Origin of the sequence: Calorimonas adulescens, from assembly GCF_008274215.1 — a bacterium.
Classification (GTDB): domain Bacteria; phylum Bacillota; class Thermoanaerobacteria; order Thermoanaerobacterales; family UBA4877; genus Calorimonas; species Calorimonas adulescens.
Map to the genome: position 1 here is coordinate 1 of NZ_VTPS01000015.1, position 57671 is coordinate 57671.

At 41.0% G+C, this 57671-nt stretch carries 67 protein-coding genes, 1 tRNA gene and 1 other annotated feature (1 of these 69 running past the window's edge); of the genes, 61 read left to right on the forward strand and 7 right to left on the reverse strand.

Going from position 1 to position 57671, the window contains the following annotated elements:
- The first annotated feature begins 243 nt into the window (after positions 1–243).
- The 10 genes from FWJ32_RS09620 to FWJ32_RS09665 all read left to right on the forward strand — a co-directional run bounded on the left by FWJ32_RS09620 (position 244) and on the right by FWJ32_RS09665 (position 11793).
- The gene (locus tag FWJ32_RS09620) at positions 244–2955 is read left to right on the forward strand and encodes a sigma-54-dependent transcriptional regulator (RefSeq protein WP_162523589.1); all 2712 of its coding nucleotides are present in this window, start codon (positions 244–246) and stop codon (positions 2953–2955) included.
- A 207-nt stretch (positions 2956–3162) separates the two neighbouring features.
- Entirely contained in the window at positions 3163–3471 is a 309-nt protein-coding gene (locus tag FWJ32_RS09625; RefSeq protein WP_149545747.1) for a PTS sugar transporter subunit IIB, read from the forward strand.
- 12 nt (positions 3472–3483) lie between these two features.
- Entirely contained in the window at positions 3484–4803 is a 1320-nt protein-coding gene (locus tag FWJ32_RS09630; protein WP_149545748.1) for a PTS sugar transporter subunit IIC, read from the forward strand.
- Positions 4804–4830: 27 nt separating this feature from the next.
- On the forward strand, positions 4831–5154 hold the full coding sequence (locus FWJ32_RS09635) for a PTS sugar transporter subunit IIA (protein ID WP_149545749.1): 324 nt from the start codon (positions 4831–4833) through the stop codon (positions 5152–5154).
- 217 nt (positions 5155–5371) lie between these two features.
- Positions 5372–6781: a glycoside hydrolase family 1 protein gene (locus tag FWJ32_RS09640; RefSeq protein ID WP_149545750.1), complete on the forward strand. Its 1410-nt coding sequence runs from the start codon at positions 5372–5374 to the stop codon at positions 6779–6781.
- A gap of 428 nt (positions 6782–7209) precedes the next feature.
- Positions 7210–8400 (forward strand): ABC transporter substrate-binding protein, encoded by a 1191-nt coding sequence (locus FWJ32_RS09645; protein ID WP_149545751.1) that lies wholly within the window; start codon positions 7210–7212, stop codon positions 8398–8400.
- Positions 8401–8484: 84 nt separating this feature from the next.
- A complete protein-coding gene (locus FWJ32_RS09650; RefSeq protein WP_149545752.1) occupies positions 8485–9369 on the forward strand; it encodes a branched-chain amino acid ABC transporter permease in 885 nt (294 codons plus the stop codon).
- Between the two features lies 1 nt (position 9370).
- The gene (locus FWJ32_RS09655) at positions 9371–10324 is read left to right on the forward strand and encodes a branched-chain amino acid ABC transporter permease (RefSeq protein ID WP_149545753.1); all 954 of its coding nucleotides are present in this window, start codon (positions 9371–9373) and stop codon (positions 10322–10324) included.
- Positions 10308–11099 (forward strand): ABC transporter ATP-binding protein, encoded by a 792-nt coding sequence (locus FWJ32_RS09660; protein ID WP_338028702.1) that lies wholly within the window; start codon positions 10308–10310, stop codon positions 11097–11099. Before FWJ32_RS09655 ends, FWJ32_RS09660 begins: the two co-directional genes overlap by 17 nt.
- Positions 11092–11793 (forward strand): ABC transporter ATP-binding protein, encoded by a 702-nt coding sequence (locus FWJ32_RS09665; RefSeq protein ID WP_149545754.1) that lies wholly within the window; start codon positions 11092–11094, stop codon positions 11791–11793. The genes FWJ32_RS09660 and FWJ32_RS09665 overlap by 8 nt, the downstream gene beginning before the upstream one ends.
- Positions 11794–11824: 31 nt before the next feature.
- Here the strand turns inward: FWJ32_RS09665 and FWJ32_RS09670 are convergent, their stop codons facing one another.
- Positions 11825–12334: a tryptophan transporter gene (locus FWJ32_RS09670; RefSeq protein WP_149545755.1), complete on the reverse strand. Its 510-nt coding sequence runs from the start codon at positions 12332–12334 to the stop codon at positions 11825–11827.
- A gap of 109 nt (positions 12335–12443) precedes the next feature.
- Positions 12444–12679 (reverse strand) — a binding site (T-box leader).
- A 257-nt stretch (positions 12680–12936) separates the two neighbouring features.
- Between FWJ32_RS09670 and FWJ32_RS09675 the strand changes: the two genes are divergently transcribed.
- The 33 genes from FWJ32_RS09675 (at position 12937) to FWJ32_RS09835 (ending at position 37993) form a co-directional block, all read left to right on the forward strand.
- A complete protein-coding gene (locus tag FWJ32_RS09675) occupies positions 12937–14082 on the forward strand; it encodes a cation:proton antiporter (RefSeq protein ID WP_149545756.1) in 1146 nt (381 codons plus the stop codon).
- 14 nt (positions 14083–14096) lie between these two features.
- Positions 14097–14471 (forward strand): P-II family nitrogen regulator, encoded by a 375-nt coding sequence (locus tag FWJ32_RS09680; protein WP_149545757.1) that lies wholly within the window; start codon positions 14097–14099, stop codon positions 14469–14471.
- A gap of 43 nt (positions 14472–14514) precedes the next feature.
- Positions 14515–15240 carry a ZIP family metal transporter gene (locus tag FWJ32_RS09685; protein WP_149545758.1) on the forward strand — a complete coding sequence of 242 codons (726 nt, stop codon included), beginning with the start codon at positions 14515–14517 and terminating at the stop codon, positions 15238–15240.
- The gene (locus FWJ32_RS09690) at positions 15241–16296 is read left to right on the forward strand and encodes an L-threonylcarbamoyladenylate synthase (RefSeq protein ID WP_149545759.1); all 1056 of its coding nucleotides are present in this window, start codon (positions 15241–15243) and stop codon (positions 16294–16296) included.
- Positions 16293–16742, forward strand: a complete 450-nt coding sequence (locus FWJ32_RS09695) for a low molecular weight protein arginine phosphatase (protein WP_149545760.1) — start codon at positions 16293–16295, stop codon at positions 16740–16742. Before FWJ32_RS09690 ends, FWJ32_RS09695 begins: the two co-directional genes overlap by 4 nt.
- Positions 16743–16860: 118 nt before the next feature.
- Positions 16861–17322 (forward strand): ribose 5-phosphate isomerase B, encoded by a 462-nt coding sequence (gene rpiB / locus FWJ32_RS09700; protein ID WP_149545761.1) that lies wholly within the window; start codon positions 16861–16863, stop codon positions 17320–17322.
- Positions 17322–17963 (forward strand): uracil phosphoribosyltransferase, encoded by a 642-nt coding sequence (gene upp, locus FWJ32_RS09705; RefSeq protein ID WP_149545762.1) that lies wholly within the window; start codon positions 17322–17324, stop codon positions 17961–17963. The genes rpiB (FWJ32_RS09700) and upp overlap by 1 nt, the downstream gene beginning before the upstream one ends.
- A gap of 10 nt (positions 17964–17973) precedes the next feature.
- Positions 17974–18423, forward strand: a complete 450-nt coding sequence (locus FWJ32_RS09710) for a deoxycytidylate deaminase (protein ID WP_149545763.1) — start codon at positions 17974–17976, stop codon at positions 18421–18423.
- A 6-nt stretch (positions 18424–18429) separates the two neighbouring features.
- Positions 18430–19461 (forward strand): glycosyltransferase family 4 protein, encoded by a 1032-nt coding sequence (locus FWJ32_RS09715; RefSeq protein WP_238988849.1) that lies wholly within the window; start codon positions 18430–18432, stop codon positions 19459–19461.
- Complete coding sequence (wecB, locus tag FWJ32_RS09720) at positions 19454–20605, forward strand: non-hydrolyzing UDP-N-acetylglucosamine 2-epimerase (protein WP_149545764.1); 1152 nt, start codon at positions 19454–19456, stop codon at positions 20603–20605. The genes FWJ32_RS09715 and wecB overlap by 8 nt, the downstream gene beginning before the upstream one ends.
- 12 nt (positions 20606–20617) lie before the next feature.
- Positions 20618–20824: an AtpZ/AtpI family protein gene (locus FWJ32_RS09725; RefSeq protein WP_149545765.1), complete on the forward strand. Its 207-nt coding sequence runs from the start codon at positions 20618–20620 to the stop codon at positions 20822–20824.
- A 132-nt stretch (positions 20825–20956) separates the two neighbouring features.
- Entirely contained in the window at positions 20957–21697 is a 741-nt protein-coding gene (locus FWJ32_RS09730) for a YwmB family TATA-box binding protein (protein ID WP_149545766.1), read from the forward strand.
- Positions 21698–21709: 12 nt separating this feature from the next.
- The gene (gene murA, locus FWJ32_RS09735) at positions 21710–22960 is read left to right on the forward strand and encodes a UDP-N-acetylglucosamine 1-carboxyvinyltransferase (RefSeq protein WP_149545767.1); all 1251 of its coding nucleotides are present in this window, start codon (positions 21710–21712) and stop codon (positions 22958–22960) included.
- A gap of 103 nt (positions 22961–23063) precedes the next feature.
- Positions 23064–23273, forward strand: a complete 210-nt coding sequence (locus FWJ32_RS09740; protein WP_149545768.1) for a DUF1659 domain-containing protein — start codon at positions 23064–23066, stop codon at positions 23271–23273.
- Between the two features lie 29 nt (positions 23274–23302).
- Positions 23303–23521: a DUF2922 domain-containing protein gene (locus tag FWJ32_RS09745; protein ID WP_149545769.1), complete on the forward strand. Its 219-nt coding sequence runs from the start codon at positions 23303–23305 to the stop codon at positions 23519–23521.
- 14 nt (positions 23522–23535) lie between these two features.
- On the forward strand, positions 23536–23685 hold the full coding sequence (locus FWJ32_RS09750; RefSeq protein WP_149545770.1) for a YvrJ family protein: 150 nt from the start codon (positions 23536–23538) through the stop codon (positions 23683–23685).
- A 97-nt stretch (positions 23686–23782) separates the two neighbouring features.
- Positions 23783–24601 (forward strand): diadenylate cyclase CdaA, encoded by an 819-nt coding sequence (gene cdaA, locus FWJ32_RS09755; RefSeq protein ID WP_149545771.1) that lies wholly within the window; start codon positions 23783–23785, stop codon positions 24599–24601.
- On the forward strand, positions 24598–25797 hold the full coding sequence (locus FWJ32_RS09760; protein ID WP_149545772.1) for a CdaR family protein: 1200 nt from the start codon (positions 24598–24600) through the stop codon (positions 25795–25797). The genes cdaA and FWJ32_RS09760 overlap by 4 nt, the downstream gene beginning before the upstream one ends.
- A gap of 89 nt (positions 25798–25886) precedes the next feature.
- The gene (locus tag FWJ32_RS09765; protein ID WP_149545773.1) at positions 25887–26642 is read left to right on the forward strand and encodes an S-methyl-5'-thioadenosine phosphorylase; all 756 of its coding nucleotides are present in this window, start codon (positions 25887–25889) and stop codon (positions 26640–26642) included.
- 13 nt (positions 26643–26655) lie between these two features.
- Entirely contained in the window at positions 26656–27669 is a 1014-nt protein-coding gene (locus FWJ32_RS09770; protein WP_149545774.1) for a helix-turn-helix transcriptional regulator, read from the forward strand.
- 42 nt (positions 27670–27711) lie between these two features.
- Complete coding sequence (locus FWJ32_RS09775) at positions 27712–28083, forward strand: L-serine ammonia-lyase, iron-sulfur-dependent, subunit alpha (protein WP_149545775.1); 372 nt, start codon at positions 27712–27714, stop codon at positions 28081–28083.
- Positions 28080–29123 carry an S-methyl-5-thioribose-1-phosphate isomerase gene (mtnA, locus tag FWJ32_RS09780; protein WP_149545776.1) on the forward strand — a complete coding sequence of 348 codons (1044 nt, stop codon included), beginning with the start codon at positions 28080–28082 and terminating at the stop codon, positions 29121–29123. The genes FWJ32_RS09775 and mtnA overlap by 4 nt, the downstream gene beginning before the upstream one ends.
- Before the next feature lie 62 nt (positions 29124–29185).
- Positions 29186–29452, forward strand: coding sequence for a Rossmann-fold NAD(P)-binding domain-containing protein (locus tag FWJ32_RS09785; protein ID WP_149545777.1), 267 nt, complete (start codon positions 29186–29188; stop codon positions 29450–29452).
- A gap of 13 nt (positions 29453–29465) precedes the next feature.
- The gene (gene buk / locus FWJ32_RS09790) at positions 29466–30560 is read left to right on the forward strand and encodes a butyrate kinase (protein ID WP_149545778.1); all 1095 of its coding nucleotides are present in this window, start codon (positions 29466–29468) and stop codon (positions 30558–30560) included.
- Entirely contained in the window at positions 30547–31446 is a 900-nt protein-coding gene (ptb, locus tag FWJ32_RS09795; protein ID WP_149545779.1) for a phosphate butyryltransferase, read from the forward strand. Before buk (FWJ32_RS09790) ends, ptb begins: the two co-directional genes overlap by 14 nt.
- A 317-nt stretch (positions 31447–31763) precedes the next feature.
- Positions 31764–32828 (forward strand): Glu/Leu/Phe/Val family dehydrogenase, encoded by a 1065-nt coding sequence (locus FWJ32_RS09800; protein WP_149545780.1) that lies wholly within the window; start codon positions 31764–31766, stop codon positions 32826–32828.
- A 230-nt stretch (positions 32829–33058) separates the two neighbouring features.
- Positions 33059–34126: a butyrate kinase gene (buk, locus tag FWJ32_RS09805; protein WP_149545816.1), complete on the forward strand. Its 1068-nt coding sequence runs from the start codon at positions 33059–33061 to the stop codon at positions 34124–34126.
- A 17-nt stretch (positions 34127–34143) separates the two neighbouring features.
- On the forward strand, positions 34144–34815 hold the full coding sequence (locus tag FWJ32_RS09810; RefSeq protein WP_149545781.1) for a hypothetical protein: 672 nt from the start codon (positions 34144–34146) through the stop codon (positions 34813–34815).
- A 16-nt stretch (positions 34816–34831) separates the two neighbouring features.
- On the forward strand, positions 34832–35053 hold the full coding sequence (locus FWJ32_RS09815; RefSeq protein WP_149545782.1) for a 4Fe-4S dicluster domain-containing protein: 222 nt from the start codon (positions 34832–34834) through the stop codon (positions 35051–35053).
- 20 nt (positions 35054–35073) lie between these two features.
- Positions 35074–36141 carry a 3-methyl-2-oxobutanoate dehydrogenase subunit VorB gene (locus tag FWJ32_RS09820; RefSeq protein ID WP_149545783.1) on the forward strand — a complete coding sequence of 356 codons (1068 nt, stop codon included), beginning with the start codon at positions 35074–35076 and terminating at the stop codon, positions 36139–36141.
- The gene (locus tag FWJ32_RS09825; RefSeq protein ID WP_149545784.1) at positions 36141–36890 is read left to right on the forward strand and encodes a thiamine pyrophosphate-dependent enzyme; all 750 of its coding nucleotides are present in this window, start codon (positions 36141–36143) and stop codon (positions 36888–36890) included. Before FWJ32_RS09820 ends, FWJ32_RS09825 begins: the two co-directional genes overlap by 1 nt.
- Positions 36890–37441 (forward strand): 2-oxoacid:acceptor oxidoreductase family protein, encoded by a 552-nt coding sequence (locus FWJ32_RS09830; protein WP_149545785.1) that lies wholly within the window; start codon positions 36890–36892, stop codon positions 37439–37441. The genes FWJ32_RS09825 and FWJ32_RS09830 overlap by 1 nt, the downstream gene beginning before the upstream one ends.
- Positions 37442–37591: 150 nt before the next feature.
- On the forward strand, positions 37592–37993 hold the full coding sequence (locus FWJ32_RS09835) for an AbrB family transcriptional regulator (protein ID WP_203227672.1): 402 nt from the start codon (positions 37592–37594) through the stop codon (positions 37991–37993).
- Between the two features lies 1 nt (position 37994).
- Here FWJ32_RS09835 and FWJ32_RS09840 read toward each other — a convergent pair whose 3' ends face one another.
- Genes FWJ32_RS09840 through mntA form a run of 3 tightly spaced genes read right to left on the reverse strand, consistent with a single transcriptional unit; the run spans position 37995 to position 38920 of the window.
- Positions 37995–38333, reverse strand: coding sequence for a cupin domain-containing protein (locus FWJ32_RS09840; RefSeq protein WP_149545787.1), 339 nt, complete (start codon positions 38331–38333; stop codon positions 37995–37997).
- Between the two features lie 15 nt (positions 38334–38348).
- Entirely contained in the window at positions 38349–38552 is a 204-nt protein-coding gene (locus tag FWJ32_RS13895; protein ID WP_420837950.1) for a HepT-like ribonuclease domain-containing protein, read from the reverse strand.
- On the reverse strand, positions 38513–38920 hold the full coding sequence (gene mntA, locus FWJ32_RS09845; protein ID WP_149545788.1) for a type VII toxin-antitoxin system MntA family adenylyltransferase antitoxin: 408 nt from the start codon (positions 38918–38920) through the stop codon (positions 38513–38515). Before mntA ends, FWJ32_RS13895 begins: the two co-directional genes overlap by 40 nt.
- Before the next feature lie 144 nt (positions 38921–39064).
- Between mntA and FWJ32_RS09850 the strand changes: the two genes are divergently transcribed.
- From FWJ32_RS09850 to FWJ32_RS09875, 6 genes are all read left to right on the forward strand, one after another.
- Positions 39065–40126 carry an alpha-hydroxy-acid oxidizing protein gene (locus tag FWJ32_RS09850; RefSeq protein WP_149545789.1) on the forward strand — a complete coding sequence of 354 codons (1062 nt, stop codon included), beginning with the start codon at positions 39065–39067 and terminating at the stop codon, positions 40124–40126.
- 101 nt (positions 40127–40227) lie between these two features.
- Positions 40228–40689, forward strand: coding sequence for a peroxiredoxin (locus tag FWJ32_RS09855; protein WP_149545790.1), 462 nt, complete (start codon positions 40228–40230; stop codon positions 40687–40689).
- Between the two features lie 122 nt (positions 40690–40811).
- Positions 40812–41714: a bifunctional enoyl-CoA hydratase/phosphate acetyltransferase gene (locus FWJ32_RS09860; RefSeq protein ID WP_275266292.1), complete on the forward strand. Its 903-nt coding sequence runs from the start codon at positions 40812–40814 to the stop codon at positions 41712–41714.
- 163 nt (positions 41715–41877) lie between these two features.
- Positions 41878–43620, forward strand: a complete 1743-nt coding sequence (gene iorA / locus FWJ32_RS09865; RefSeq protein WP_149545792.1) for an indolepyruvate ferredoxin oxidoreductase subunit alpha — start codon at positions 41878–41880, stop codon at positions 43618–43620.
- Positions 43621–43632: 12 nt separating this feature from the next.
- A complete protein-coding gene (locus tag FWJ32_RS09870; protein ID WP_149545793.1) occupies positions 43633–44211 on the forward strand; it encodes an indolepyruvate oxidoreductase subunit beta in 579 nt (192 codons plus the stop codon).
- A gap of 79 nt (positions 44212–44290) precedes the next feature.
- Positions 44291–45067, forward strand: coding sequence for a divergent polysaccharide deacetylase family protein (locus FWJ32_RS09875; RefSeq protein WP_149545794.1), 777 nt, complete (start codon positions 44291–44293; stop codon positions 45065–45067).
- A 15-nt stretch (positions 45068–45082) separates the two neighbouring features.
- Here FWJ32_RS09875 and FWJ32_RS09880 read toward each other — a convergent pair whose 3' ends face one another.
- Positions 45083–45559, reverse strand: coding sequence for a general stress protein (locus FWJ32_RS09880; RefSeq protein WP_149545795.1), 477 nt, complete (start codon positions 45557–45559; stop codon positions 45083–45085).
- Between the two features lie 98 nt (positions 45560–45657).
- Between FWJ32_RS09880 and FWJ32_RS09885 the strand changes: the two genes are divergently transcribed.
- From FWJ32_RS09885 to FWJ32_RS09940, 12 genes are all read left to right on the forward strand, one after another.
- Positions 45658–46269, forward strand: coding sequence for a lysophospholipid acyltransferase family protein (locus FWJ32_RS09885; protein WP_149545796.1), 612 nt, complete (start codon positions 45658–45660; stop codon positions 46267–46269).
- Positions 46259–47122: a patatin-like phospholipase family protein gene (locus FWJ32_RS09890; protein ID WP_149545797.1), complete on the forward strand. Its 864-nt coding sequence runs from the start codon at positions 46259–46261 to the stop codon at positions 47120–47122. Before FWJ32_RS09885 ends, FWJ32_RS09890 begins: the two co-directional genes overlap by 11 nt.
- 65 nt (positions 47123–47187) lie before the next feature.
- Positions 47188–47264, forward strand: a tRNA-Arg gene (locus FWJ32_RS09895).
- Positions 47265–47607: 343 nt separating this feature from the next.
- Complete coding sequence (locus tag FWJ32_RS13900; RefSeq protein WP_420837951.1) at positions 47608–47790, forward strand: DUF4258 domain-containing protein; 183 nt, start codon at positions 47608–47610, stop codon at positions 47788–47790.
- Positions 47791–48093: 303 nt separating this feature from the next.
- Complete coding sequence (locus FWJ32_RS09905; protein ID WP_149545799.1) at positions 48094–50778, forward strand: sigma-54-dependent transcriptional regulator; 2685 nt, start codon at positions 48094–48096, stop codon at positions 50776–50778.
- A gap of 125 nt (positions 50779–50903) precedes the next feature.
- Complete coding sequence (locus tag FWJ32_RS09910; protein WP_149545800.1) at positions 50904–51233, forward strand: PTS sugar transporter subunit IIA; 330 nt, start codon at positions 50904–50906, stop codon at positions 51231–51233.
- Between the two features lie 56 nt (positions 51234–51289).
- A complete protein-coding gene (locus FWJ32_RS09915) occupies positions 51290–51598 on the forward strand; it encodes a PTS sugar transporter subunit IIB (protein WP_149545801.1) in 309 nt (102 codons plus the stop codon).
- A 24-nt stretch (positions 51599–51622) separates the two neighbouring features.
- The gene (locus FWJ32_RS09920; RefSeq protein ID WP_149545802.1) at positions 51623–52900 is read left to right on the forward strand and encodes a PTS sugar transporter subunit IIC; all 1278 of its coding nucleotides are present in this window, start codon (positions 51623–51625) and stop codon (positions 52898–52900) included.
- Between the two features lie 105 nt (positions 52901–53005).
- Entirely contained in the window at positions 53006–53923 is a 918-nt protein-coding gene (locus FWJ32_RS09925) for a DUF7916 family protein (protein ID WP_149545803.1), read from the forward strand.
- A 48-nt stretch (positions 53924–53971) separates the two neighbouring features.
- Positions 53972–54619 carry a ribulose-phosphate 3-epimerase gene (rpe, locus tag FWJ32_RS09930; RefSeq protein ID WP_149545804.1) on the forward strand — a complete coding sequence of 216 codons (648 nt, stop codon included), beginning with the start codon at positions 53972–53974 and terminating at the stop codon, positions 54617–54619.
- A gap of 15 nt (positions 54620–54634) precedes the next feature.
- A complete protein-coding gene (gene rpiB / locus FWJ32_RS09935) occupies positions 54635–55081 on the forward strand; it encodes a ribose 5-phosphate isomerase B (protein ID WP_149545805.1) in 447 nt (148 codons plus the stop codon).
- 121 nt (positions 55082–55202) lie between these two features.
- Complete coding sequence (locus FWJ32_RS09940; protein WP_149545806.1) at positions 55203–56612, forward strand: glycoside hydrolase family 1 protein; 1410 nt, start codon at positions 55203–55205, stop codon at positions 56610–56612.
- 155 nt (positions 56613–56767) lie between these two features.
- On the opposite strand, the gene FWJ32_RS09945 is transcribed toward FWJ32_RS09940, so the two are convergent.
- Both FWJ32_RS09945 and FWJ32_RS09950 read right to left on the reverse strand, forming a co-directional pair.
- The gene (locus FWJ32_RS09945; RefSeq protein WP_149545807.1) at positions 56768–57499 is read right to left on the reverse strand and encodes an AIR synthase related protein; all 732 of its coding nucleotides are present in this window, start codon (positions 57497–57499) and stop codon (positions 56768–56770) included.
- Positions 57496–57671, reverse strand: partial view of an ECF transporter S component gene (locus tag FWJ32_RS09950; protein ID WP_149545808.1) — the end only. 316 nt of this gene lie beyond the right edge of the window; the window shows 176 of its 492 coding nt (coding positions 317–492); the start codon falls outside the window, past its right edge; the stop codon is at positions 57496–57498. The genes FWJ32_RS09945 and FWJ32_RS09950 overlap by 4 nt, the downstream gene beginning before the upstream one ends.

The window sequence follows — 57671 nt, forward strand, 5'->3', positions numbered from 1 at the left end:
ACAGCTTATACGGGTACTTCGGTACCCGTATTTGCTTTTACGCAATAAAAAAAAGCGCTGTTGCACAATGAACTATTTAGTCCATTGTGCAACAGCCCCATATTTTACATGACCTTACATTTCAAAGCCAGTTCTATAATTCTCTTCAATGGTCTCCGATATTTTTTTACTTTTATCTTGAAACATTATACACTTGAATACACATTTACAGTAGGTTATACTAAAACAGAAGGGGGGAGAGGATTGAAACGCATTGATACTGTTTATGAGACTGTGAGGGAATTATGCGATAAGCAGTTGATAAATGGGAAATGCACAGGTGTATCCGCTTATGAGGTAGCAAAACTTTTAAATCTGCAGAGGACAAATGTAAGTGCTGACCTCAATAGGCTTTGTAAAGAGGGTAAGCTTATAAAAATTGAAGGTAAACCTGTACTCTTTAAGATAAACAATGGGTTTGAGGAAAACGTTAATCAAAATAATCTGCTTTCTGAAGAATTTAATAACCTGATAGGATATGACGCCAGCTTAAAGGGGCCTATATTAGCTGCTCAGGCTGCTATTGTATATCCGCCAAGAGGGCTTAATACCTTGATTGTAGGAGAAACAGGTGTTGGCAAATCTATGTTTGCAGAATTGATGTATAGATATGCCAAGAAGATAGGCCATATTTCACCAAATGGTGAGTTTATCACCTTCAATTGTGCAGATTATGCCAACAACCCTCAACTTTTAATTTCTCAGCTCTTTGGTGTGAAGAAGGGCGCATATACGGGTGCAGATAGGGACAGGGATGGCCTGGTGGCCAAGGCTGACGGCGGTATACTGTTTTTGGATGAGGTGCACAGACTACCACCTGAGGGGCAGGAGATGCTCTTTACCCTTATGGACAAGGGCATGTATAAAGCCCTTGGCGAGGTGGATAATACCCGTAAGGCTAATGTACTTATCATATGTGCCACAACTGAAAATCCCGAATCTGCTCTTTTAAAGACATTTGTACGCAGGATACCTGTTCTGATAAAGCTGCCGCCGCTTAGAGAAAGGACATTAAAGGAGCGATATGAACTTTTGAAGTTCTTCTTGAAAAATGAGGCTACAAGAATCGGCAGGTATATAATAGTCAGTGCTAACGCTTTAAAATCTCTCCTCTTATATGACTGCACAAATAATGTAGGTGGACTTAAATCTGATATACAGCTTGCATGTGCAAGGGCTTTTTTGACAAGCACGATGAAAGGGTTGAGCAGTGTGGAGCTTAGAAGTGCAGACCTCCCTGAATATGTGAGGATAGCACTCAGGTATGTAAACGGAAAAGAGGCTCAACTTAGAGAGATGGGTATAGGAGAAAACGAGATTATATTTAAGGGCAATGAGACGATAGAGGTAACACCATCAACCAATATAGAAAATGAGCCAAGTATATATGATATGATAGATAACAAGAGGAAAGAACTTATTGAAAAAGGCCTTAGCAGTGAGGAGATAAACTTTCTTATTGGGGTTGATATTAACTCATATTTCAGGAGATTTATAGGCAGATTTGACAGTATCAATAATGATGAGCTCTATAAGATAGTAGATAAACAGCTTGTTGAAACAGTAAGGAGCTTTTTAAGTGAGGCCTCTAAAAATCTTGATAGGCTTTTTGCCTCCAAAACATTCTTTGGCCTGTGTATCCATCTGTCTAGTACAATGGAGAGGATGAAAAAGGGTCTACCAATTGTAAACTATCAATTGGAGGAGATACAAAAGAGCCATCCTGAAGAATACAAAGAGGCATTAAAGCTAAAGGATATGATAAAGCAGGAATGGGATATAGAGCTTCCTGATGATGAGGTTGGCTATATAGCAATGTTTCTTACATTGGAAGACACCATAGATGAGAATACACATGTAGGCGTTGTTGTTGCAATGCATGGAAGCTCGACTGCATCTTCTATGGTGGATGTGGTGAATAAACTCCTTGGTGTAAGCCATGCAAAAGGTTATGATATGCCTCTTGATCAGAAACCCGAGGAAGCTCTTTTAAGGCTTAAAGATCTTATAATATCAGCTAACAATGGAAAGGGTGTAATCCTGCTTTACGATATGGGTTCGTTTGGTATGATGGGAGATGTCATATACGAAGAGACCGGTATACCAATAAGGTCTATGGATATGGTAAGTACCCCAATTGCTCTTGAAGCTACAAGGAAGGCACTGTTCAATACGACACTGGATGAGGTTTTTGATGCTCTAAAACTTTCCAGCGGTTACGATTCTAGAATACAGCTGGATGTAAGAAGAGAAAAATCGTCTCAAGATAGTATTATTTTGTCTGTATGTGCTACAGGGTTAGGCAGCGCTGTGAAGTTGAGAAACTATGTAGAAGACAGAATTGACTTGAAGGGTATAGAAATATTGCCACTAGGTGTAACTAATAGAGAAGTCTTCATAAATAAAATCAAGGATATAAAGTATAATAAGGAAATCATAGCAGTAATAGGTTCTATAAACCCCGGACTATATGACATACCGTTTTTCTCGGCAGCAGACATATTTAGAAAAGAAAGGCTCAGTGAGCTGCAGTATTTGATAGATAGCAGTTGTTTTAAAAATGATATATACAAAAATATGGAAGATGTATTGGAAAAAGAAATGTCTCTTTATGATGTCGATTTTTTGATGAGAGAAATCAAAACAATAATTATTACCATTGGGGAAGTAATAAATAGAAAAATAGATGATGACACATCGGTAGGAATTATACTTCACATAGCATGTCTTGTCGAAAAGATGCTGAAAGACAGCTCATATCATAATACAATGAAAGAAGATGTGAAAAAGAGAATTATACAAGGAAATGAAGAAATCTATGAGAGACTTCAAGGGATTTTTAATTCGATTGAAGAACATTATAATATAAAAATAGGTGAAGATGAAATTTTATATCTGATGGACATCATACTGTAGGTTTAAACCTGCAGTTTTTATTTATACACTATTATACAGATCTTTTGTTCTGGGGAATCGTTTGCCTATATAAATGATACACATTTATACAATGTACTGCTTTTAGGATTTTTAAAATAGATTTTTTATGTAAAAACCGTTTAATTTCCTGTACTGGCATGGAAATTGCTTCAACAAATAAGTGATAAAAACGTAGGAGGGTTATTTATGAAAATATTATTGGTATGCGCAGCAGGTATGAGTACAAGTTTAGTTGTAGAAAAAATGAAAAAGGCAGTTAAACCTGAATATAGGGAGGTGGTGATAGATGCGGTACCTGTAGACCAATTTGAAGAGGTTGTAAAGGACTACGATGTAGTTCTTTTAGGGCCACAAATAAGGTATAAAAAGAAAGATTTTGAAAAGATTACAGGTGAATTGGGCATACCCCTGGAGGTAATTAACCCTACTGATTATGGGATGGTAAGAGGCGATAAAATTTTAGAACAAGCATTAAAGCTAACCCAAAAACAATAAAGGAGTGATATTATGAATTTTTCTGAGAGATTAAATTCAGTTTTAGAAAACTACCTATTACCAATTGGCGGTGCTCTGGGGAATCAGAGACATTTGAAAGCCATGCGTGATGGACTGATATACGCTATTCCATTTACAATTATGGGTGGCTTGGTTTTGATTGTTGGAAATCCGCCTATTGGGGAAAATGTGACTGAAAGTAATATATTTTTAAAAATCATGGTTGCTTGGAGAGACTGGGCAGCTGCTAATTCTGCAGTTATAAACATGCCATATAGCATGACTATGGGAATAATGGCTTTATTTGTAGCAATAGGTGTGGCATACAATTTGGCAAGAAGCTATAAGATGGATACTCTTTCAGCTTCGACAATTTCAGCTGCTACATTTCTGATAGTAGCAGCACCCATTAAAGATGGAAATATACCTGCTAACTATATAGATGCTAAGGGCATTTTTACAGCAATAATTGTCGGATTGGTTACTGTGGAGATAACGCGCTTTTTAAAGTCGAATAATATTACTATAAAAATGCCTGAAGGAGTACCACCAGCCGTCTCTTCATCATTTGACGCCTTGATACCACTGGCTGTAAATGTTCTAGTTTTTTACTTTATAAGCTTGATAGTTCAAAATTTAAGCGGCATGATTATACCCCAAGCTATTATGACTGCTTTGACTCCGGCGGTGAAAGCCGTAGATTCTGCACCAGCAATCTTTATATTTTCAACAATTTCTCAACTTTTCTGGTTTATTGGTATACATGGTGCAGCACTTGTAGGAGCGATTTTGGATCCATTTAAATTAGCTAACGTTGCGGCAAATGCTGAGGCTTATATGACCTATCAACCACTCCCACATATATTTACAGATACCTTTTGGGCTTACTATATTACTCTTGGTGGTTCTGGAGCTACATTAGGTCTTACACTTCTTTATCTTAGGAGTAAGTCTAAACAGTTAAATGCCATTGGAAAAGTTGCAATTTTGCCTGCCTTATTTAACATAAATGAACCCATAATATTTGGTACGCCTATGGTTTTAAATCCAATCATGCTTATACCATTTGTATTTGTACAGGGTATAAATGGAGTAATATCATACTATGTTGTTAAAATAGGACTTGTAAATGCTTCATTTGCAAGTGTGCCGTGGACTACTCCAGCACCCATAGGAGCCTTTTTAGCTACAATGGATTGGAGGGCCATTATACTGGTGTTTGCATTACTTATACTTGATATGGTCTTGTATTATCCATTCTTTAAAATATATGAAAAACAGTTGATTGAACAAGAGGGCGAGGAAGAGGGTATTCAAGAAGAAGTCGTATAAAATTTTCAATAGTGAGGGACGAGGCGAATGGACTTTGAACAGATTGTGTTTGAGATCATAGTACATGCAGGAAATGCCAGGAGCGATGCCTTTGAGGCATTAGCATCTGCAAGAGAGGGTAATTTTAATGAAGCCTATAAATTAATAGATAAGGTTAAAGAAGAGCTACAGAAAGCTCACGAAATTCAAAACAATCTAATTAGTTTGGAGGCAGAAGGCGAACATATACAACCAAACCTACTTTTAGTCCATGCTGAAGATCATTTGATGAATGCTATATTGGCCAAAGACTTAATTATAGAGCTTATTCATCTATATGAGGATAATCAAAAGTGTATGGTTAAGAAATGAGTGGCGAGAGTTAATAATGTTTCTAATACATGATAAACTGCATTAAGATAATGTATTTCGAAAAGATAATACATTTTAATTGAGACAACCTATAAAATATAAATATAATAATTTTACAGTGGCCGCTGTATAAAAGATAAACTGGAAATGATTTAAATTTTTAGTTTATAAAAGATTGTAGAATTATTGTTCTCAATTATGAAAGGGATGGTTATATATGTATCATGAAGAATTAAAAAGTTTTCCAGAGGGATTCCTATGGGGAGCCTCAACTTCTGCCTATCAGGTAGAAGGGGCATGGAATGAAGATGGAAAAGGCCCCTCAGTTATTGATATGGCAAAGTATCCTGAAGGTACATCTGATTTTAAGGTTGCAAGCGATCATTATCACCGTTATAAAGAAGATGTGGCTTTATTTGCGGAAATGGGGCTAAAAGCTTATCGTTTTTCGGTTGCATGGACACGAATTTTTCCTCAAGGCACTGGAGAAATTAACCAAAAAGGTATTGCCTTTTATGATAGTTTAATTAATGAACTGCTGGAACACAATATAGAGCCTATTGTAACTATATACCATTTTGATTTGCCTTATGCTTTGCAACAGAAAGGGGGATGGTTAAACAGGGAAACCATTGATGCATATGTGAATTATGCTAAGACATTATTTACTTATTTCGGTAACAAGGTCAAATATTGGCTTACTATTAATGAGCAAAATATGATGATTTTACATGGTAGTAATATCGGTGTATTTGATAAAAATATACAGAATCAGAGAAAAGAATTGTTTCAACAAAACCACAATATGTTTGTAGCACAGGCTAAAGTAATAAAAATGTGTCATGAAATGTGCCCGAATGCAAAAATAGGGCCTGCTCCAAATATTTCTTCTATATATCCAGCTAGTTGTAAGCCAGAAGATGTTTTAGCTGCCAATAATTTTTCATCTATACGTAATTGGTTGTACTTGGATATACCAGTATTCGGCCGTTATAACAGTGTAGCATGGAGTTATATGGAAGAAAAAAGTTATACACCGACGGTTCAAGATGATGATATGGAAATAATAGCCTCAGGCAAACCTGATTTTATTGCTTTTAACTATTACCGCACAACAACAGTAACCAAAAATGAATATGATAATTATTTAGCAGATTCAAGAGATGAGCAGCCACTTGATACGGCTGAATCAGGGGTTTATACGGTATCATCCAATCCACATTTAGAAAAAACACAATTTAATTGGGAGATAGATCCCGTTGGTTTTAGAGTTACGCTTAGAGAATTAAATGAAAGATATAATCTGCCACTTTTAGTGACCGAAAATGGGTTGGGTGCTCTTGACAGGTTAGAAGATGGTGATGTTATAAATGATGATTACCGTATTGAATATTTACGTAAGCACATAGAACAGGCAAGACTTGCAATTACAGATGGAGTGCAATTGATTGGTTACTGCCCGTGGTCGGCTATTGATCTGGTTAGTACACATGAAGGGTTTAGCAAACATTATGGATTCATTTATGTCAATCGTGATGAATCTGACTTAAAGGATTTAAGAAGGATAAAAAAGAAGAGTTTCTACTGGTACAAAAAGACTATTGCATCAAATGGTGAGATATTTTGATTAAATCGTTTTGATAAATTAAGTAAAACAGGAAAGTAAAATAAGACTCATTATGATAGCCTTGTATAAATAAAATTATATAGGGCTATCGTTTTTTTATGCTGTGTGTACTCTAATAAAAGACATTTTTTAAGGTTATATCCGTTATATATGGACTATTCTAAAATTTTTTTAAAAAGCATGAAATGCTCTTGACTATAGCAAATTATACTTTTATAATTATATCATCAAGCATAAATATAAGTAATAATAACTAGTCAGTATTTTTTGTTTGTTGGGATTTACAGACACGTTATGGATAAAAACAATTGGGTTTTTATCCGATTTTTATTAGTTTTTGTGCATAGTAAGTTGGAGGTGGTGAAAGATAAGAGATACTTGATTGCTTGGTATTGGAAAATTGAAATTTAGAAACGAGGGGGAAGTTTATGAAGAAAGGTTTGTTGGCAATTTTGGCGCTGCTAATGGTCTTATCGCTGGTGGTTGCTGGGTGTGGCGGTCAGCAGGCGCAGCAGTCTCAAGGTGGTGGCGGAAGCTCTGGGGATACAATTAAAATAGGCGCCAATTTTGAGCTTACAGGTACTATGGCTGCATATGGGAGAACTTCTGTCAATGCGATAAAGATGGCCGCTGACGAATGGAACGCTAAGGGAGGCCTGCTGGGCAAACAGATTGAAGTTGTAGAGGCCGACAACAAGTCTCTTCCTGATGAATCTACCAATGCTGCGACCAGGCTTGTAACTCAGGATAAGGTTGTTGCTATAATAGGTACTTCTGCCAGCACAACCACGCTGGGTATGGTGCCTGTGGTGCAGCAGTATAAAATTCCTACCATTGCTACTACGGCTACAAACCCTGACGTGACAGTGGATCCTAAGAGCCAGGAGACATACAAGTATATGTTCAGGGCATGCTTTATAGACCCGTTCCAGGGTGTTGTGGGTGCTAACTTTGCATATAACGATTTGGGTGCCAGAACCGCAGTCTTGTATATTGATGAAAAGGATGCTTTTTCAATTGGCCTGGCCAAGTTCTTCAAGGAAAACTTTGAGAAGCTCGGTGGCAAGATACTCTCTGAGGAACATTATGTGGCGGGCGACCAGGACTTCAGGTCTACCCTTACCAAGATACAGTCTATGAATCCAGATGTTATATATGAGCCTGGACATTATCAAGAGACAGGTATGATAATAAAACAGGCCAGGGAGATGGGCATAACCACACCAATAGTTGGTGGTGATGGTTGGGATTCTCCAGACCTTGTAAAGATAGCAGGGGCAGAAAATATGAACAATGTGTTTATGAGTAACCACTTTATACCATCTGACCCTGATCCAAAAATCCAAAATTTCGTTAAGGCATACAAGGACAAATTTGGAGAAATGCCAGATGCCAAGGCAGTATTAGCCTATGAGGCAGCGAACATTATGTTCACGGGCATAAAGAATGCCAATTCTACCAATGGGGATGACATAGTAGCTGCCTTAGAGGGGTTAAAAGACTATCCAGGCCTTACAGGTAACATTACTTTTGATAAACAACACAATCCTGTAAAACCAGCTATCATCATTGAGTTTAAGAATGGTGAACAGGTAATGAGGGGCAGAGTTAACCCGTAATACGATGATTTAGCAGATCAAATTCATATTTATAGGCGAGGTTTTTGCCTCGCCTATAATAAATTTTGAGGGAGGAGGAAATACATGGAGCAGTTTATGCAGCAGATGATAAATGGTTTCTCTCTGGGAAGCATATATGCACTTATTGCCCTGGGGTACACCATGGTATATGGAATTATAAAACTTATAAATTTTGCCCATGGCGACATATATATGCTTGGTGCTTTCGCAGGATTTTTTGCTATTTCAGCCTTTCATTTGGGTTTTATACCTTCACTTATTATTTCAATGGCTATATGCGCCCTGGCAGGCATGTTTATTGAAAAAGTCGCCTACAAGCCCCTGAGGACAGCTCCAAGAATATCAATGTTGATTACAGCAATAGGAGTATCTCTTTTTCTTGAAAATGGGGGGCTTCTGGTATTTTCACCCTCAATAAGGACCTTTCCAACAATATTTCCTGTAAAGACATATTCCATCTTTGGCGGCATTGTTAAGCTAACTGTGAAAGACATTGTAGTATTTTTAGTAATGATAGTGATGCTCATAATACTGCAATATCTTGTTTACCGGACTAAAATAGGAAAGGCAATGAGGGCTGTCTCCTTTGACAAGGATGCAGCAGGCCTCATGGGCGTGGATGTAGATACAACCATTTCTTACACTTTTGCAATAGGTTCGGCATTGGCAGCAGTGGCAGGCGTGCTTGTGGGCATATACTACAACTCCGTATGGCCTCTAATGGGGATTATGCCAGGACTTAAGGCATTCATAGCTGCGGTCCTGGGAGGCATAGGTATAATACCCGGTGCTGTGCTGGGAGGACTTATGATTGGTGTTATCGAGACCCTGGTTGCCGGATATGGCAATTCCCTCTACAGAGACGGCGTAGCCTTTGCAATACTGATTATTGTCCTTCTTTTAAAACCATCAGGGCTTCTTGGCAAAAACGAGAGAGAGAAGGTGTAACATGGAGAGGAACGCATTGAAAAAGGATTTTATGGTGCTTATAGCAATCGTAATTTTTTATGCTGTCATACAGGTTCTTATGCAGACGGGGGTAATTGGCCCTTACTATTCTTTAAATCTGATACTTATGTGCATTAATATTATGTTAGCTGTCAGCCTAAACCTTATAAACGGCTTTCTGGGACAGTTTTCCATAGGCCATGCAGGACTTATGTCTGTTGGGGCATATACCTCGGCGATATTGACATACTATTATGATATGCCTCTTGCAGTGGCTTTAATTGTAGGGGCACTATCTGCTTCTCTGGCAGGCCTTATAGTAGCTGTACCTACACTGAGGCTTAAAGGCGATTATTTAGGTATTGCTACCCTGGGTTTTGGAGAAATAATAAGGGTTTTCTTTCTCACCAATGACACCGTAGGAGGAGCCAAGGGATTTTTTGGAATACCCAAGCTAACCACATGGACATGGGCATATTTTGTTATGGTACTCACCATAGTTGTCATAAAGAACTTTATTAATTCCAGCTATGGCAGGAGCTGTATAGCTATAAGGGAGAATGAAATTGCGGCTGAGGCTATGGGAATCAATACTACAAGGTATAAGATACTGGCCTTTACTATAGGTGCCTTTTTTGCCGGGGCCGCAGGCGCATTGTATGCTCATAACTTCTATACAATTCAACCAGAACAGTTTAATTTTATGAAATCCTTTGATATAATGACAATGGTGGTATTAGGGGGACAGGGTTCTATAACCGGCAGTATTGTTGGAGCCGTTGCTGTTACACTTTTGAACGCAGCACTTTCAAGCCTTGCAGCCTTAAGGATGGTTATCTACTCATTACTGCTTATCATTATGATGTTATTCAGACCGCAGGGGCTGTTTGGCATTACTGAATTTACGATAGACCAGGTCCTGGGAAGGAGGGGCAGACTTGGAAAATCTGCTTGAAATAAAGCATCTGTCTAAGAACTTTGGAGGTATTGAGGCACTCAAGGATGTTAATATAAATGTAGAAAGGAATGGTCTTGTTGGTCTTATAGGGCCTAATGGGGCAGGAAAGACCACAATATTTAACCTTATTACCGGTGAATATGTGCCTACCTCTGGGAGTGTGATATTTGATGGCAAAGAGCTTGCCAACCACCACCCTTATCAGGTGGCAGCATTAGGTATAACCAGGACGTTCCAGAATATAAGGCTGTTTTCAGATCTATCCGTGCTGGATAATGTGAGGATTGCGTGTCATCTCCATGTAAAATACAGTGTTTTTGACTCGATAATACATGGCAGGAGGTTTGTTGAAGGAGAAAAGGAAATATATGATAGGTCTATGGAGCTTCTAAAGATCTTTAAGCTGGAAAATAAAAGGGATGAGTTGGCTAAAAACCTTCCGTATGGAGAACAAAGGCGCCTTGAGATAACCAGAGCCCTTGCGACCAATCCAAAGCTGCTTTTGCTGGATGAGCCTGCGGCAGGCATGAATCCCCAGGAGACAGAAGATCTTATGGAGACCATCAGATTTTTGAGGGATGGGATGAACATAACCATACTGCTTATTGAGCATGATATGCATCTGGTCATGGGTATATGCGAGAAGATATATGTACTGGATTTTGGTAAGGTGATAGCTGAGGGAGACCCCACCTCCATACAGCACGATCCAAAGGTTATTGAGGCATATCTGGGGACAGCTTATCTTGAAGGGGGCAAAGTAAATGCTTGAGGTTAAAGACCTGCATGTATACTATGGTGCTATACATGCCTTAAAGGGAATTTCATTTAAGGTTGAGGACGGAGAAATAGTAACGATAATAGGCGCAAATGGAGCCGGTAAGTCTACAACACTCAGGACTATCTCTGGCCTTTTGAGACCTAAAACAGGGGAAATTATATTAAATGGAGTCCATTTAGAAAAAATGAAGGCAAAGGATATTGTGAAAATGGGGGTTTGCCAGGTTCCAGAGGGCAGGAGAATTTTTGCTAATATGAGTGTCCAAGAAAATCTTGAACTGGGCGCATATCTGAGAAACGACAGGGATGGGATAAAAAAAGACTTTGACAGGGTATTTTCACTCTTCCCCCGGCTTGCAGAGAGAAAGTCTCAGATTGCAGGTACCCTTTCTGGTGGAGAACAGCAGATGCTGGCCATAGGGAGGGCCTTGATGTCGAGGCCCAGGATTATATTGATGGATGAGCCGTCGATGGGCCTGGCGCCGATACTTGTTGAGCAGATATTCAATGTAATTAAGGAAATAAACAGCGAGGGTACTACAGTCCTATTAGTTGAGCAAAATGCGTATATGGCGCTTGTAACGGCAAAGAAAGCCTATGTCCTTGAGACTGGAAACATAGTAATGGGCGGTACGGCGTCTGAACTATTGAATAATGAAGAGGTAAGAAGGGCATATTTAGGATAAGGAGGGATGACAAATCGTCATCCCTTATTTGCTATACCTTTCCTATAGCTTTTTGGGCCTGATATGCTATATTGTATACTGCATATGTCACGACAGTATTTATTGCAGCAGTTGGTATGACCACCGTGGTCACCAATACTGAGAAGGCGAGTGGTAGACCACCTACAACAGCAGAAGCTATGGCAAGAAACACTATGCCGCTTTCCATTGTGCCAATGAAAGCAATCACAGGTATAGCAATATGCCTGTTAAACCTTGCAGTGAGCCTTATGAGCGTAACAACAACAAAGGCTGTTATTATTTCCTCGATGAAGTTTGCCACCTGACCGCCAGGGAAGGTTGTTGTCAAGGCTGCAAATATTCCTCCTAAGAAGCCACCAAGCAGTGCATTTTGGTATACCGGGTTAATAAACAATGCAACGAATAGCATGGCGAGAAGGAAGTTTGGTTTCATACTACCCATTATGGGTGGTGTTATCTGATGGAGTACAAGGCCAATAGCCATTAGAAGGGCTGTGAGTATACTGTCCCTCAATTTCATAATACCAACACTCCTTTTTAAATTTAATAGTAATTTTAGTGGTATCATATATCCTTCACGTCATAGGCCATCACCCCATGTCCGATAAAATAAAAAAGCCTTTCGTCCCTATAGGGACGAAAGGCTATCTTCCGTGGTGCCACCCTTATGAGGTTTCCCTCACTCATCCGGGTACTAACATACCCTGTCCTTGTGATAACGGAGGACACGTCCGTGATGAGCTACTTATATTTCGCCCACCCTTCTAAGGAGCCCATTCACTCATGGATAAGGTATCGCCTTTCCACCGCCGGCGACTCTCTTTGACCTATCCTTTGAGTTACTATTCTCCCTCATCGAATTTATTTTATTTATTATAGTCTACTACCTTATTACTGCAACGTCAAGTAGTTTTTTATTTAATTGCTTATATCTTTATAGACCTGTTAAAGCGGTAATATAAGATAGCTTAGAAGATTGACAGTATTTTTAACTTATCTTCTGCCCTTTTTATCGTCTCATAGCGTTTATCCCTATAGATATGGGCAGTAAATTTTTTCTTTAAAAATTTGACATTAGAGTTATAATAAAGGGGGGTGAAATATTTTGTGAGGTGAATCATATTGACATTATTGGAACTGGCAATTGTTTTAGGCGTGGCAAGGCTGGGTGGATACATAGCGGCCAGATTTGAGCAGCCTAACGTACTGGGGCAGATAATAGCGGGCATTATTGTGGGACCTTCTCTACTGAATATTGTCAGTAACTCCGATATACTGGAGAGCATGGCGGAGATTGGCGTGATACTGCTCATGTTTCTTGCTGGAACAGAGACAAACTTAGACGACCTTGTTTCCTCAGGAGTATCGTCAACAATTATCGCCATTGGTGGAGTGTTTCTGCCTTTTGTTTTAGGTTTTGGCGCATCCAGGGTTGAGGGCATATCTTTGAATGAAGCATTATTTATTGGGACTATATTAACAGCTACATCGGTTAGCATAAGCGTGCAGACTTTGAGGGAGATACATAAGTTAAACTCAAAAGAGGGCATTGCCATCATGGGGGCGGCCGTTATTGATGATGTCATAGGTATCATCTTTCTTACAGTAGTGGTGGGATATGTGTCAGGCAAATCGGGTATTGTGCCCATGATAGAAAATCTTCTTTTATTTTTTACACTGGTTATAGTAATCGGGTTTCTTGTATCCAGATATTTAGATAAACTGGATATGGCTCTCAAACAGGGCGACAGGATAGTAACAATAGCTTTAGTATTTTGCTTTGTCATGTCTTACATTGCAGATAAATCCGGGATAGCAACTATTACTGGAGCTTATATAGCAGGTATTATCCTGTCTACGACGCCGTATAGAGAGAAGGTTATACACGGTATTGACCCTATAGCCTATCTTGTCTTTACTCCTATATTTTTTGTAAGCATAGGTCTTAAGGCAGATATAAAGACATTGACAGAGGGTATTGTCTTTAGCCTCATAATAATAGCTGCCTCCGTAGTTGGTAAAATTATAGGCTGTGGCCTTATGGCAAAGGCTGTTGGATTTGATTGGAAAGGTGCACTCTCTGTAGGTATCGGCATGATACCCAGGGGTGAGGTGGCCCTGATCATAGTTAACCTTGGCTTGAAGATGGGCATTGTTACACCCAGGCTTTTTACAACTTCAGTACTTGTGGTGCTTGTTACAACGCTCATTACACCACCTCTTTTAAAAATGTCTTTCTCACGGGAATTGTCAAGCGAGGGTGAATAAAGGAGGGGACATATATGTATCTTTTTGTTGTAGTGTTAAACAGGGTGGAGTATCTTGACAAATTACTTATCACCATGAGGGAACACGGGGCTAAAGGGGCAACGGTACTGGACTCTGTTGGTTCTGGAAGGATTATTAAAAATTTTGACGAGGCCAGGCCTATGATAGCCAGCATAAGGAGGCTTAGGGAAGAAGAGTTTTCTACCAACAAGACCATTTTTTCAGTGTTGGAGACCCGTTCTCAGGTTGATGAGATAGCTGATGCCATAGAAAAGGCCATAGGCAATTTTTCTGATAAGGAGATGGGTATAATGTTTTCCATCCCTCTGGACATGGTGAGGGGTGGCGCACTGGAGCGGTATATAAGAAGCAAGGGTCATTTTGAATGAATATATAATCCCATCTGCGAATAGATTAAGGTGAGGTGTTAACATGGATCCTTTGTCTATTTCGCTGATGGGACTTTTTATAGGTACAATCGGTACAGGACTTGGTGGCACAGTTGCTCTTTTTTACAGAAATCCATCGAGAAGGTTTTTAGGCCTGGCCATAGCAGTTTCCGGCGGGCTTATGCTTTCTGTGGTCTGCTTTGACCTGCTGCCTGAGGCATTTGATATATCAGGCCTTAGTTATACCTTGATAGGAGTAGTCATTGGTGTTATTATTGTTATGATAATGGAGCAAAAGATGCAGGAGCAGAATGGCAACCAGGGCTTTGAGTATTTGAGGACGGGTCTTTTGATGGGTGTAGCTATAGCACTGCATAATCTGCCTGAGGGCCTGGCCGTAGGTTCCTCTTTCGCTGCATCTCAAAGCGTGGGCCTGAGTATGGCTCTGGTGATTGGACTGCATGACTTCCCCGAAGGGCTTTCCATGGCAGCTCCTCTCATGGCAGGGGGTATGAGAGGAGCTATGGTACTTTATTATACCATATTATCAGGGATACCAACAGGAATTGGTGCTTTTATAGGTGCATATCTGGGTGAAATATCACCTGACCTGATTGCTTTAAATATGGGGATAGCAGCAGGGTGCATGCTGTATATAACATGCGACGAAATGTTCCCCATGGCAAGAGACCTCCACAAGGGAAGGCTCACAGCCGTTGGCATACTCTTTGGCATAATACTCGGGATAATAATTACGGAGATGTTGTAGATGACTGAGATTTACTGGATTGATGAAAATAATATTGACGATAACCTGCTTTTTAAAGCGGCTAAGGTTTTAAGAGATGGCGGCATTGCCGCCTTTCCTACAGAGACGGTTTATGGTTTGGGAGCAAATGCATTGGACAGTAAAGCAGTGAAGAAGATATTCCGGGCCAAGGGAAGACCCAGTGATAATCCACTGATTGTCCATGTGGCAGACTATGAGGGCATTTTTCCTCTTGTTGCTGAAATAAATGAAGCAGCTGAAACGCTTATACACCGGTTTATGCCCGGGCCTATAACAATTGTAATGAAAAAATCCACAGCCATACCAGATGAGGTGACTGCAGGGCTGGATACGGTTGGCATAAGGATGCCATCTCACAAGATTGCCTCAAGGCTTATAAAGCTGGCCGGCGTCCCGGTGGCTGCACCCAGTGCTAACCTTTCAGGGAAGCCAAGCCCTACGAGGCCTGAACATGTTATACATGATATGGACGGCAGGGTTGATGTTATAATAGCTGACGGGATATGCGATATAGGAGTGGAGTCTACAGTTGTAGATGTCACAGGGGATGTGCCAGTGATATTAAGGCCAGGTGGGGTTACTTTTGAAGAACTGCAATCCGTCCTTGGGAAGGTAGAGATAGACCCGGCCGTTTTAAGAAAACCGGATAAAAATCTTGTGGCTAAAGCACCAGGAATGAAGTATACACACTATTCGCCTGATGCAGATGTGGTAATTGTTGCCGGCCCGTCTGAAATGGTAGCAGCAGAAGTAAACAGACTGGCCAAAGAGGATATGGCAGAGGGCAAAAAAGTAGCTGTCCTGGCCAGTGATGAAACATCAGGATTGTATGATATAATGGTAGTGCCGATTGGCTCACAGAAGGACAAACTTTCCATATCCAGCAGGATTTTTGATGCCTTAAGAAGGTTAGACGAACTTGGTGTAGACAAGGCATATGCAGAGGCTGTTGACGAAGAAGGGTTGGGCCTGGCCATAATGAACCGCATGAAAAAGGCGGCTGGGTATAGAATTATAAAGGTGGGTGAAAAATGAAGGTGCTTTTTGTATGCACGGGAAATACGTGCAGAAGTCCGATGGCAGCAGGTATTTTAAAGAAGATGTTAAAGGACCGTGGGATAGAAAACGTTGAAGTCGATTCCTGCGGGTTTGTGGAGGAGGGATTGCCGGCATCACAATATGCCATAGAGGTGTCCGGAGAGCATGGTGTGGATATCTCGGGCCATAGGTCGAAGGTAATAAATAAAGCGCTGATAGATGAGAGTTCAATAATCCTTACCATGTCAAAACGTCACAAGGACGAGGTCATAAAGCTGTCACCGGATGCGCAGGAAAAGGCCTTTACCATTACTGAGTTTGTTGATGAGGATGGAGAAATAGAAGACCCCATAGGCATGGGCAAAGATATGTACGAAAGGACATTTAAGAAACTGTATGGGATACTGGAAAGGGTTATTGACAAAATAGACGATCTAAAATAGATGCTGCTTAAGGTTGCCATTACAATAGCATCAAAAATATGTTACAAAATGGTTAAATTTTTGTGTAACCTATGGAAAAATTAGGACAGATAATTTACAATAGAAGGGAGTATAAAACATGAGACTGGCTATAGGGAGCGATCATGGTGGATTCACACTGAAAGAGAGCATAAAGAAACATCTTTTAGAACGTGGTATTGAAGTTGAGGACTTTGGCATATTTTCTGAGGAGTCTGTGGATTATCCAGACTATGCACTGAGGGTAGGTGAAGCGGTGGCAGATGGCAGGTTTGATGGTGGGATCCTGTGCTGTGGCACAGGGATTGGTATGAGTATAGCTGCCAACAAGGTTAAAGGGATAAGGGCGGCTCATGTTACTGACTGCTTTTCGGCAAGGTATGCTAAGGAACATAACAATGCCAATATCATATGCCTTGGTGGCAGGATAACAGGGCCCGGCCTGGCCGATATGATAGTAGACCAGTGGTTGGATGCCGAGTTTCAGGGTGGCAGACACTCAAGAAGGATTGAAAAGATCAGTGATATTGAAACTAAATACCTGCATGGGGAGGAATGCTGATGTACGACTACTGTGAGAATGTCCACGTTATTGATCATCCATTGATACAACATAAACTGGCGCTTATAAGGGATATCAACACCGGCTCAAAGGATTTCAGAGAATTGTTGGAGGAGGTAGCTATGCTCATGGCCTATGAGGTGACAAGGAATCTTCCAACAGAAGAGGTAGAAGTCAGGACCCCTGTGGGTATTGCCAAATGCAAGGTTATGAGCGGGAAGAAGCTTGGCATCATACCGATATTGAGGGCGGGCCTTGGGATGGTAAATGGCATATTAGAGCTGGTGCCTACAGCCAAGGTTGGGCACATTGGCCTGTATAGAGACCCAGAAACGCTGGAACCCGTTGAGTATTACTGTAAACTTCCTACAGATATAGGGGAGAGGGATCTCATAGTGCTCGATCCAATGCTTGCTACTGGAGGCTCAGCAGCGGCGGCGATTCGGTTCTTAAAGGACAGAGGGGCTACCAGCATAAGACTTGTAAACCTTATTGCTGCGCCTGAAGGTATAGATAGGGTGACAAGAGTACACCCCGATGTGGAGATATATGTAGCTGCCGTAGATGAGAGACTCAATGAACATGGATATATAGTACCGGGCCTGGGGGATGCAGGAGACAGGCTTTTTGGTACAAAGTGAGGATTGACACATGCGCCCTTCATGGGATGACTATTTCATGGAAATTCTGGATATAGTAAAGACCCGCTCCACCTGTCTCAGGAGACAGGTAGGGGCAATCATAGTTAGAGGCAACAGGATCCTTACCACTGGGTACAACGGTGCACCCAGTGGGATGGCCCACTGCAGCGAAACGGGGTGCTTGAGAGATAAGATGGGCATACCCTCAGGAGAAAGACAGGAGCTATGCCGTGGCCTGCATGCAGAGCAAAATGCCATTATACAGGCCGGACTCTATGGTATAGATATAAAAGGATCTACCATATATTGTACCCATAAGCCATGTATTACCTGTACCAAGATGATAATAAATGCTGGTATAATCAGAGTCGTATACAAAGAGGATTATCCCGATGAGCTTTCAGAAGAGTTTTTTAAAGAAGCGGGAGTAAATATGGATATATATCCGCAGATGAGGTGATAAACTGTGAGGTATCTCTTACCTATGATTTTTGCATTTTTAATTGCTTTTTTGGTTACACCTATGGCGAAGGTAATAGCCATAAAGGTAGGTGCTATAGATATGCCCGGTGAGGAGAGAAGGATTCATACACGTCCAATACCGCGGATGGGAGGTCTGTCCATATTTGCCGCCTTTGTTTTATCCACCCTTGTATTTATGCCGATGGATATAAAGACGGTTGGGCTTATCCTGGCAAGTAGCCTCATAGTAGTGATGGGCATAGTTGACGATATAAAGGGTCTTTCTGCTACCGTCAAGATGGGAGGCCAGATATTAGCTGCCATGGTGCTGGTGTTTTTTGGTTTCAGGATAGAGTGGCTGACCAGCCCCTTAGATGGCATGATATATTTGGGATGGCTTTCCATACCAGCCACTGTTTTCTGGGTGGTTGGCATAACCAATACATTTAACTTGATAGATGGTTTGGATGGCCTGGCCGCAGGTATTTCTGCCATATCATCGGTTACAATGTTTGTGGTAGCTCTTTTAAATGGAAGGGATACAGCAGCCATGCTTCTGCTGATAGTTGCTGGGGCAGCCCTTGGGTTTCTGCCTCACAATTTCAATCCAGCAAAGATATTTATGGGGGATACGGGCTCTCTCTTTTTAGGTTTTGTACTTTCGGCTATATCTATACAGGGGACTATCAAAGGAGCTACAGCCATAGCCATAGTTATACCAGTACTGGCCATGGGCCTGCCCATATTTGATACGGCCATTGCAATTGTGAGAAGAGCAAAGAATGGTATGCCTATAATGCAGCCTGACAGAGGTCATCTGCACCACAGGCTTCTGGACATGGGCTTTACGCAGAGGCAGGTTGTACTCATACTTTATGCCATAAGCGGGATACTGGGAGTGGTGGCTATTGCTGTCACAAATGCATCACCGCTGTGGTCATTGGTGCTTACACTGTCTGTATTGCTTGCTGCCTTTATAGGCACAAAGCGTATGGGGCTTTTAAATCCTGTAGGGGAGAAAAACATAAATGCATAAGGTAAAGCTGATGACTGTATTTGGCACAAGGCCTGAGGCCATCAAGATGGCACCTTTGATCTTAGAGCTTAAAAAGCATGACAGCTTTGAGACTATTGTGTGTGTTACGGGACAGCACAGGGAAATGCTTGACCAGGTCCTTGGTATATTTGGTATTGATGTTGATTTTGACCTGAATATAATGCAGGAAAAACAGAGTCTTACAGACATTACTGTAAATGCCATTAAGGGCATGGAAGGGGTATTCAGCAAAGTCACTCCTGAACTGGTGCTGGTGCATGGAGACACCACAACCACGTTTGCTGCTTCTTTAGCGGCATTTTATCATAAAATCAAGGTAGCCCATGTGGAGGCTGGTCTGAGGACCCATGACAAATGGTTTCCTTTTCCGGAGGAAATGAACAGGAAACTTACCGGCGATCTGGCAGATATCCATTTTGCACCAACTGCAGGGGCAAAGCAAAACCTCATTGCAGAGGGTGTAGCAGCGGATAATATATTTGTCACGGGGAATACTGTAATAGATGTACTTCCATATACAATAAAAGAGGACTATTATTTTAAAACGGTTGCACTGAATGAAATAGATTATGATAAAATGAGAATTGTTGTAGTGGAGGCACACAGGAGAGAAAACTGGGGCAGGCCGATGGAGAATATTTGCCGTGCCATAAAGAGGCTGCTCCGTGAGTACAGCGACATGGTGGTGGTCTATCCTGTACATCTAAACCCTGCAGTCAGGGACACTGTGCTTTCTATGCTTGACGGTCTTGACCGATGCGTACTTGTTGACCCGCTGGACATAGATGATATGCATAACCTGCTTTACCGCTCTTACATGGTGCTTACAGATTCAGGTGGCCTGCAGGAGGAAGTACCGTCTATGGGCAAACCAGTGCTGGTGTTGCGGCGTGAGACTGAGAGGCCAGAAGCAGTGGAGGCGGGTACTGTGAAGCTGGTAGGCCTCGAGGAAAAGGACATTTATAGGGAGGCTTCTCTACTTTTATCTGATGCCAGAGAATATTTAGCTATGGCTAACAGCGTAAATCCTTATGGAGATGGCCAGGCCTCAAAAAGGATATCAGGATATCTTTTGAATTATTATGGTTTTTCAAAGGCCAAACCGGAGGAGTTCAACCGGTAAGGAGGGCCTGAAATGTGGGATATGCTTTCACTTTTTACATATCTTGGCCTGTATTTTGGCCTGCCAATAATCCTGGGTATAGTTTTAGGCAGGGCACTGGACTTGAATTTTCAAACACAGCCCATTTTTTTAATAATCTTTTTACTGCTGGGCGTTACAGGAACATTTTTTAATATGTATCAATATATTAAAAAAGGAGATAAAATAAGAAAAAAGTAAACTGCCGGTGAATAAATTCCTCAATTGCGGTAAATAATTTATCTTAGAGGGCGGGTGGAAGGCTTGGATATATTGTCCCCCTTATATATCCGAGAGTCCTCCGCTCCTTATTTATAACAGGAGGATGGAAAAATGAGGAAATTAATTGTACCGGCATTGTTATTTTTAATTGTAACAGCTTTTGTTTATCCTGAGGTGGGTGGTGCCAATATATCGAAGGTGTCAATAAAAGAAGCCTTGGAGAGGAGCGGTGCAGCTTTTGATGGGGCTGAAATAAATGGATTTTCATTGCTAAATGAAAAATTTATGGGCTACAGGCTGCTGGAGGAGACGGTCGAAAACCTGGCACAACGCATTGGCAATCAAAATATCTACAGAATCAGCGGCATAGATGAAGAAGACTATAGGCAGGTTACACTGAAGGGCGAGGATAATGACGCTGCTTTTGCCATCACCATTCAGACCTACAATCTACCCTCGGGACCGGAGAGTTATTTAATCGTAAACTGCTACATCAAGGACAGCAGTGAGGATATAGGTGAAGCCTATGAAGAGGTGAAAAAGTGCTTTGATGCGCTAAAAGTAAAAAAGCCACAGATATCGGTTATCTTAACAGGACATTTTGACAAAAAATTATCAGAAAAAGACATGAATACGATAGTGAGTTCCATAATGAGCAGTCTTGATGCCTCATACACAAAAAACCGGCTGTATGACGATATGCTGACAATGACCGGTTATAGTGAAAAATTGGGTGAATATATAGAGCTGGGGAATGAAAAAATAAATTTAAACCTGGCTATGAGGTATTCAGATTCTGATGGTAAGACATACCTGTGGCTGGGTACGCCGGTTATAACTACAGATTACTAAGAGGTGACAGGAATGAGAAGGCTCATTGTGGAAAAAAGTCCACCACTTCACGGAATCATTAATGTAAGCGGCTCTAAAAATGCTGTACTGCCAATAATGGCTGCCTGTATACTCGCTAATGGGGAGATTAAACTGGAGGATATACCAAAACTTGAGGATGTACTGGTCATGGAGCGGATGATTAAGGCCATTGGACTGGAAGTCCATGAGGATGGGAAAAATCTCTATATAAAAGGTACGGAGAATATAAAATGCGAGGCTCCATATGATTTGGTACGCATGTTGAGGGCCTCTTTTCTTGTTATGGGGCCAATTTTAGCCAGAAAGGGCAAGGTGCGTATAGCCCTTCCCGGGGGATGCAACATAGGCAGCAGACCGGTTGACTTGCACCTTAAAGGCTTTCGGGCACTGGGGGCGGAAATAGATATGGGGCATGGATATGTTGAGGCCCATGCTCAGGCCTTAAGAGGAAACAAGATATATCTTGACTTTCCCAGTGTGGGAGCCACAGAGAACATCATGATGGCGGCCATTCTGGCCAAAGGCGTGACAATATTAGAAAACGCCGCAGAAGAGCCGGAGATAGTTGACCTTGCCAATTTTCTCAACGAGATGGGCGCAAAGGTAGTGGGGGCAGGGACTGACTGCATCAGGATTGAAGGTGTAGAATGGTTGAAAGGTACCAGCCATACCGTAATACCTGACAGGATAGAGGCAGGCACCTATATGATTGCTGCAGCTATGACGGGAGGCAGGGTCGTAATAAGGAACGTTGAGATTGAACACTTGAAGCCTATAGTTGCAAAACTCACGGAGGCAGGAGTGGCCATAGATATTAATGAAAATGAGATAGTGGTTGACGGCAGAAGAGGTATAAGGCATGTGGATGTCAAGACACTTCCCTATCCTGGGTTTCCAACGGACCTTCAGCCCCAGATGATGGCAATGCTCTCTATTGCCCAGGGCACAAGCATTGTGATAGAGACTGTTTTTGAAAACAGGTTTCAGCATGTGCCGGAGTTAAAAAGGATGGGGGCAGATATCAAGATAGAAGGCAGGAGCGCAGTGGTGCAGGGGGTGGACAACCTTACAGGGGCAGAGGTTAAGGCTACAGACCTGAGGGCCGGTGCCGCCCTGGTGCTGGCAGGCCTTGTAGCTGAGAGGCAGACTGAAGTTACAGAGATACAGCATATACACCGTGGATATGTAGACATGAAGGGGAAGCTGGAACAGGTAGGCGCAAGAATAAGAGAAATAAATTAGTTTTTTAAAAAGTATGTTGTAAAGCTACAATATACTTTTATTTTTTAATATACCTATATGTGCAACCCCACACCTATATATATGTGTGAAAGGTGGTGAGAACATGAGCGAGTTAGTAGATTCCAGGCTTCAGATAAGATACTTTATGGGGAACGACGAAAATGGCAGGAAACAGACAAAGACGGTTACCTATTCAAGGGTTAAGACTTCGGCGGCTGATGAGCAGTTGCTGAGCGTGGCGACAAAAATTGCAGGTTTGAGCAGCCATCCTGTAGACGGTCTCCTGAGGGTAAATACTGTCGGCCTGGCCTAAAAAGGACTGGATAGGAAGGGGGTGAAGCCGTGAAACAGCTTCAGATGTCTTTTAAAAATGACCTTGGCAGGAACTTTAGGGTTAATGTGGATGACATAAGGGATGACGTTTCTCCCGAAGAAATAAAAGACTGTATGGATGAGATACTTGCATCCGACATCTTTGACGCTAATGGTGGCAGCATTGCTGAGATTGTTGGCGCTAAGATAGTCACTACCGACATTGTAGACGTGGAACTGCCACAGTAGGCTGAGGTGATATGATGGATGAGATATTTTCGCAGATTGCAAACCTTGGCTTTCCCATTGTGGTGAGCATTTACCTTCTGGTAAGGATTGAAGCCAAACTGGACAATCTGACGGTATCAATAACAGAACTGTCCAAAGCCATAGAGAATATTAAGAGGGTCTGAGTCTTAAACTCAGGCCCTCTTTTTAAAAAAAATTAATACAAAAGCCCCAGTTTATTGGTATAATATAAATGATATAGAACTAATGAGGTGAATATGATTGTTTCAGGACTTATTAAACCTTTTTCGGATGATCAGAATTGCTGATATTGTTGATATGGCAATTATTGCCTATGTCTTATACAGGGTACTTGTCTTTATAAGGAATTCCAGGGCAGAACAGCTGGTAAAGGGTCTTTTTGTGCTTCTGTTTATAACCTGGGCCAGTGGTTGGATGGGTCTTCGGACGATTAACTGGATATTGAGGAATGCTATGACTGTAGGTGTAATAGCCCTCCTCATAGTATTTCAGCCGGAGCTCAGGAAAGCACTGGAGACACTGGGCAGGGGCGAGTTTATAAGGCGTACTCTCTTAAATGAAGAGAATAGCGGTGAGTCCACCATTGACAAGATAGTGGATGCAGCAGCATATCTGTCGCGGGCCAAGATAGGTGCCCTTATTATTATAGAGAGGGAGATGGGTCTAAATGACGTGATTGAGACTGGTATAAAACTGGATTCTCTTTTAAGTAGTGAACTTCTTATAAACATATTTATACCCAATACGCCGCTTCACGATGGTGCGGTTATAATACGGGGAGATAGAATTATGGCAGCCTCATGTTTTTTGCCTCTTTCGGAAAATCCAAACCTCAGCAAGGAACTGGGCACGAGGCATCATGCAGGCATAGGGATTACCGAGGTCTCGGATGCTGTGGCTGTCATAGTCTCAGAAGAGACAGGCACTATCTCCATTGCGCAAAATGGAAGACTCTCCAGGTATTTAGATTCTAAAACCCTGAAAGAATTATTGAAGAGTATATTTATAAAGCAGAGGGAACCCAAGGCTTCAAGTTGGACAAGGTGGGTGAAAAAATGATAAGTAAGGATTTGCCTTTAAAACTTTTTTGTATTCTGGTGGCATTCATTTTATGGCTATATGTTATGGGTGTTGAAAACCCGCAGATTACATATAGCTTTAATAACATACCGGTCCAACTTTCCAATGAGGATAAACTTGCTAAGTCCGACCTTATACTTCAAGGGTTAAAGGATGATGAGGTGGATATAAGGATAAAGGGGAGAAGAAATGACATTTTAAAGCTTAATTCGTCTAAGATAAGTGCGTCTGTGGATCTTGGCGAGGTTGACGGACCGGGGTCTATATCCCTCCCCGTGAAGGTGACAGGGATACCGTCAAATATTGACCTTGTATCGGTTAATCCTCAGACGGTAACTGTTGATGTAGACAGGCTGGTAAGCCGGAATTTTGATGTCGAGGTAATAGAGGAAGGCCAGTTAAAAGAGGGGTTTGTACTCAAGGAAAGTGATATTAACCCCGGGAGCGTGACAGTAAAAGGGCCAGAAAGGTTGATGAATACTGTAAGGAGAGCAGTGGTCTCTATAGACATAGATCAGTTGGACAAAAACTATGGCGGCCGATTTGATGTGCAGCTCCTGGACCCTTCAAATAAGCCTGTAAAGGGACTTGCCATATCCCCTAAGGAGGTATATGTTTCCCTATCAGTTTCTTTTGCGAAGGATGTAGCGGTTAAGCTTGTAACAACAGGAGAAGTGCCAAAGGGATACAGGTTGTTTAAGGCCGAGATAGTTCCTGAGACAATAACCATACTTGGAGATAAAAATACGGTTGAAAAGGTGAGTGAGGTCAGTGTCAAACCCATTGACATAAATGGGCTAAAGGATAAGGTGTCATACAACGTCCCCCTTGACCTTCCACCCGGCATTTCAGTAAAGGACGATTCAAATGAGGTCAAGGTAAATCTTGATATAGACAGCATTGCGGAAAAGGAGCTTACCGTAGATAATATATCGGTGGTTGGTCAGGATCCACAAAAGCTAAGCTATAACTTTACCGGTGCCAGGGTTGTTGTAGAAGGACGAGCGAAGACAGTGGAAAAGATAAGTGCTGACGATATAACCTTGAAGGCCACGGTATCACCGGAGCCAGGTTCATACAATGTCGAAATAGTGGGTTCAATAAGGCCGGATATTGAAGATGTGAGCATAAAATCGATAGAGCCTGATGTAATACATGTGGATGTAGCAAGATAGGCAGTTATAATTAAAAGGCCAAACCTGATTGCCTGATGCCTTTGAGGATATTAACATAATAAATTTTTTACAGATGAGGAGGAATTGATATGGAGAAGAGAGCTGACATAGGAGTCTTTGGGGGTACTGGGCTGTATTCCTTTCTTGATGACGTTGAGGAGATTGAGATGGAAACCCCATATGGAAAGCCCAGCGACAGCATTGCCATAGCTGAAGTAGATGGTAAATCTGTTGCATTTATCCCCAGACATGGGAAGGACCACCGCTACCCGCCTCACAGGATTCCGTACAGGGCCAACATATATGCTATGAAGCAGCTTGGGGTGAAGTATATAATAGCGCCTACTGCTTCCGGAAGCTTAAAAGCAGAGATAGGCCCCAGTGACTTTTGCATACCGGACCAGCTCATTGACAGGACATGGGGCAGGGAGGATACATTTTTCAATGGACCAGAAGTAAAGCATATAACCTTTGCAGACCCGTATGATGAGGACCTGCGAAGGCTTGCTGTCAAAGTCTGCATAGAAAACGGCCTTAAGGTCCATGATGGAGGGGTTATGGTAGTGATACAGGGCCCTAGATTTTCTACCAGAGCTGAAAGCAGATGGTTTTCATCAATAGGTGGCACTGTCATCAACATGACACAGTATCCAGAATGTGTCCTGGCCAGAGAGATGGATATCCCATATGTAAACATATCGATAATCACAGATTATGATGCTGGGCTTGAGGGCCATCCTGAGATAAAACCGGTAAGCCATGAGGAGGTGCTGAAGGTTTTTGAAGAGAACAATGAGAGGATCAAAAAGGTACTCTATGATATGATAAGGAAGATAGAGGTATAGGAGGGCGGGCATAATGCCTGGAGACTTAAGAGAAATTGAAAGGCAGCTTTTGCTTATTACCTTCCTTTCTCAGAGGAAAGAGGGTTTCACTGTTGAGGAGATAAAAAATTGGTTTCACAGTATGGGGATAGAGGTTTCTACAAGAACCATAAGGAGAGACATGGATGCGCTGAGTGAGGCCCATGTGCCTGTATGTGAAGATGGAGAAGGTAGAGATACCCGCTACTTTATAAATAAATATACCTTAAAAGATGTTACATTTTCTGTATCCGAGATCCTTGGCCTTTATTTCTTAAGAGAGCTGATTAAGCCGATAAAAACAGTGGAGCTTGCAGATGATGCATATACACTGATAGACAGGATGATTGCATCAATCCCGGAAATAAATCGGACTTATATAGACAGGATAAAGGATACCTTCAAGATAGATAGTGGATATCTTATCCCCGATGAGAAGACTGACATGAATCTTTTAGAGACCTTGCAGAATGCTGTTGAAGATAAAAATAGTGTAGATATGGTTTACTATTCCTACTCCTCCAACTATACAGGCAGGCGCATTGTCGACCCGTATCTGGTGTACTTCAGGGATGGAAATTACTATCTTGTGGGGTACTGTCACAATGATGAGGGGATAAGGGAGTTTAAACTGACGCGGATAAGGGACCTTAAGGTGACTAATAATACGTTTGAGTACAGGAATGGGTTTAACTTTGATGAGTACAGGAGATATAGCTTTGACAGGCTTAGAGGAGAGGGACATTATCTGGTGAAAATCCGTTTCGCAGGTGAGGCAGCAAGATACGTGAAGGAATTTGAGAGGTACAGGGCAGATGAAATAGTTGAAGAGGGGAATGGGGACATCATATTCATAAAGGAGGTGTCCATGCTGAATGAGATAAAAAGATGGGTCTTAGGCTATGGTAGTGGTGCTCTGGTCCTGGAACCGGAAGAGCTTGTGGAAGAGATTAAAAATGAGATTGCGGCCTTGAGATGCCGGTATGATGAGGTGCAAAGGTGCACATAAGGTGTGCACTCTTTTTATGAATAAAAGTGGGAGTGGGAGTTCATGGACTTTGTTAGGGTTTTGCGGGAACAGGTGGTGCCATCCATGGGTTGTACTGAATGTGCACTCTGCTATCTTATGGATGGCAGTTTTGAAAGTATGTGCCTTGCAATAAACAACATGATAGGAGATATGGCGGGAATGATATGCGACGGAGGCAAGGAGGGCCGTTCTTTTAAACTGTTGACCAGTATAGACGCTGCCTTCGATAATGCCTATTTGGCTTTGGAAGGTGTATCCATACCGGAGTATAATGGGATTGTTGACAGAGATGCAGAGGTCACAATTAGAAATCTCGGCAGGATATCCCTCGAGGGTATGAGTGTGGCCGAGGATGTGGTAATAGATATAATGGAAAACACTAAGACTGAATGAGGGAGGAATTAATTTTGAGAAGCCTGTGGTTTGAAGACAATTCACTTATGATAATAGATCAGACGTTGCTTCCTGGGGAGTTTAGGATAGTTAAACTAAGTTCCTGCGATGAGGTTGCCCATGCCATAAAGACACTGATGGTTAGAGGGGCACCGGCCATAGGTGTGGCAGCGGCTTATGGGTTCTACTTAGGTATAAAGGACTGCAGTGAAGGGAATATCGATGAAAGACTTGATGAGTCTTATGAACTATTGAGGAGCACGAGGCCTACGGCTGTAAACCTCTTCTGGGCACTGGAGAGGGTCAGGGGTGTTGCTATTACGGCCAGGCCAGCAGGGGTTGATGCCACAAAGGTTGCTATTCTCAATGAGGCACACAGGATGGCTGAGGAGGATGTGGCAACAAACAGAAAAATTGGTGAATATGGCAGTACCCTAATAAAGGATGGCTTTAACATACTTACCCACTGTAATGCTGGTGCTTTAGCTACAGTTGACTACGGTACAGCATTGGGTGTTATAAGGGCAGCCCATGAAAAGGGTAAGAGAGTGCATGTATATGCCGATGAGACAAGACCTCTACTGCAAGGTGCAAGGCTAACCGCATGGGAGCTAAAAAGAGATGGTATACCTGTAACCCTTATTGCGGACAATATGGCCGGGTTTCTAATGAAACAGGGCAGGATAGACATGGTAGTGGTGGGCGCTGACCGTATTGCACAGAATGGAGACACTGCAAACAAGATAGGGACATATTCTGTAGCTGTGCTGGCTGCCAGGAATAACGTACCATTTTATATTGCTGCCCCTCTTTCCACTGTAGATATGAGCCTTAATAATGGTTCAGAAATCCCCATAGAGGAGCGAAGCCACGAAGAGGTGACCACTGTAAAGGGTCAAAGGATTGCACCGGAGGGTGTGGATGTCTACAACCCTGCATTCGATATAACGGAGGCAGAGCTTATAAAAGGCATCATAACTGAAAAGGGTATTGCATATCCTCCTTATAAAGAAAGCTTACAAAAATTTTTTAACGATTAGGAGGAAATTTTAGAATTTCGTCGAATCTATACATTATGAAAAGATTTTAAGACTTAAATTTTTTGTGTAAAAAGACGGGGATTGTAAAAATAGGTATACTATATGCACCGGATTTTCTCGTAAATGCCGGTGGAGCTATCCAGGCGGCTGATGAGCTGGAGGGGTTTAATAAGAAGAGGGCTACCCACAATGTGGAAAGGATATATGACAATCTGCTTGGGGCATTTGAGATAGCAAAGAGTGAGAACATAACCCCATATAAGACTGCTGATAGGTTTGTGAATGAAAGGGTAGCTGGTGGTGCTAAGATAAAGACCATAAGGTTATAGGAGTGCACATATTATGGATAAAATGATACTGGTCATTAACCCTGGCTCAACATCAACCAAGGTTGCCATCTTCAAAGGGGCGGAAAACTTTAAATCCAGGGTACTTACTTATTCTTCAGATGACTTGAAGGGATATAACAGTGTTATTGAGCAGTTTGAGATGAGGCTATATGACATATTGAAGTGGCTGGAGCAAGAAGGGATAGACATAAAAGACTTTGAAGCCGTTGTGGGGAGAGGCGGCATGGTAAGGCCTATACCGGGTGGTACTTATATTGTGACCGATGCGCTGGTAGAAGACCTTAAAAATCAAGTTGGTGGTGAACATGCCTCAAACCTTGGTGGGCTTCTTGCAAAAAATATTGCAGATAGGGCAGGCATTCCAGCATTTATAGTCGACCCTGTTGCAGTGGATGAATTTGAGGATATAGCAAGGATTTCAGGGATGCCTGAAATATCAAGGATGAGTCACGCTCATGCGCTGAATATAAAGGCTGTAGCAAGGAAAGTGGCCCACAAAATGGGTAAACCGCTGGCTGAACTAAATCTAATCATTGTGCACCTGGGTGGCGGCATATCAGTGAGTGCACTTAGGGGTGGGAGGCAGATTGATGTAAACGATGCCAATGAGGGTGGCCCGTTTTCCCCTGAAAGGACAGGTTCATTAGCTGCGTTGGACCTTGTGAGGCTATGTTATTCAGGCAAGTATACCTATTCCCAGATGAAGAAAAAAATAGTTGGGCATGGTGGTATTACAGCCTATTTGGGCACTAACGACATCAGGGAGGTTGAAAATAGGATAGAGACTGGAGATAGGTATGCTGAACTTATATTTAATGCCATGGCCTATCAGGTGTCCAAGGAGATAGGCTCTATGTCTGCTGTACTTTATGGCAAGGTAGACGCTATAATCCTTACCGGCGGGGGTGCCTATTCAAAACGTATCACTACATTGATAGGAGACAGGGTGAGGTTTATAGCACCAGTCATAATAGAGGCAGGAGAAGATGAACTGAGGTCTCTTGCTGAGGGTGTGTTCAGATTAATAAATGGTGAGGAGAAACCAAAAATATATGAGGATGAGGTGATAAAAATTGAGAAGTTTTAATGATATATTAGAAACGCTTAAAGGGACTGAGAAAAGGGTTATATCCGTAGCCTGTGCCCAGGATGATGATGTCCTTTTAGCTGTGGAAAGTGCAAGAGAGAGGGATATAGCTGACGCTGTCTTGGTGGGCGATGCTGACAGGATTAGAGAGATAGCTGAAGAAAAGGGGATAGACCTGAACAACTACAAGATAGTTGATATAAAAGATAAAAATGAAGCCGCTCGAGAAGCTGTGAGAATAGTATCTACAGGACAGGCTGACATGCTTATGAAGGGTATAATAGGTACAGCAGACTTTTTGAGGGCTGTTCTTGATAAAGAGATTGGCTTGAGGACAGGCAGGGTACTTAGCCATGTGGCTGTGTTTGAGATACCAGGTTTTGACAGACTGATGCTCTTGACTGACGTAGCCATGGTTATAGCGCCGGACCTGAAGACAAAGATAGATATCATACAGAATGCTGCAGAGGTGGCAGAAAAGATTGGCATAGCAAAGCCAAAGGTTGCGGCACTGGCCGCAGTTGAGGTGGTAAATCCTGACATGCCATCTACCTTAGATGCTGCTGCACTTGCCAAGATGTCTGACAGGGGACAGTTAAAGGACATCATCGTGGATGGGCCACTAGCACTCGACAATGCAGTTTCTCTTGAGGCAGCCAGGCACAAGGGCATTACCAGTGAGGTAGCGGGTATGGCTGATATTCTTCTTGCACCAGATATAGAAGCAGGTAATGTGCTATACAAGGCTATAACATATTTTGCTGGAGGGATGGTTTCTGGGATTGTGATGGGGGCTAAGGCACCCATAATACTTACCTCCAGGTCAGACAGCGATGAGGCAAAGTTAAATTCAATTGCACTGGCAACCCTGGTTTCTTCAAAATAGTATTCAAACCCAATGATGATTATACTGTAAGAAGTCTATGAAGAATGATAGCAAGCATCAAATACGACTTTAAAGAGAGTCTATGATACTCTTGAATTCGTGGCAAGTGTAGCTGGGGCATCTGGCATGGACGCCAGATGAGCCGACCTGAGGCAAGGACGCCGAATGGAGGTGTACCCGGCGGAACGCAGCCACGAATTATTAGAGTATCAGGACGAACGATCAGGGGCATGGATGCTGCTATCATTCGCAGAATGCCTTCTTACATCAGAATCAATACGGGTTTGATATAAATTTATCACAGGGGGTATTTATGAATGGAACTTTTCAGCTATATGCAAAAGTATGACTATGAGCAGGTGGTTTTCTGCCATGACAAGGCATCAGGGCTGAAGGCAATTATTGCTATCCATGACACCACACTGGGGCCTGCGTTGGGTGGCTGCAGGATGTGGACCTATTCCTGTGAAGATGATGCCATAATGGATGCCTTGAGGCTTGCAAAGGGCATGACATACAAGAATGCTGCTGCCGGGCTCAATCTCGGTGGTGCAAAGACAGTTGTGATAGGTGACCCCAAAAAGGATAAATCTGAAGCACTCTTCCGGGCACTTGGAAGGTTCATTCAGACATTAAATGGCAGGTATATAACCGCTGAGGATGTAGGCACCAATGTAAGGGATATGGAGTATATAAGGATGGAAACCAAATATGTTGCAGGTCTTGGTGAAGGCAGCGGCGACCCATCCCCATTTACTGCACTGGGTGTGTTTCAGGGGATAAAGGCTGCCTGCAAAGAGGTGTATGGTAGCGACGATCTCACAGGAAGGAAGGTTGCCATACAGGGGATAGGAAACGTAGGGTATAATCTTGCCAAGCTTTTGAAAGAGGCTGGTGCAGAGCTAATTGTAACAGATATTTTTGAAGATAACGTGAGAAGAGCAGTTGAGGAACTGGGTGCAAAAGCTGTAAAAGCAGATAAAATATTTGAAGTGGAATGTGACATATTTGCTCCTTGCGCCTTGGGTGCGGTGATAAATGATGATACCATTGACAGGTTGAAATGTAAGATAGTAGGCGGTTCTGCCAACAACCAGCTTAAGGAGGATAAACATGGCGATATGCTGCAGCAGAGGGGCATACTCTATGTACCGGACTATATAATCAATGCTGGTGGTGTTATAAACGTGGCAGCAGAGTTTGAACCGGGTGGATACAGAAAAGATAAGGCTACCAGAAAAGTAGAGGCCCTGTATGATGCTGTAGTGGATGTTATAGAAATTTCAAAGAGGGAAAATATCCCAACGTACAAGGCTGCTGACAGATTGGTAGAAAATAGGATAAATGTTATTGCCAATGTAAGGAACAACTATATAAGATAAATAACTATAATAACTTGACAGTGCGTCGTATAACGTCAAACGCGGCTTTAAAACAAGCCTATTATATAAATATTTTTTGTTACTAAAAATATTATGGTATAATATAAAAGATAAGAGAGGCAGATTGTAGGTGCTACCGCATTCATAGCAGGAACCGTGAATTTAGGCTTCCTGCTATATCTTAATATTCCACACATCTTAAAAAGAGAGGGGGATAACGTTTGAAAGACGTGTATACAATACTCACGATTAACCCTGGGTCCACGTCTACAAAGATTGCGATTTTTAAAAATGAAAATCCCATTTTTACAGAGACAGTCAGGCACAGTACAGAAGAAATTTCAAAATATCCTCGCATTATTGACCAGTATGAGTTCAGGAGGGATGCTATACTAAAACTTTTGGAAGAAAAAGGTTTTTCTATTTCTGACCTGGACGCTGTGGTGGGACGAGGAGGGCTATTAAAGCCAATACCCAGCGGGACGTATGAAGTAAATGACAGGATGATAGAGGACCTCAGGATGAGTGTGCAGGGCGAACATGCCTCAAATCTTGGCGGTCTTATAGCCCATGAGATAGCAAGGACGTTAAAAATTCCTGCATATATTGTCGACCCGGTAGTGGTCGATGAGCTGGATGATATTGCCAGGATTTCAGGAATGCCAGAGCTTCCAAGGGTCAGTATATTTCATGCCTTGAATCAAAAGGCCATTGCCAGAAAGGCAGCTATGGATCTGGGGAAGAAATATGAGGATTTGGATCTCATTATTGTCCATCTCGGAGGAGGTATTTCGGTAGGTGCCCATCACCTTGGAAGGGTTATAGATGTTAATAATGCCTTAAACGGCGAAGGCCCATTCTCGCCTGAAAGGACAGGAGGGTTACCTGTCTTGCAGTTGGTAGAGCTGTGCTATTCTGGAAAGTATACTAAGCAAGAGATGGAAAAAAAGATTGTTGGCAAGGGTGGTCTGGTCGCATACCTGGGGACCAACAGCGCTCAGGAAGTGCACGATATGGTAAAAAAAGGAGACAAGAAAGCCAAACTTGTCTACGAGGCCATGGCATACCAGGTGGCAAAGGAGATAGGAGCAATGGCTGTTGTGTTAAAGGGCCATGTAGATGCCATAGTGTTTACAGGGGGTATTGCTTACGATGACATGTTTTTGGGTTGGATAATTGATAGGGTCAAATTTATTGCTCCTGTTATGAAATATCCTGGAGAGGATGAGATGATAGCTCTTGCACAGGGCGGTTTAAGAGTGTTAAAAGGAGAAGAAGCAGCTTTAACCTACGAATAGGAATCGAAGGTGATGTGATGGATTATAAAAGGCTTACAGTGATTACAGGGCATTTTGGGAGCGGTAAGACTGAGATATCAATAAACTATGCCATAGAGCTGAAAAAATTAGTGGATAAGGTTGCCCTAGTAGATTTAGATATAGTAAACCCCTATTTCAGGTCGCGGGAAGAAAGGGAAACCCTTAAACAAGATTACGATGTAAGGGTAGTATGTACAGAGGAAGAGTATATGAATGCTGACATACCTGCCCTTTCTCCAGAGATTTATGGAGTATTGCAGGACAAAAGATGGAATACGGTAGTAGATCTTGGCGGTGATGATATAGGTGCTACCGCACTGGGAATGTTCAATAAATATTTCCAGGAAGAACCATATGAAATGATATTTGTGGTGAATGTAAACAGACCATTTACTTCAACCAAAGAGGGTATAATCAAGCGTATCAGAGCAATAGAAAAGGCTTCAAGGATAAAGGTTACACACCTTGTCAACAACACCCATCTTATGGATGACACGACAATAGATGATATATTAAATGGATACAAAGTGACAGAAGAGGTATCAAGAGAGACTGGTCTTCCCATCAAGTTTATTTCCGGAAAGAAAGAAATACTCGAGAAATTGCCTGATTATATTGAGGTTAAGCTTTTTCCCCTTAATTTATTTATGAAACCACCATGGAAATAGAAGGAGGGATTTTTAAATGGCTGCAAGAGGTAATGTGATTTTTGATACTGAACGGTGTAAGGGTTGCGAATTGTGCACTACGGTGTGTCCTGTAGATATTATCGAGATGTCTTCAAAATTAAACAGCAGGGGTTACCATTTTTCCCAAATAAAGGATGGAGCCATGGAGAAATGTATAGCCTGTGGTTTCTGCGGGATGACCTGCCCTGATTTTGTTATCAGGGTTGAAAGATTGTAAATAAGGGAGGGAGAATCAAAATGGCGAGAATTTTAATGAAGGGTAATGAAGCCCTTGGTGAAGCGGCTATAAGGGCTGGTGCGAAATTTTACTTTGGATACCCGATAACACCTCAAAATGAGGTATCAGCATATATGGCAGAGAGACTCCCTGAGGTGGGCGGCGTGTTCTTGCAGGCGGAGAGTGAGGTGTCGGCAATAAATATGGTATATGGTGCTGGTGGAGCTGGGGCCAGAGTTCTGATAACGTCCAGCAGTCCTGGCATAAGTCTTATGCAGGAGGGTATCTCGTATATAGTCGGTGCTGAGATACCTGCGGTCATAGTGAACGTAATGAGAGGCGGGCCAGGCCTTGGAGGCATCCAACCAGGCCAGGCGGACTATTTCCAGGCTACGAGAGGCGGCGGCCATGGCGACTATTTTATGGTTGTTTTAGCCCCTGAATCCATCCAGGAGATGGTTGAGATAATGCAGGAGGCCTTTGACATAGCAGATCAGTACAGGAATCCTGTTATGATACTGGCAGATGGCATGATGGGTCAGATGATGGAGGCAGTAGATCTGGATAATATAAAAAAGTCAGATAGGAAGCTGCCACCCAAGACATGGGCGACTACCGGGATGGCGCATCACCAGGGGAAAAATATTATAAATTCTCTGGAACTCGACCCTGCAAAGCTTGAAAAGCATAACCTTGACCTCAAGAAGAAGTATGACGAAATGGCAAAGAATGAGGTAAGGTATGAGATGTATAAGTGTGATGACGCCGACATTATAGCTGTAGCCTTTGGTACAACAGCCAGGATAGTAAAGAATACCATGGAAATGGCCAGGAGGGAAGGTATAAAAATGGGCCTTATAAGGCCAATATCCGTGTGGCCTTTCCCACAGGAGCCTTTTGACAAGACTGCGGCTCATGCTAAGGCATATATATCGGTAGAGATGAACATGGGGCAGATGGTAGAGGATGTAAGACTGGCTGTAAACGGCAGAAGACCTGTGCATTTTTATGGCAGGACCGGAGGAATGATACCTGATCCAAGGGACATACTGGTTGAGGTTAAAAATATCCTTGGAGGTGTTAGATAATGGCAAGAGTGATTTATGAAAAACCAGCTGGTATAGCAGATGTTGTAACCCATTACTGTCCTGGATGTACCCATGGTATAATACATGGCCTGGTGGCTGAAAGCCTGAATGAGCTTGGCGTGCTGGGCGAGACAATAGGTGTGGCTCCGGTGGGGTGTGCGGTTCTGGCATACAACTACTTCAATTGTGATATGCAGGAAGCTGCCCATGGAAGGGCCCCTGCTGTTGCAACTGGTATAAAGAGAGTCCTTCCAGACAGGATTGTCTTTACTTATCAGGGCGATGGTGACCTTGCAGCCATAGGCACTGCAGAGATAGTACATGCGGCAGCCAGAGGGGAGAACATCACCGTTATATTTGTGAATAATGCCATCTATGGCATGACTGGAGGACAGATGGCACCCACAACTCTTTTAGGGCAAGTGACCACAACCACCCCTTATGGAAGAAAGCCAGAGGCTAACGGATTCCCGATAAGGGTATGCGAGATGCTCTCAACCTTAGAGGGTGCAGCATATGTGGCAAGGGTGTCTGTACATGATATAAATAATATAAGGAAGGCAAAGAAGGCAATAAAGGAGGCATTTCAGACACAGATAGATAAAAAAGGATTTTCTATAGTAGAGGTCTTATCCACATGCCCGACCAATTGGGGGCTTACACCGGTGGAGGCTATCAAATGGCTTAAAAACAATATGATTCCACATTATCCTCTTGCAACCTTCAAATCTCCATGGGGGGTGAAATAATGGAAGAGAGAGTAATAATGGCTGGATTTGGCGGCCAGGGTCTTATGACCATAGGCCAGCTTTTGGCCTATGCGGGTCTTGAAGAAGACAAGAATGTTTCCTGGATGCCGTCCTATGGACCGGAGCAGAGGGGTGGCACAGCCAACTGCCATGTAATAGTGTCTGATGGCCCTGTCGGCTCACCGGTTATTTCAGAAGCTACCGGTGTCATTGTGATGAACAGGCCATCTCTTGAAAAGTTTGAAAGTTACCTTATACAAGGTGGGGTGCTGGTAATTGATTCTACTCTGATAGATGTTAAAGCATCAAGGACAGATGTCGAGGCTATTTATGTGCCTGCAGATGAAATGGCCAATGAGATGGGAAATTCCAAAATGGCCAATATGATAATGTTGGGTGCATATGTACAAAAAACAGGTGTTGTAAAGTTAGAATCCCTCTTTAATGCACTACGGCATGTATGGGGAAATACTGCTAAGGAAAGGTTTGTAGAGCCAAACATCGAGGCCATTAAAAAAGGTGCCGGGCTTATAGGTGAATTAGTAAAGTAGATAATATTAACAAAAATCCTCCATCATGAATATTATATATCAGAAAATATTCAAGGAGGTAATCATGATGGAGGAAAAAGGATTTGGTGGCGGCATCTGGTGGATTATAATACTTCTGTTCATAGTATTTCTATGTTGTGGCTGGGATAAGTGTTAAATAGGCAGTACCGAAAAAGAGCTGAGATCTCAGCTCTTTTTTTGTATATATATTTGGTTTCTGTACAACTGGATATACCAGGATCTGCTACTACTGTTGTTATGGTTGAGACTCTACTGATGATAGGTGTCAAACCGGGGCCACTGCTATTTACTGAACACTTAAACGAGAAGACCTTTCTGACAGGGGTTATTGTAACCAGAGTCACTGGTGTTGAACTTTTTACTTCCCTGTTTGGCAGTGTACCCGGCGGCATGCAGGAGATGATCATCCTTTCAGAGTCCTATGATGTGAACCATCCTGCCGTGGTTGTTATACAGACAGTGAGGAGGATTTTAATAGTTATAATGTATCCATTGCTGGTAAATATAATCCTGAAGTATGTTAAGGGTTAATCTATTTTAGTGGTGAGAACACTGCATATAGCAGTATTTCCTTATCAGTGTCGTTTATCACCCCATGCTCACATCCTGCAGGGGCGTTGACGAGCTGGCCTTCTTTTACCCTGATTCTCTCGCCGTTTACAAGGGCCAGGCCTTCCCCCTCTAAGAAATAGAAAGTCTCCTGGTTTTCGTGGGTGTGTGGGACTATCTCACCACCGGGCATAATCCTTGCGAGCCTCACCAATATGTTCTCGTTGTCGTCTTCATCAAGTATGGTCTTTAAATAGGTTTCTTTATGAATTGGATTTTTTACCCATGCCACTTCACTTGGGTTTTTAACAATTGATTTCATCTTTTTTACCCCTTTCTATAAATTAATAAAATTATCAACAATTTCCACAGGTTTTTCCACATCTTTACTGTATGTATCTGCAAATTTTTTTAGATAATCCCATTTTATATCGATATATTGATGCGCAAGAATGTTCCGCAATCTTACTATATTTGCAAGTTTTTCTGCAAGTATTCTTTCTAAATTCCGACGTGCTGTTCTATCAGTTTTGTAATCAATGAATGTAAGCTAACCACCTCTTTTCGCATTCTGTATATATCCATGAGGTCATTAGAAAGGTCTTCTGCTTCCATGGAAATATCCAACATATACTTTATATATAGTTCTTCATCTCTTATCAATAATTTGCTGCCCCTTATAGCTTCCCATGCTATTATTGGGTTTGCACTATTAAGTATGATCAGGTCGACGTCTTTTCTGGTAATGTCCTCCAGATTTCCCCATAACATTGTGATGTCATCAAAGGTATATCCCTCTTTTAGATATACAGCGATATCCACATCAGACTCTTTGAACTGTCTTCTTTTGGAATACGAACCGAATCCTGCATGGCAAAGAAATCCTGTAATTTTTTTGAAAAGGTCCATAGTATCCCTTTATATCAACTGATTTTCCTTTATGATAGCATATACATCTTAAAATATAAAGTAATAAATAATAAAAAAGGATGATTGGGGTATTTTGTAGAATATATACCATATTTGAAAAACCAAAATCGGGAGGAGATCATGTTGAACTATGATGAATTGAGGAAAAACGCCAGAATAAACATGAATAATGTATGCCGCGGGTGCAAAAGATGTGACGGAATAGCCTGCGCTGGAGAGGTGCCGGGGATAGGAGGCGTAGGTTCTGGTGAAGGGTTCATAGAGAATGTACGGGCTTTGTCAAGGGTGAAGCTGGAACTGAAAACACTGCATAATGTCAAAAAACCTGATATTTCCTCGGAAATATTTGGCGAAAATGTAAGTTTTCCTGTACTTCCAGCACCCATGGCAGGCATGAAAAGCAATTTTGGTGGATACTTTACTGAATATGAGTTTGCATCGATTCTGGCCAATGCTTGCAAGGAATTAAGACTGATGTATACATCGGCGGATGGGCCAGATCCTAACATGTTTAATGCTGGTATTGAAGCTATAAAAAATACAGGCGTGCCATCAATCGTGTTTATAAAACCGAGAGGAGTAAAAGAGGTAATAGAGAAGATTAAAGTTGCAGAAGAGGCTGGTGCTAAGGCAGTGGGTATGGATGTGGATGGAGCAGGTCTTATCCTGATGGTAAGGAGCGGACAGGAGGTAGGGCCAAAGAACACTGATGAGCTTAAGGAGATAATATCCTCTACCAGTTTGCCAGTTGTGCTTAAAGGTATAATGACGGTCGAAGAGGCAAAGATTGCTTATGAATCCGGAGCAAAAGGTATAGTGGTCTCCAACCACGGTGGCAGGGTGCTGGAGGCTGCCATGGCTACATGTGATGTACTCCCAGAAATAGCAGAGAAATTTAAAAGAAAAATGGCAATTTTTGTGGACGGCGGCGTGAGGTCTGGCGTAGATGTATTAAAGATGCTGGCTTTGGGTGCTGATGCTGTGATAGTGGGAAGGCCGGTAGCCATAGCTGCCCACGGCGGCAGGATAGATGGTGTCAAATGGCTTTTGAAGAACTATGCAGATGAGCTCTACCAGGCCATGATACTTACGGGTACGCCTGACGTGCATATTAATAGTGAAATAGAGTGCTTTGGGAATAATATCCTCATAAAGATAAAGGAGCGGGGCACATGGAGAGTTTAAGGTCATTAAACATAGAGAAAATAAAGGTTATTCTTTTGGGTTTATATGTTCGGGGAGATTATTAATTTTATTAAATCTGAATCTGAAAGGAGTGAAGAGATATGGAGTTAAAGGAAGGTATGGAAGCACCGGATTTTACACTACCATCCACTGATGGGAATGTGACATTATCAAGCCTTCGGGGTAAGAATGTTGTTCTCTATTTCTATCCCAAGGATAATACATCCGGTTGTACCAATGAGGCGGTAAGCTTCAGGGATAAGCTTAGGGATTTTGAGGACTTAAATACGGAGATTCTTGGTGTTAGTAGAGATAGTATAAGGTCTCACGAGAACTTTGCCTCTAGGTATGGACTACCTTTTAAACTGCTTTCAGACAGTGAAGGTATGGTATGTGAACTCTATGGGGTGTTGAAAGAGAAAAATATGTATGGAAAGATCACCATAGGCATTGAGCGTACTACATTTGTCATTGACAGGGATGGCTATATAAGGAAGATTTTTAACAAGGTAAAGGTTAATGGGCATGTTGATGATGTTTTAGAGATTGTACGCAGCATGTAAGGCCGTATGGCCTTATTTTTTTGCATAATTAAAGAAGGAGATTTACGGTTTGTATAGAATTATATAATATACAAAAAAATTTTAAGCTTTATAAAAAATTTGAGGCCGGAGGTGATACCTTGATAAAAAACTTTGAAGAACTTAAGAACAAGGCATTGGACTCTGGTAGAATGGTATTATCGGTAGCTGCAGCCGCAGATGAAACGGTGATTGCGGCTGTTGAGAAAGCCCGTAAGATTGGTATCATAGACGTCTTCCTTGTTGGCGACAAGAGGAAAATAGCGGCTATAGCTGAAGAGATGGGCGTGGATATCAAGAATTACGAGGTCATAGATGAAGAGGATGTAACTGGAGCAGCCAGGACTGCAGTAAAATTAGTGCATGATGGCCAGGCCGATTTCGTGATGAAAGGCATCCTGGGTACATCAGATCTGCTAAAATCTGTCCTGGATGAGGAGATTGGACTCCGTGGCAAAAACCTGCTTTCCCATATAATGGTATACAATATACCTGCTTATCATAAACTTTTAATGGTTACAGACGGTGGCATGGTTATAAGTCCTACCATGGAAGAAAAGGCAGGCATAATACAAAATGCTGTGGAGTTAGGTAGGGCGCTGGATATAGAGCCATTGAAAGTGGCTGCGCTTTGCGCTGTGGAAACTGTTAACCCCAAAATGCAGGCAACCGTCGACGCAAAAGAGCTTTCAGAGAAGTCGAAGAGGGGAGAAATAGAGGGCGCAATTGTGGAAGGCCCGCTTGCCTTTGATCTTGCCATAAGTAAAGAAGCGGCAAGACACAAGGGGGTTGCCGGTGAGGTGGTAGGAGACGCCGACTGTCTGCTTGTGCCATATATTGAGGTGGGCAACAGCATAGGCAAATGCCTGTCCTATTTTGGTGGAGCACAGTGCGCAGGCATAGTTATGGGGGCAAGAAAACCAATAGTGCTGGTATCAAGGGCAGATCCGCCGGAGGATAAGTTTAACTCTATCGTTTTGGGATGTGTAATTGCATCGAATCGATAGTAATTCGATGTGGGAACCAATGAAAGATGACATACAACATCAAATTCATCCTTAAAGCGAGTCCATGATACTCTTAATAAGTGGCGGGTGCAGCAGGAGCATAGATGTTGCTGTCATGCATGTATTGCATCAGGTCAATAAACCTTTAGGGGAGTGAGATGACATGAGGGAACTTCTTACAGGCAATGAAGCTGTGGCCAGGGGTGCCTATGAGTACGGCATAACCGTTGCTGCTGCATATCCGGGTACTCCAAGTACCGAGATACTGGAAAATATAGCACCATATGATGAGATATACGCCGAGTGGTCACCCAATGAAAAGGTGGCATTGGAGGTGGCTCTCGGAGCAGCCTTTGCAGGGGCAAGAAGCCTTGCAGCCATGAAACATGTGGGCCTCAATGTAGCGGCAGACCCCATGTTTACTTCAGCCTATACGGGAGTCAACGGTGCTTTTATTATCGTGACCGCAGACGACCCGGGCATGCATAGCTCTCAGGATGAGCAGGATAACAGGTACTATGCTAAGTTTGCGAAGATACCCATGCTGGAACCGTCGGACAGCCAGGAGTGTAAGGAATTCGTTGGTGAGGCGGTTAGTATATCCGAAGAGTTTGATACCCCGGTCATATTGAGACTGACAACCAGGATATCTCACAGCAAGAGTCTGGTAGAGCTGGGAACAAGAGAGAATGTATCCATGAGACCATATAGGCGAAATGCACACAAATATGTAACCACTCCCGGGAATGCAAGAGTCTTGAGGGTAAGACTGGAGGAAAGATTAAAGAAATTGAAAGAATACAGTGAGAAGTCTCCGTTAAACCATATTGAATGGGGAGATAAAATGATAGGTATTATTACCTCCGGCATAGCATACCAGTATGCCAGAGAGGTTATGGGCGATAGTGCTTCGTATCTAAAACTGGGTATGACATATCCTCTGCCTGATGAGCTTATCAAAGAGTTTGCATCGCAGGTGGAAGAGGTATATGTTGTAGAGGAACTGGAACCATATCTGGAGGAGCATTTAAAAGCCCTTGGGATTAAATGCCATGGTAAGGACCTTATACCCATAGTTGGTGAACTGAATCCGGAGATTGTGGCAAGGGGATTTCTTGGCAAGGAGCCTGAGACGATAAAGGTGAGTATCAAGCCTGCGGCCAGGCCACCACTAATGTGTCCCGGATGCCCTCACAGGGGGGTGTTTTTCGCCCTATCCGGTAAGGATGCAGTAATAACCGGCGATATCGGCTGCTATACCCTGGGTTCACAGGAGCCTTTAAGCGCCATGGACACAACCATATGCATGGGAGCCAGTGTATCTAACGGACATGGTTTCCAGAAAGCCTTTGAAAAGAACGGGATAAATAAAAAGGTATTTTCTGTCATAGGCGACTCTACGTTCTTCCATTCAGGTATGACAGGACTCCTTGACATTGCATATAACAAGGGCAATTCCACCCTTATAATACTGGATAACAGGATAACAGCCATGACAGGACAGCAGGAAAATCCGGGTACAGGGTATACTTTAAAGGGTGAGCCAACATTCCAGGCTGACCTGGCAAAGATTTGCAATGCCATGGGCATAGAAAGGGTAAGGGAGGTAAACTCTCTTGACCTTGAGCAGGTGGAGGCTGCTATAGACGAGGCTATGAACACAACAGATCCCATGGTTATAATCGCTAAAGCCCCGTGCGCCCTCTTAAAGAGAGAAAAACAGCCGGAGGGGAAGAGCAGGATAGATGTGGATATATGCCAGCAGTGTGGACTGTGTCTGCAGCTTGGTTGTCCGGCCATATACAGGGACGAGAATGATAATATCATAATAGATGAATATCAGTGCAATGGCTGCACACTCTGTCAGCAGGTGTGTGAATTTGATGCCATTGAGACCACAATGTAGGAGGGTTTTGGTATGAGCAGTACAAAGAGCATTCTACTGGTTGGAGTCGGAGGCCAGGGCACTATACTTGCCAGTCGTGTCCTTACCAAGGGATTGGTGGCAGCGGGATATGATGTAAAGATGTCTGAAATACACGGTATGTCTCAGAGGGGCGGCAGCGTATCAACCCAGATAAGATTTGGTGAAAAGGTATATTCCCCTATCATAGGCAGGGGTACAGCGGATGCCATAGTGGCCTTTGAACAGATGGAGGGATTGAGATATATAGATTTCTTAAAGGTCGATGGTATGATGGTTATCAATGACTATAGGCAGCCGTCATTGCCCGTAATGATTGGTGATGCTGAATACCCCGACGGCATTATAGATGAACTGAGTTCAAAGGTTAAGACTGTTGTATTTGATGCTGCCGATGTGGCAAACAGCATTGGTAACCTAAAGGTGCAGAATATAGTCCTCCTTGGGGCATTGATTAAAGTGATAGGCCTTGAAAATCTGGAATGGGAGGCAATTATATCTCTGGAAGTACCTCCTAAATTTAAAGATATGAATATTGAGGCTTACCATAAGGGACTTGAACTTGCATCATAAATTATCCACCATGATTTCCAATGTATGCGCTCATATTCCCACCTTTAGTAACATAAGGATTATACAGGTGGGATGTTAAATGAGAGTAATAATTATAAAGAGAACCCTGATTGTGGTTATCGTTATCGTAATCCTATTGGTGACTGGGCTTTATGGTGCCTATACTGAGGTATTTAATGATAATGAGCAAAAGGTGATAGCCATAATAATAGATGATTTTGGCAACAATGGTAAAGGAACGGAAACCTTTTTTAAAATTAAAGAGAGGCTTACAGTGGCTGTATTGCCAAATATGCCGTATACTGTTGAGGATGCTGAAAGGGCTCACCAAAATGGATTTGAGGTAATAGTGCACCTGCCCATGGAACCGGTAAAGGGCAAAAAAAGCTGGCTTCCACCCGATTCAATAACGTCTGATTTGAGTTATAATGAGGTACTTAAAAAAACCTGTAAGGCATTTGATCAGGTGCCTTATGCAGTTGGCTTTAATAATCATATGGGTTCTAAGATTACCTCTGATAAGAATATGATGCGTATCATACTGGAAGAGGCTAAAAGACGTGGTTATTATGTGGTGGACAGCAAGACCACTAAAAATTCTGTAATCGATGAGGTATCAGAGGCAATAGGAATCAAACATTATGATAGAGACCTATTTTTAGACGCAAAGAGCGAATATGGTGTGTACAAACAGGTTATAAGGTTGGCAGAAATAGCAGGGGAAAAAGGATACGCCGTTGGAATAGGGCATGTAGGACCTGAGGGTGGGACGATTACCGCCAGAGGGATAATGGACGCACTGCCAGAGCTTGAAAAGATGAACATTAAAATAGTATATGTGTCTCAATTAAAATAGGGGTCAGATTGACCCCTATTTTACATATACGTTCCTTGCACCTTCTGCCCGGAGCTGTTTAGCAGCTTCATCCACTTTTTGCCTTGTTGATTCAACAGATACAACTGCCCCGCCTGCCTTGATGTCTTCCTCATATTTTCTTGCCTGTTCTGCAGGAATGCCCCAGTCTACAAGACTGCCGACTATTCCTCCACCAACTGCTCCAGTGATGGTTGCAGCTAAAGGGCCCATAGCCACGATAGGGCCTATGCCTGGTATCATCAGTGCACCAGCGCTGGCGGCCAGGCCGGCAACACCTCCGAGGACACCTCCTGTTGTCATACCCGTGTTAAGGTTGTTCTCTGCACCTGTGTTGCCACGGTTTTCATTATCCTTGGCTATTACAGACATTTCATTGTCAGTAAACCCCTTTGCTCTCATATTCCTTATAGCCTTTTCAGCCATGTCCCTTGATGAGAATGAACCAATAACTTTTGCTTTATCATCAGCCATAAAAAAACCTCCCTTTTGGATTGTATTAATCAGTAGATATTTTTTACTAAATGGAGTAAAATTATGTATATAATATTATTTTCAAAAAGAGGTTATATATGTTTTATGTTACATTCAGATGCATCTGTTATATTATATTTAAAATTTTGTTCAGAATTAAATTCGAGGGGATTGAAAATATTCCGAAGGATGGTGCATGTATTATAGCCAGTAATCACAGGAGTATACTTGACCCGTTTCTATTGGCTTCAGGTCTTAAAAGGAAAATAATATTTCTTGCCAACAAATATCTCTTTGATATACCGGTAGTAGGGTCTTTAATCAGAAAATTGGATGCCATCCCTTTAGATAAAAAAAAGGTGGACATAAAAGCATTAAAAGCTGCTTTGAATGTATTGGAGTGTGGTGGTATAATAGGTATGTTCCCTGAAGGTGGTATCAGAAAAGAAGGGCACACTGATATTACCGGCATTGAGGAAGGAATACTTTTTTTAGCAAAGACCTCAAAGGCGCCGATTGTCCCATGTAACATTGAAGGTAGCAGTGAAGTTCTCCCGGTTGGGAAATATATACCAAAATTAAAAAAGGTAAAGATTAAATTTTTTGAGCAGATAGACTGCACTCAATTAACAAAAGAGGACTATGGATATTATAAACAATTAATATATAAATATATAAACAATATTCAGGAGGTAGAAGATGTGCAGTAAAACGGCTCTTGTACTTGGAGGAGGAGGGGCAAGGGGGTATGCCCATATAGGGGTCATTAAAGCTCTGGAGGAAGCGGGGATACAAATAGACATGATTGTGGGCACCAGTATAGGTGCTATAGTTGGAGCCGGTTATGCTTCGGGCCTTACTGTAGAAGAAATGGAATCCATAGCAGAATCTATGACTTTAAAAAAATTTATTGAACTTATGGACATCTCCGTTTCATCTCAGGGGCTTATTAAGGGTAATGGAATCAGCAGTTTTTTAAATCAAGCTATCAAAAAGAAGAACTTCGATGAACTTGATATACCTTTTTATGCCGTAGCAACTAATATTTTGACGGGAGAAAAGATAGTAATAAACCAGGGTGATCTAATAGATGCTGTAAGGGCAAGTATGGCAATTCCAGGTTTATTCACCCCTATACGTTATTATGACAAAATCTTAGTTGATGGCACTCTTGTAGACTTTCTGCCCATAAACGTGGCGATACAAAACGGTGCTAACCGTGTGATTGCTGTAAATGTCTCATCAGAGGTCGATGGCGTATCGACAATTAACAGAATATATATATCTCTGAGACGAGCATTAGATAAGGTAGAGGTTGCTGCAATACCAGAGAATTTTAGAGGTGTACTTAAGAAATATCCTAATGCTATTTATTTTACCATAAAGGCACTGGAGATATTAAATACATGTAAACAGGACATCTCTCTGGCCCCAAATGTGGTCGTGCTCACCCCTCCTGTCCAAAACATCAAATGGTATAACTTTCAAAAGGCTAAGGAAGGGATAGAGGCGGGCTATACCACTGCTGTGGAGCTTATAAATCGTGGATTTATGCAGACATGAGATATTTAATAAAACTTGAAAAAAACATATTCATGTGGTATAGTATTTGTTGTTAAATAAATAATGCGCCCATAGCTCAGCTGGATAGAGTAACTGACTACGAATCAGGAGGTCGGGGGTTCAAATCCCTCTGGGCGCACCAGTAAAATAGCAGGTTTCAGGTATCGATAAAATGTCGATACCTTTTTTAGTGTTTGAAATTTTTATGGAGTGCTTAAGCTATAAGCTTTTATAAAAGTATGCAATTTTTATGATACATGGCCAAAAAGTAACAGAATGTATTACATCAAATGTAAATGATGGAAAGTTTATTTATGCAGGCTTGAGGGTCATAAAAGGTAAAAATATGTATTACATAATCTTAACATGGACCGATTCAATTTTCCTATATTGTTTTTTATATAATTGTGATAGAATATAAGAAAGAGAAATTGGAAATGAATAAACCGAAAGAATTAATTGATAAGATCAAAAATAGCCAAATAATGTGGTCGAAACATGCAAGAGAAAAGATGCAAAAATATGATATATCAATAGATTTTGTAATAAATGGCATAATGAATGGTGAAATTATAGAGTATATTTGGAGATATGGATATGGAAAATTGTATATAATTTTCTTCATTAACAGGCATGATGGGAAATCATTGTGCCTTTTTTATGTTTAAATTTTTAGTATATCCGCTGCCTAACCGAATTGTACGGTTTAAAATCATAGACTACTCTGTTGGGAAAATCCCGATGTATACTTCATATGGCTGGCCGATATTAATGGGACTATTAAACACGTCAGTGGCCCGTGTCCTGATACCAAAGAATTTTTTGTTGACAGATACTTCGTTTGGGAAGGATAATTAAAAATAAGATAGGTATTTTAATATTTGCACATTTAAATGAAGGCATAAGGTGCTATATATATTTAGTTGGCGGAAGATAGCGTATGCTATATTGTGCTATTGGAGGCGGTATTCATGAAAAGAATCGATATGGTTTATCAAAAGCTTAAAGAGCTTGATAAAGGAGCAGGTGTAAGTGCCTCTGATATTGCTGACTCCCTTGGACTTAGCAGAGCTAATGTCAGCAGTGATCTTAATAAGTTGTGCGATGAAGGCAAAGCAGTTAAAACAGGCACAAAACCGGTATTTTTTAGACCTGTTCAGGAAATTTTACATAAAAATGAAGAGACATCTCTTGATAAATTTGTAGAGAAAAATCCAAGTCTCTTTTCTGCTGTTGAGCAAGCTAAGGCTGCTATATTGTATCCTCCCGGTGGGATGCATATATTAATTTTGGGGGAGACCGGGGTTGGAAAATCTATGTTTGCAGGACTCATACATAAATATGCGATAGAAATAAACAGAATGGAGAAAAATTCTCCGTTTGTAGTTTTTAACTGTGCAGACTATGCTAATAATCCACAACTCCTTATTAGTCAGCTATTTGGTACTAAGAAAGGTGCTTATACCGGGGCAGATTCTGATAAGATAGGACTTATTGAAAAAGCAGATGGTGGCATACTTTTCCTGGATGAGGTTCATAGGCTTCCACCGGAAGGACAGGAAATGTTTTTTGCTTTTATAGATAATGGTATATTTAGAAGGCTTGGTGAAACTGATTTAGAAAGAAAATCTAATGTATTAATTATAGCTGCTACCACTGAAAATCCAGAATCTATTCTTCTTAAGACATTTATGAGAAGAATTCCAATGATTATACGTCTGCCAAACCTTCGTGAGAGAAGCATTGAAGAAAGATTCAACCTTATCTGCCAATTTATGAGAGAAGAATCTAATAAACTTGGCAGACAGATTATGGTGTCAGTAAATTCCATGAGAGCTTTTTTGAGCTATAGCTGTCCCAACAATATTGGACAATTAAAAACCGATATTCAACTTGTGTGTGCGAAAGCTTATGCAGATTTTGTTTCAAATAAGAAGGAAGATATCAAAATAAACAGTATTGATTTGCCACAGTATATAAGAGAAGGACTGTATATGGAAACGGAACACCGACAGTTATGGAACAAGTTTTTAAATATTAATAAAAGATATTTCATATTTGACAAAAGTGAAAAAAGTATATTGCTTGAGGAAGGCAGCGGTGAGGAAAACATATATGAAATGATAGATATGAAGATGCATGAGCTAAAAGACAGGGGACTCAGCGGGGAAGAACTCGATAAGGAAATGGAGAAAGATATTAAAGATTACTTTGAAAAGTATTTTTACAAGGTCAATAACACCATTGATATTTCAGACATTGAAAATGTTGTAGGAATTGAAATTGTTCGAGTTGTTGAAGAGATAATAAAGTTTTCTGAAAAAAGGCTAAATAGGGTATTGAGCAAAGAAGTTTATTGTGGAATGGCAGTTCATATATATAATGCAGTTGAGCGAATTAGACGAAATAGAAAAATTATGAATCCTCAACTTAATAAGATAAGAACTGAATATAGTGAAGAATTTAATGTGGCCCTTGACTGTCTGAAAATAATAGAGCAGGTATTGGATGTATCTATGCCCATTGACGAAGCCGGATTTCTTGCCATGTTTTTTGCCTATGATGGCAAAGAAGTAAAAGAGCAAAAAAGTAAAGATGTAAAAGTAATTGTTATTGCACATGGTAAAGCGACTGCTACTTCCATGGTAGAAACTGCAAACAGCCTTCTTGGAACGAAATATGCAATAGGCATTAATGCTCCACTTGATGAAAAGCCTCAACAGGTACTTTCAAAGCTGAAGACATATCTTAAAAATGCTGGAATAAAATCTGACATTTTATTTTTGGTGGATATGGGTTCGCTTACAACTTTTGGTGAAGAAATTGAAAAGGAATTTGGCATTAAGACAAAAACAATTCCTCTTGTAAGCACCTTGCATGTAATAGAAGCGACAAGGAAGGCGATGATAGGCCATTCCCTGGAAGAAGTATATGAAGAAACATTGAATGTTAATACCTTTTTAGAAGAAGGGGCAAGTAGTAAAACTGTTAGTGAAATGGAAGAAAAACTGGCTATAGTTGCGATATGTACAACTGGAGAAGGAAGTGCAGTTGCGGTAAAAAATATTCTTGAGCAGCATCTCAATTATGACAACAATATCTTTGAAATTATACCGATAAACCTTGTTGGAACGGAGAGCATACATACAAGATTGAGAAATATAGAAAAAGAAAAAAAGATTTTATGCATTGTCAGTTCATTCAAGATAGATACAAGTATACCTCAGTATGGGTTGCATGAGGTGTTAAGCTTGGAAGCTATTAAGCCAATACAAAGACTTATAGATATTGAAAATACTTATATAAAGATGGGTGATACCTTAGAAAACCAGCTGAAAAATATCAATAGTAAATACGTTTTACAGGACATAAAGAAGTTTATTAATGCCATTGAAAATGAATTAAATATTAAAGTTAATACAAACGCTTTAATTGGAATAGCCTTGCATGTAGCGTGTATGATAGACAGATTGAAAGGTGGAGGATCTGTTGATGAGTTTATGGATAGAGGAAAGTATATTTCGGAAAATTATGAACTTTACAATATAGTTAAAAGGGCATGTGAGATTTTAACTAAGAAATACGATATTGACATTTCGGATGATGAGATTTGTTATATTATGACTTTTTTTAATTATAAAATAATACTAAATTAATTAATTATTATTTTATACGGCAAAAACGCCGTATTTTTTTATTATATCATGTGTTTTGGCATGATATTTGCGTATTTAATGTAGTGAAAACACAACAACAATCACTATGAGAAAGGACGTTGCAAATGGAGTATGAAGAAATAGTAATGCAAATTATTGTAAGTAGTGGTAATGCTAGAACCCATGCAATGACTGCCATACAGCATGCGAAGTCTGGGAATATATCTGAAGCGAGAAAGGAGATTGAGAAAGCAGGTGATGAGTTAGGCAAAGCACATGATGCACAAACAAAGCTTATACAGGATGAAGCAGCTGGAAATACAAGAGAAGTTACATTGCTTATGGTACATGCTCAAGACCACCTCATGAATGCAATGACGGTAAAAGATTTAGCCCAAGAATTTATTGACATGTACGAAAGGCAAGTAAAGTTAGAAAGTGTTTTGGCACAATAATTGCATTATATATTTAGTAAGAGAACACATTATTTATTAGTGAGGAGGCAATAAAAATGAAGAAAATTACATTAATATGTGCTGCAGGAATGTCCACAAGCCTAATGGTTACAAAGATGAAAGAAGCGGCAAAAAAGCTAGGAATGGAGGTCGAGATAAGGGCTACATCGGAAAGTAAATTTAAGCAGTACGAAAACGATACGGACATTTTACTTCTTGGGCCTCAGGTAGGCTTTCTGCTAAATAAATATAAACAAACCTACGAACCCAAAGGAATAAAAGTAGAGGTAATAGACAGTATAGACTACGGGATGATGAATGGAGAGAAAGTATTGAAGAATGCGTTAGGCATTCAAAGTATGTAAATTAAAAGTAGGGAGGAATATTTTATGAATAAAATTAATAAAATCCAGGGCGATTTACAAAAATTTGCCTACAATATTCAGCATAATAGGTACATCAGTGCCATATCTAATGGATTAACAGCTATATTACCAATAATTATGATAGGTGCAATCAGCAGTTTGCTTAATTCAATGAATGTAGCACCGTATCAGGATTTTTTAAAAAGCACGGGGATAAAACAATATCTATCTATTCCAGGCTCTGTGACTACAGATTTTATAGCTCTTTATGCTGTAGTGGCAATTGCTTATAAACTGGCAGAGAGTTTTGACATTGAAGGATTTACTCCTGGAATATTAGCATTAATGAGTTTTTTAATATTAACTCCATTAGGAAATACAAAGGAAATCGGAAATTATTTACCCACCAATTGGACGGGTGCTACAGGGTTGTTCGTTGCTATTTTAGTGGGGCTATGTGTTACTAGATTGTATGTTTATATTGTGAATAAAGGTTGGACTATTAAAATGCCCGATGGAGTTCCCGAAACTGTAACAAAATCTTTTGTGGCTCTTTTACCGGGCTTTGTTATAGCTTTCATAATGCTTATTCTAAGAGTAATATTTGCCTATACGCCATTTGGGAATGTCCATTCATTTATCTTTAAAATTGTTCAATTGCCCCTTCAAAATATAGGTAGCACATGGGCGGCAATGGTGATAGGAATTCTTGCAATACAACTACTGTGGTTCTTTGGAATTCATGGAACACTGGCAATCGGTGTGTCCATAATAAAGCCAATATGGTTAGCGTTGGATTTGCAAAACTTACAGCTTTTCCAGGCTGGAATGAGGGGAACTAATATCGTTGGATGGAGTTTTTATATGGCCTTCATCAATCTGGGAGGAGCCGGAGCTATGCTTGGACTGGCATTTGTTTTGTTAAGAGCAAAATCAAAACGATACAGAACCTTAGGAAAGTTAGCCCTTGCTCCGGCATTATGCTGTATAAATGAGCCGCTTATTTTTGGGCTTCCTGTGGTGATGAATCCTACATTTTTTATTCCTTTCCTGGTTGCTCCAGTAGTTATAGGATTATTAGCTTATTTTCTCATATCAATTGGAATATTACCAACTGTTACAGGGATTACGGTCCCGCTTGGAACACCGGTTATTTTATCCGGATTTATTGTTGGCGGGTGGCGCTCTGCACTGTATCAAGTAGTAGCTACAATAATATCAGGTCTTATTTATTGGCCGTTTTTCAGAATCGTAGACAATCAGGCCTATGAAGAAGAAAAACTAGCGACTCAACAAAAATAGTGTTTTATAAATATTTAATTAAAAGATTAAATATTATGGCTTATGAGAACTTTTTAGATCATCTTTAAACTATTAAATGAGTATGAATAATTTCGGAGGAGTAATATGGATAAAGTCAAAAGGTTAATTGATTGTACTAAGAGTGATTTCGAAAAAATGACTGCAACTGAATTAAAAGAATCTATATATAAATCAGAAGGCAGAGTTATAATGGCACAACATTTAGTTATGGCTGGAGAAGGAATTATAAAAGGAGTAACAAATGCGGAAATTGAAGCAGCATTTGGAGCAGATATGATATTATTAAATACCTATTATCTTAATGGAGAATATGATAATCCAGGTATGCAGGGAATGAAATTAATGGATTTAAAAAAGCTCATAAACAGACCTATCGGAATATATTTAGGATGCACCAATAAAGGTAAAGAAACGGTTAAAAGTCTTGGGCCTATAGCTACGCCAGAAAATATCAGGCTTTGTTTAAAGGAGGGTATAGACTTTATAGTATTAGGTGGGAATCCGGGGACAGGAACATCTATGGAGACAATTATTGAAGCGACAAAAATGGCTAAAGAAATAATTGGAGATAAAGCTTTAATATTTTCAGGTAAATGGGAAGATGGAGTAGAAGAAAAGGTTTTGGGAGATCCTTTAGCCAAAAGACCTGCTAAAGAAGTTATAAAAGAACTGATCGATGCAGGGGCAGATGTTGTAGATTTACCAGCGCCGGGCTCAAGACATGGAATATCTGTTGATATGATAAGAGAGTGTGTGGAATTTATACACTCGTATAAACCAGGTACTTTGGCGATGACATTTCTGGATAGCTCTGTTGAAAGTGCAGATGAGGGCACTATAAGAGAAATTGCTTTGAGAATGAAAGAAACGGGTGCTGATATTCATGCAATAGGTGACGGTGGATATGGCGGATGCACGATACCAGAAAATGTATATCAATTATCAATAACAATCAGAGGCAGAAGGTTTACTATTAAGAGGATGGCGGCAAACAACAGGTAAGTTTTTCACTATGGCAGCTAATCATCGTAGTAAAAAGGGGAGCAAATTATGAAAAAGATAATTTGTCCATCAATGATGTGTGCAAATTTCGATTCTCTTAAAGAAGAAGTTGCAAAGTTAGATATGGCTGGAATAGATATATTCCATATTGATATAATGGATGGAATCTTTGTACCTAACTTTGGTATGGGGCTGCAGGATATTCAGTGTATAAGAAAAAACACAGAAAAATTAATTGATGTACATTTAATGATTGAAAATCCAGGCAATTATATAGATTTATTTGCGAAATTAGGAGTGGATATAATATATATTCATCCGGAGGCGGACAAGCATCCTGCCAGAACTATAGAAAAAATAAAAGCAGCAAGCAAAGCTGCAGGGATAGCAATAAATCCGGGAACTTCAGTGGAGACTATAGAAGAATTATTGCCAATGATTGATTATCTGATGGCTATGACAGTGAATCCAGGATTTGCGGGACAAAAGTATTTAAATTTTGTAGACAATAAAATTAAAAAATTGGTTAGATTAAAAAAAGATTATGGATTTAAGGTAATGGTAGATGGCGCAATATCATCGGAAAAAATTAACGAGCTTTCAAAGTTGGGAGTAGACGGATTCATATTGGGGACATCTTCATTATTTGGGAAAAATGAAGATTACAAAACAATTATAGAAAGACTAAAGAAGTAGTGGAGGTTATAAAAAATGAAAATAGGTGTAGGAAGTGATCATGTAGGATACGCATTAAAGTTAGAAATAATAGAACACTTAAAAGAACTCGGACATGAAGTGGTCGACTTTGGACACTATAATAATCAAAGAACAGACTATCCTATTTATGGCGAAAAGGTAGCTAATGCAGTAGTAAATAAGGAAGTGGATTGTGGTATTTTAATATGCGGTACAGGAGTAGGTATGTCAATTGCTGCTAATAAGGTGAATGGAATAAGAGCCGTTGTATGCAGCGAACCTTATTCGGCAATGTTATCAAAACAGCACAATAACACGAATATATTGACACTTGGAGCAAGAGTGGTAGGAACTGAATTAGCAAAGATGATAGTAGACTCATGGCTTGGAGTTGAGTATGAGGCAGGCCGACATGATAAAAGACTAGAGATGATAAGAGAGATTGAAACAAAGCAAAAATAGTATGAACACGAAGAGTGGCAAGAGCGCTGTGGTGCCATTCCATCTCAGGCAGGCAGGTGACTTTCTACACAGGAATAATTATTTAATATAAGCTGAGATATAGAAAGTGGGGAGCGGATACATGTATCATTCAAAACGAAAAGATTTTGAAGAGGGCTTTTTATGGGGAGCCTCCACTTCAGCATATCAAGTAGAAGGGGCATGGAATGAAGACGGAAAAGGACCATCTGTCATTGATATGGGAAGTTATCCAGAAGGAACATCGGATTTTAAAGTAGCAAGTGATCATTATCATCGCTACAAAGAAGATATAGCGTTATTCGCAGAAATGGGATTAAAGGCTTATCGCTTTTCTATTGCCTGGACACGAATTTATCCACAAGGTACGGGAGAAATAAATCCAAAAGGTATTGCATTTTATAACGATTTAATTAATGAATTGCTGTCACATAATATTGAACCCATCGTTACCATGTATCATTTTGATTTGCCATATGCATTACAAGAAAAAGGTGGCTGGTCCAACAGAGAGACAATTGATGCCTATGAAAACTATGCTAAAACCCTATTTAAATATTTTGGTGACCGCGTGAGATACTGGTTAACCATTAATGAGCAAAATATGATGATTTTATATGGATCAGCTATTGGCATTGTAAATCCAAATGTAGAAAATCCACAAAAAGAATTGTATCAGCAAAATCACCATATGCTACTGGCTCAGGCAAAAGCGATTAATTTATGCCACGAAATGTGTCCAAATGCTAGGATTGGGCCAGCACCGAATATTTGTGCTGTTTATCCGGCCAGTTCAAAACCGGAAGATGTCTTGGCTGCTTATAACTTTTCATCAATACGCAACTGGTTATGCTTAGATGCGGCTGTGTTTGGGCGATATAATAGTGTGGCGTGGAGTTACATGGAGGAAAAAGGCTATACACCAACCATTCAGGAAGGTGATATGGAGATTTTAGAATCTGCAAAACCAGATTTTATTGCTTTTAACTATTATGCCACATCGACAGTGGCCGAAAGTAAGAATAATACTTCTGATAAAAATTCTATCGGGGATCAACAAATTGCTATTGGAGAACCTGGCATTTACCATGGAGTTAGTAATCCCTATTTGGAGAAAACACAATTTGGCTGGGAAATCGATCCGGTAGGTTTCCGCAATACATTACGCGAATTAAATGACAGATACAACTTGCCATTATTAGTAACTGAAAATGGTCTGGGGGCTTATGATAGGTTGGAGGAAGGTGATGTTGTTAATGATGATTATCGTATTGAATTTTTACGTAAGCATATAGAACAAGCTCGATTAGCAATTACTGATGGGGTAAACTTAATAGGATATTGTCCCTGGTCAGCTATTGACCTTGTCAGTACACATCAAGGTGTTAGCAAGCGTTATGGTTTTATCTATGTCAACAGAGACGAGTTTGATTTGAAGGATTTAAGGAGAATAAGAAAGAAGAGTTTTTACTGGTATAAAAATGTGATTAAATCAAATGGTCAAGAGCTTTAGTCTGTTTAGAGTTGAACATTATGAGCGAGCGCTGAGAGCAGTCAAGGACTACCGTCAAGTAAGACGAATTTTTTACCTTTGACTGCTCTCAAGTGAGCTTCCACAGTTTTGGGAGAGATGGAATAAAGAGATATTTTACCTTAGTTTCCTTTATATTAAATTAATTTTCCAATATATGTAAAAGGTTTGTTTGTCAATCTTTTTACAGATGCTGTATCTTCTTCGCCATGAATTACGAGGCAGCAGGTAGAAGGTCCCCCTGATTTTAATACATCAAGATGCTGGGGGAAATTCGCCTCTACCTTTGCTCCTGATATGTTTTCTAATACGCCAATCTCGTATTTTATCCCTTTTGAACCAACCGGTATTGCTTCTATTATTTCTTTAGAGTTGGAAATTTTTACATAGTCTTTCAATGTAAGAACATCTTTTGAACTTAAAACTTCATTTCCTACACGTGGATACCCTAAAAGAGAGACATGCATACCTGCTTTGACCTTTTTTACCTTTAAATCTCCAATATTTGCTTTTGCTATTACTGTAATCCCTATACCTGTCATAGAGGTAGGGAAATTTTCCTCAGTACTTCCCGTAAAAACTACGTCTAAAAGTCCGTTTTCTTCAAGCTCGCTTTTTATGCCTCTCAAAATTTTTTCTCCTGCTGGATTCATTTCAACGGATAAAGTATCTGATATAACAAGGGGTTCTGCTCCTACACATAGTGCTTCTGAAAGAGCTACTTTTACAGTAGTCCTTCCTACAATCTCTTCATCAACTTTTAACGCATCATGCTCTTTATTCCCTATTGCCCCAAGGCTGTCACAAGATATCACATATGCTGCATCGGCTTCATAAATTATCACTAAATCTCTGTATCTCTCAATCACCTTTTATTTCCTACTCCTTTTTGTATTCCTTTGTAAACTAATGCCGCCAAGAGTGCGTTTGCGAAAGAAGCAATTGTTAAGGGGAAAACCCAGCCTACAAAAAATCCCCATCCGAATATTGGCACAAACAAGAGAGCTGAAACGGGGCCATTTAATATGGTAGCAGCAATTA

Excerpts from the sequence above, each read along its gene's own strand:
- FWJ32_RS09625 (WP_149545747.1), top strand. The coding sequence starts at position 3,163 with ATGAAAATATTATTGGTATGCGCAGCAGGTATGAGTACAAGTTTAGTT.
- FWJ32_RS09630 (WP_149545748.1), top strand. The coding sequence starts at position 3,484 with ATGAATTTTTCTGAGAGATTAAATTCAGTTTTAGAAAACTACCTATTA.
- FWJ32_RS09635 (WP_149545749.1), top strand. The coding sequence starts at position 4,831 with ATGGACTTTGAACAGATTGTGTTTGAGATCATAGTACATGCAGGAAAT.
- FWJ32_RS09640 (WP_149545750.1), top strand. The coding sequence starts at position 5,372 with ATGTATCATGAAGAATTAAAAAGTTTTCCAGAGGGATTCCTATGGGGA.
- FWJ32_RS09645 (WP_149545751.1), top strand. The coding sequence starts at position 7,210 with ATGAAGAAAGGTTTGTTGGCAATTTTGGCGCTGCTAATGGTCTTATCG.
- FWJ32_RS09650 (WP_149545752.1), top strand. The coding sequence starts at position 8,485 with ATGGAGCAGTTTATGCAGCAGATGATAAATGGTTTCTCTCTGGGAAGC.
- FWJ32_RS09655 (WP_149545753.1), top strand. The coding sequence starts at position 9,371 with ATGGAGAGGAACGCATTGAAAAAGGATTTTATGGTGCTTATAGCAATC.
- FWJ32_RS09665 (WP_149545754.1), top strand. The coding sequence starts at position 11,092 with ATGCTTGAGGTTAAAGACCTGCATGTATACTATGGTGCTATACATGCC.
- FWJ32_RS09670 (WP_149545755.1), bottom strand. The coding sequence starts at position 12,334 with ATGAAATTGAGGGACAGTATACTCACAGCCCTTCTAATGGCTATTGGC.
- FWJ32_RS09680 (WP_149545757.1), top strand. The coding sequence starts at position 14,097 with ATGTATCTTTTTGTTGTAGTGTTAAACAGGGTGGAGTATCTTGACAAA.
- FWJ32_RS09685 (WP_149545758.1), top strand. The coding sequence starts at position 14,515 with ATGGATCCTTTGTCTATTTCGCTGATGGGACTTTTTATAGGTACAATC.
- FWJ32_RS09690 (WP_149545759.1), top strand. The coding sequence starts at position 15,241 with ATGACTGAGATTTACTGGATTGATGAAAATAATATTGACGATAACCTG.
- FWJ32_RS09695 (WP_149545760.1), top strand. The coding sequence starts at position 16,293 with ATGAAGGTGCTTTTTGTATGCACGGGAAATACGTGCAGAAGTCCGATG.
- rpiB (WP_149545761.1), top strand. The coding sequence starts at position 16,861 with ATGAGACTGGCTATAGGGAGCGATCATGGTGGATTCACACTGAAAGAG.
- upp (WP_149545762.1), top strand. The coding sequence starts at position 17,322 with ATGTACGACTACTGTGAGAATGTCCACGTTATTGATCATCCATTGATA.
- FWJ32_RS09710 (WP_149545763.1), top strand. The coding sequence starts at position 17,974 with ATGCGCCCTTCATGGGATGACTATTTCATGGAAATTCTGGATATAGTA.
- wecB (WP_149545764.1), top strand. The coding sequence starts at position 19,454 with ATGCATAAGGTAAAGCTGATGACTGTATTTGGCACAAGGCCTGAGGCC.
- FWJ32_RS09725 (WP_149545765.1), top strand. The coding sequence starts at position 20,618 with ATGTGGGATATGCTTTCACTTTTTACATATCTTGGCCTGTATTTTGGC.
- FWJ32_RS09730 (WP_149545766.1), top strand. The coding sequence starts at position 20,957 with ATGAGGAAATTAATTGTACCGGCATTGTTATTTTTAATTGTAACAGCT.
- murA (WP_149545767.1), top strand. The coding sequence starts at position 21,710 with ATGAGAAGGCTCATTGTGGAAAAAAGTCCACCACTTCACGGAATCATT.
- FWJ32_RS09740 (WP_149545768.1), top strand. The coding sequence starts at position 23,064 with ATGAGCGAGTTAGTAGATTCCAGGCTTCAGATAAGATACTTTATGGGG.
- FWJ32_RS09750 (WP_149545770.1), top strand. The coding sequence starts at position 23,536 with ATGGATGAGATATTTTCGCAGATTGCAAACCTTGGCTTTCCCATTGTG.
- FWJ32_RS09760 (WP_149545772.1), top strand. The coding sequence starts at position 24,598 with ATGATAAGTAAGGATTTGCCTTTAAAACTTTTTTGTATTCTGGTGGCA.
- FWJ32_RS09765 (WP_149545773.1), top strand. The coding sequence starts at position 25,887 with ATGGAGAAGAGAGCTGACATAGGAGTCTTTGGGGGTACTGGGCTGTAT.
- FWJ32_RS09770 (WP_149545774.1), top strand. The coding sequence starts at position 26,656 with ATGCCTGGAGACTTAAGAGAAATTGAAAGGCAGCTTTTGCTTATTACC.
- FWJ32_RS09775 (WP_149545775.1), top strand. The coding sequence starts at position 27,712 with ATGGACTTTGTTAGGGTTTTGCGGGAACAGGTGGTGCCATCCATGGGT.
- mtnA (WP_149545776.1), top strand. The coding sequence starts at position 28,080 with ATGAGGGAGGAATTAATTTTGAGAAGCCTGTGGTTTGAAGACAATTCA.
- buk (WP_149545778.1), top strand. The coding sequence starts at position 29,466 with ATGGATAAAATGATACTGGTCATTAACCCTGGCTCAACATCAACCAAG.
- FWJ32_RS09800 (WP_149545780.1), top strand. The coding sequence starts at position 31,764 with ATGGAACTTTTCAGCTATATGCAAAAGTATGACTATGAGCAGGTGGTT.
- FWJ32_RS09810 (WP_149545781.1), top strand. The coding sequence starts at position 34,144 with ATGGATTATAAAAGGCTTACAGTGATTACAGGGCATTTTGGGAGCGGT.
- FWJ32_RS09815 (WP_149545782.1), top strand. The coding sequence starts at position 34,832 with ATGGCTGCAAGAGGTAATGTGATTTTTGATACTGAACGGTGTAAGGGT.
- FWJ32_RS09820 (WP_149545783.1), top strand. The coding sequence starts at position 35,074 with ATGGCGAGAATTTTAATGAAGGGTAATGAAGCCCTTGGTGAAGCGGCT.
- FWJ32_RS09825 (WP_149545784.1), top strand. The coding sequence starts at position 36,141 with ATGGCAAGAGTGATTTATGAAAAACCAGCTGGTATAGCAGATGTTGTA.
- FWJ32_RS09830 (WP_149545785.1), top strand. The coding sequence starts at position 36,890 with ATGGAAGAGAGAGTAATAATGGCTGGATTTGGCGGCCAGGGTCTTATG.
- FWJ32_RS09840 (WP_149545787.1), bottom strand. The coding sequence starts at position 38,333 with ATGAAATCAATTGTTAAAAACCCAAGTGAAGTGGCATGGGTAAAAAAT.
- mntA (WP_149545788.1), bottom strand. The coding sequence starts at position 38,920 with ATGGACCTTTTCAAAAAAATTACAGGATTTCTTTGCCATGCAGGATTC.
- FWJ32_RS09855 (WP_149545790.1), top strand. The coding sequence starts at position 40,228 with ATGGAGTTAAAGGAAGGTATGGAAGCACCGGATTTTACACTACCATCC.
- iorA (WP_149545792.1), top strand. The coding sequence starts at position 41,878 with ATGAGGGAACTTCTTACAGGCAATGAAGCTGTGGCCAGGGGTGCCTAT.
- FWJ32_RS09870 (WP_149545793.1), top strand. The coding sequence starts at position 43,633 with ATGAGCAGTACAAAGAGCATTCTACTGGTTGGAGTCGGAGGCCAGGGC.
- FWJ32_RS09875 (WP_149545794.1), top strand. The coding sequence starts at position 44,291 with ATGAGAGTAATAATTATAAAGAGAACCCTGATTGTGGTTATCGTTATC.
- FWJ32_RS09880 (WP_149545795.1), bottom strand. The coding sequence starts at position 45,559 with ATGGCTGATGATAAAGCAAAAGTTATTGGTTCATTCTCATCAAGGGAC.
- FWJ32_RS09885 (WP_149545796.1), top strand. The coding sequence starts at position 45,658 with ATGTTTTATGTTACATTCAGATGCATCTGTTATATTATATTTAAAATT.
- FWJ32_RS09890 (WP_149545797.1), top strand. The coding sequence starts at position 46,259 with ATGTGCAGTAAAACGGCTCTTGTACTTGGAGGAGGAGGGGCAAGGGGG.
- FWJ32_RS13900 (WP_420837951.1), top strand. The coding sequence starts at position 47,608 with ATGTGGTCGAAACATGCAAGAGAAAAGATGCAAAAATATGATATATCA.
- FWJ32_RS09905 (WP_149545799.1), top strand. The coding sequence starts at position 48,094 with ATGAAAAGAATCGATATGGTTTATCAAAAGCTTAAAGAGCTTGATAAA.
- FWJ32_RS09910 (WP_149545800.1), top strand. The coding sequence starts at position 50,904 with ATGGAGTATGAAGAAATAGTAATGCAAATTATTGTAAGTAGTGGTAAT.
- FWJ32_RS09915 (WP_149545801.1), top strand. The coding sequence starts at position 51,290 with ATGAAGAAAATTACATTAATATGTGCTGCAGGAATGTCCACAAGCCTA.
- FWJ32_RS09920 (WP_149545802.1), top strand. The coding sequence starts at position 51,623 with ATGAATAAAATTAATAAAATCCAGGGCGATTTACAAAAATTTGCCTAC.
- FWJ32_RS09925 (WP_149545803.1), top strand. The coding sequence starts at position 53,006 with ATGGATAAAGTCAAAAGGTTAATTGATTGTACTAAGAGTGATTTCGAA.
- rpe (WP_149545804.1), top strand. The coding sequence starts at position 53,972 with ATGAAAAAGATAATTTGTCCATCAATGATGTGTGCAAATTTCGATTCT.
- rpiB (WP_149545805.1), top strand. The coding sequence starts at position 54,635 with ATGAAAATAGGTGTAGGAAGTGATCATGTAGGATACGCATTAAAGTTA.
- FWJ32_RS09940 (WP_149545806.1), top strand. The coding sequence starts at position 55,203 with ATGTATCATTCAAAACGAAAAGATTTTGAAGAGGGCTTTTTATGGGGA.